Source organism: Kosakonia sp. CCTCC M2018092, from assembly GCF_003864115.1.
In the GTDB taxonomy this organism is placed as follows: Bacteria; Pseudomonadota; Gammaproteobacteria; order Enterobacterales; family Enterobacteriaceae; genus Kosakonia; species Kosakonia cowanii.
Map to the genome: position 1 here is coordinate 2,347,175 of NZ_CP034225.1, position 57,671 is coordinate 2,404,845.

52 protein-coding genes (2 of these 52 running past the window's edge) are annotated in these 57,671 nt (G+C 56.7%); 29 read left to right on the forward strand and 23 right to left on the reverse strand.

Going from position 1 to position 57,671, the window contains the following annotated elements; all coding sequences use genetic code 11:
• Positions 1-197, forward strand: partial view of an S-(hydroxymethyl)glutathione dehydrogenase/class III alcohol dehydrogenase gene (locus tag EH164_RS11250; RefSeq protein ID WP_124968277.1) — the end only. 922 nt of this gene lie to the left of the window's left edge; the window shows 197 of its 1,119 coding nt (coding positions 923-1,119); the start codon falls outside the window, past its left edge; the stop codon is at positions 195-197.
• Positions 198-349: 152 nt separating this feature from the next.
• On the forward strand, positions 350-2,041 hold the full coding sequence (locus EH164_RS11255) for a methyl-accepting chemotaxis protein (RefSeq protein WP_124968278.1): 1,692 nt from the start codon (positions 350-352) through the stop codon (positions 2,039-2,041).
• Between the two features lie 79 nt (positions 2,042-2,120).
• Here EH164_RS11255 and EH164_RS11260 read toward each other — a convergent pair whose 3' ends face one another.
• From EH164_RS11260 to EH164_RS11270, 3 genes are all read right to left on the reverse strand, one after another.
• A complete protein-coding gene (locus EH164_RS11260; RefSeq protein WP_124968279.1) occupies positions 2,121-3,089 on the reverse strand; it encodes a YiiG family protein in 969 nt (322 codons plus the stop codon).
• Positions 3,090-3,303: 214 nt separating this feature from the next.
• Positions 3,304-3,996 carry a DUF2076 domain-containing protein gene (locus tag EH164_RS11265; RefSeq protein WP_124968280.1) on the reverse strand — a complete coding sequence of 231 codons (693 nt, stop codon included), beginning with the start codon at positions 3,994-3,996 and terminating at the stop codon, positions 3,304-3,306.
• A gap of 147 nt (positions 3,997-4,143) precedes the next feature.
• Positions 4,144-5,067: a LysR substrate-binding domain-containing protein gene (locus tag EH164_RS11270; protein ID WP_023478834.1), complete on the reverse strand. Its 924-nt coding sequence runs from the start codon at positions 5,065-5,067 to the stop codon at positions 4,144-4,146.
• Positions 5,068-5,368: 301 nt separating this feature from the next.
• Between EH164_RS11270 and EH164_RS11275 the strand changes: the two genes are divergently transcribed.
• The 4 genes from EH164_RS11275 to rimL all read left to right on the forward strand — a co-directional run bounded on the left by EH164_RS11275 (position 5,369) and on the right by rimL (position 10,749).
• The gene (locus EH164_RS11275) at positions 5,369-6,712 is read left to right on the forward strand and encodes a VOC family protein (protein ID WP_124968281.1); all 1,344 of its coding nucleotides are present in this window, start codon (positions 5,369-5,371) and stop codon (positions 6,710-6,712) included.
• Positions 6,713-6,754: 42 nt separating this feature from the next.
• Positions 6,755-8,263 carry a carboxylesterase/lipase family protein gene (locus EH164_RS11280; protein ID WP_124968282.1) on the forward strand — a complete coding sequence of 503 codons (1,509 nt, stop codon included), beginning with the start codon at positions 6,755-6,757 and terminating at the stop codon, positions 8,261-8,263.
• Positions 8,264-8,479: 216 nt separating this feature from the next.
• Positions 8,480-10,135 (forward strand): glucan biosynthesis protein D, encoded by a 1,656-nt coding sequence (locus tag EH164_RS11285; protein ID WP_023478908.1) that lies wholly within the window; start codon positions 8,480-8,482, stop codon positions 10,133-10,135.
• Between the two features lie 47 nt (positions 10,136-10,182).
• Complete coding sequence (gene rimL, locus EH164_RS11290; protein WP_124968283.1) at positions 10,183-10,749, forward strand: 50S ribosomal protein L7/L12-serine acetyltransferase; 567 nt, start codon at positions 10,183-10,185, stop codon at positions 10,747-10,749.
• Positions 10,750-10,752: 3 nt separating this feature from the next.
• Here the strand turns inward: rimL and EH164_RS11295 are convergent, their stop codons facing one another.
• The 5 genes from EH164_RS11295 to ydcK form a co-directional block, all read right to left on the reverse strand.
• Complete coding sequence (locus EH164_RS11295) at positions 10,753-11,499, reverse strand: anti-sigma factor (RefSeq protein ID WP_124968284.1); 747 nt, start codon at positions 11,497-11,499, stop codon at positions 10,753-10,755.
• Positions 11,496-11,990, reverse strand: coding sequence for an RNA polymerase sigma factor (locus tag EH164_RS11300; protein ID WP_023478671.1), 495 nt, complete (start codon positions 11,988-11,990; stop codon positions 11,496-11,498). The genes EH164_RS11295 and EH164_RS11300 overlap by 4 nt, the downstream gene beginning before the upstream one ends.
• Positions 11,987-12,526, reverse strand: coding sequence for a cytochrome b (locus tag EH164_RS11305; protein WP_124968285.1), 540 nt, complete (start codon positions 12,524-12,526; stop codon positions 11,987-11,989). The genes EH164_RS11300 and EH164_RS11305 overlap by 4 nt, the downstream gene beginning before the upstream one ends.
• Positions 12,526-13,569 carry a catalase family peroxidase gene (locus EH164_RS11310; RefSeq protein ID WP_124971400.1) on the reverse strand — a complete coding sequence of 348 codons (1,044 nt, stop codon included), beginning with the start codon at positions 13,567-13,569 and terminating at the stop codon, positions 12,526-12,528. The genes EH164_RS11305 and EH164_RS11310 overlap by 1 nt, the downstream gene beginning before the upstream one ends.
• A gap of 89 nt (positions 13,570-13,658) precedes the next feature.
• On the reverse strand, positions 13,659-14,639 hold the full coding sequence (gene ydcK, locus EH164_RS11315) for a YdcK family protein (RefSeq protein WP_124968286.1): 981 nt from the start codon (positions 14,637-14,639) through the stop codon (positions 13,659-13,661).
• Positions 14,640-14,750: 111 nt separating this feature from the next.
• Here ydcK and tehB point away from each other — a divergent pair, with 111 nt between their 5' ends.
• Complete coding sequence (gene tehB / locus EH164_RS11320; protein WP_124968287.1) at positions 14,751-15,347, forward strand: tellurite resistance methyltransferase TehB; 597 nt, start codon at positions 14,751-14,753, stop codon at positions 15,345-15,347.
• A gap of 33 nt (positions 15,348-15,380) precedes the next feature.
• Here the strand turns inward: tehB and pepT are convergent, their stop codons facing one another.
• The gene (pepT, locus tag EH164_RS11325) at positions 15,381-16,610 is read right to left on the reverse strand and encodes a peptidase T (RefSeq protein WP_124968288.1); all 1,230 of its coding nucleotides are present in this window, start codon (positions 16,608-16,610) and stop codon (positions 15,381-15,383) included.
• Between the two features lie 106 nt (positions 16,611-16,716).
• Between pepT and EH164_RS11330 the strand changes: the two genes are divergently transcribed.
• Entirely contained in the window at positions 16,717-18,312 is a 1,596-nt protein-coding gene (locus EH164_RS11330) for an ABC transporter substrate-binding protein (protein WP_124968289.1), read from the forward strand.
• Between the two features lie 34 nt (positions 18,313-18,346).
• On the opposite strand, the gene EH164_RS11335 is transcribed toward EH164_RS11330, so the two are convergent.
• Positions 18,347-19,249 carry a DMT family transporter gene (locus tag EH164_RS11335; protein WP_124968290.1) on the reverse strand — a complete coding sequence of 301 codons (903 nt, stop codon included), beginning with the start codon at positions 19,247-19,249 and terminating at the stop codon, positions 18,347-18,349.
• A 173-nt stretch (positions 19,250-19,422) separates the two neighbouring features.
• Between EH164_RS11335 and EH164_RS11340 the strand changes: the two genes are divergently transcribed.
• Entirely contained in the window at positions 19,423-20,298 is an 876-nt protein-coding gene (locus tag EH164_RS11340) for a helix-turn-helix domain-containing protein (RefSeq protein ID WP_124968291.1), read from the forward strand.
• Here the strand turns inward: EH164_RS11340 and EH164_RS11345 are convergent.
• Both EH164_RS11345 and EH164_RS11350 read right to left on the reverse strand, forming a co-directional pair.
• A complete protein-coding gene (locus EH164_RS11345) occupies positions 20,295-21,704 on the reverse strand; it encodes a PhoPQ-activated protein PqaA family protein (RefSeq protein WP_241175029.1) in 1,410 nt (469 codons plus the stop codon). The genes EH164_RS11340 and EH164_RS11345 overlap by 4 nt on opposite strands.
• Before the next feature lie 123 nt (positions 21,705-21,827).
• Positions 21,828-23,012, reverse strand: coding sequence for a benzoate/H(+) symporter BenE family transporter (locus tag EH164_RS11350; protein WP_124968292.1), 1,185 nt, complete (start codon positions 23,010-23,012; stop codon positions 21,828-21,830).
• Positions 23,013-23,228: 216 nt separating this feature from the next.
• Here EH164_RS11350 and EH164_RS11355 point away from each other — a divergent pair, with 216 nt between their 5' ends.
• The 5 genes from EH164_RS11355 (at position 23,229) to EH164_RS11375 (ending at position 30,392) form a co-directional block, all read left to right on the forward strand.
• Entirely contained in the window at positions 23,229-25,268 is a 2,040-nt protein-coding gene (locus EH164_RS11355; protein WP_124968293.1) for a beta-galactosidase, read from the forward strand.
• Positions 25,265-26,644 carry an MFS transporter gene (locus tag EH164_RS11360; RefSeq protein WP_023478881.1) on the forward strand — a complete coding sequence of 460 codons (1,380 nt, stop codon included), beginning with the start codon at positions 25,265-25,267 and terminating at the stop codon, positions 26,642-26,644. Before EH164_RS11355 ends, EH164_RS11360 begins: the two co-directional genes overlap by 4 nt.
• Positions 26,645-26,708: 64 nt before the next feature.
• On the forward strand, positions 26,709-27,605 hold the full coding sequence (araC, locus tag EH164_RS11365) for an arabinose operon transcriptional regulator AraC (RefSeq protein WP_241175030.1): 897 nt from the start codon (positions 26,709-26,711) through the stop codon (positions 27,603-27,605).
• Positions 27,606-27,668: 63 nt separating this feature from the next.
• A complete protein-coding gene (locus tag EH164_RS11370) occupies positions 27,669-28,241 on the forward strand; it encodes a helix-turn-helix domain-containing protein (protein WP_124968294.1) in 573 nt (190 codons plus the stop codon).
• A 192-nt stretch (positions 28,242-28,433) separates the two neighbouring features.
• Entirely contained in the window at positions 28,434-30,392 is a 1,959-nt protein-coding gene (locus EH164_RS11375) for a U32 family peptidase (RefSeq protein ID WP_124968295.1), read from the forward strand.
• 33 nt (positions 30,393-30,425) lie between these two features.
• Here the strand turns inward: EH164_RS11375 and EH164_RS11380 are convergent, their stop codons facing one another.
• Positions 30,426-31,367: a LysR family transcriptional regulator gene (locus tag EH164_RS11380; protein ID WP_124968296.1), complete on the reverse strand. Its 942-nt coding sequence runs from the start codon at positions 31,365-31,367 to the stop codon at positions 30,426-30,428.
• Between the two features lie 96 nt (positions 31,368-31,463).
• On the opposite strand from EH164_RS11380, the gene EH164_RS11385 reads away from it, so the two are divergent.
• Positions 31,464-32,144, forward strand: coding sequence for a nitroreductase (locus EH164_RS11385; RefSeq protein ID WP_023478863.1), 681 nt, complete (start codon positions 31,464-31,466; stop codon positions 32,142-32,144).
• A gap of 252 nt (positions 32,145-32,396) precedes the next feature.
• Here EH164_RS11385 and EH164_RS11390 read toward each other — a convergent pair whose 3' ends face one another.
• The 3 genes from EH164_RS11390 to EH164_RS11400 are packed head-to-tail and all read right to left on the reverse strand — an operon-like array spanning position 32,397 to position 34,935.
• Complete coding sequence (locus EH164_RS11390) at positions 32,397-32,525, reverse strand: DUF2474 domain-containing protein (RefSeq protein ID WP_023478887.1); 129 nt, start codon at positions 32,523-32,525, stop codon at positions 32,397-32,399.
• Positions 32,525-33,535: a cytochrome d ubiquinol oxidase subunit II gene (cydB, locus tag EH164_RS11395; RefSeq protein WP_042718231.1), complete on the reverse strand. Its 1,011-nt coding sequence runs from the start codon at positions 33,533-33,535 to the stop codon at positions 32,525-32,527. Before cydB ends, EH164_RS11390 begins: the two co-directional genes overlap by 1 nt.
• A complete protein-coding gene (locus tag EH164_RS11400) occupies positions 33,535-34,935 on the reverse strand; it encodes a cytochrome ubiquinol oxidase subunit I (RefSeq protein WP_124968297.1) in 1,401 nt (466 codons plus the stop codon). Before EH164_RS11400 ends, cydB begins: the two co-directional genes overlap by 1 nt.
• Positions 34,936-35,206: 271 nt before the next feature.
• On the opposite strand from EH164_RS11400, the gene EH164_RS11405 reads away from it, so the two are divergent.
• The 4 genes from EH164_RS11405 to EH164_RS11420 all read left to right on the forward strand — a co-directional run bounded on the left by EH164_RS11405 (position 35,207) and on the right by EH164_RS11420 (position 40,148).
• On the forward strand, positions 35,207-36,613 hold the full coding sequence (locus EH164_RS11405; RefSeq protein ID WP_124968298.1) for a PLP-dependent aminotransferase family protein: 1,407 nt from the start codon (positions 35,207-35,209) through the stop codon (positions 36,611-36,613).
• 163 nt (positions 36,614-36,776) lie between these two features.
• On the forward strand, positions 36,777-38,201 hold the full coding sequence (gene patD, locus EH164_RS11410) for an aminobutyraldehyde dehydrogenase (RefSeq protein WP_124968299.1): 1,425 nt from the start codon (positions 36,777-36,779) through the stop codon (positions 38,199-38,201).
• 284 nt (positions 38,202-38,485) lie between these two features.
• Complete coding sequence (locus EH164_RS11415; protein WP_124968300.1) at positions 38,486-39,757, forward strand: phosphatase PAP2 family protein; 1,272 nt, start codon at positions 38,486-38,488, stop codon at positions 39,755-39,757.
• A 193-nt stretch (positions 39,758-39,950) separates the two neighbouring features.
• Positions 39,951-40,148 carry a hypothetical protein gene (locus tag EH164_RS11420; RefSeq protein WP_124968301.1) on the forward strand — a complete coding sequence of 66 codons (198 nt, stop codon included), beginning with the start codon at positions 39,951-39,953 and terminating at the stop codon, positions 40,146-40,148.
• Positions 40,149-40,187: 39 nt separating this feature from the next.
• Here the strand turns inward: EH164_RS11420 and EH164_RS11425 are convergent, their stop codons facing one another.
• Positions 40,188-40,625 carry a hypothetical protein gene (locus tag EH164_RS11425; RefSeq protein WP_023478732.1) on the reverse strand — a complete coding sequence of 146 codons (438 nt, stop codon included), beginning with the start codon at positions 40,623-40,625 and terminating at the stop codon, positions 40,188-40,190.
• A gap of 274 nt (positions 40,626-40,899) precedes the next feature.
• Between EH164_RS11425 and EH164_RS11430 the strand changes: the two genes are divergently transcribed.
• The 4 genes from EH164_RS11430 (at position 40,900) to EH164_RS11445 (ending at position 42,625) form a co-directional block, all read left to right on the forward strand.
• On the forward strand, positions 40,900-41,145 hold the full coding sequence (locus EH164_RS11430) for a hypothetical protein (protein ID WP_051372086.1): 246 nt from the start codon (positions 40,900-40,902) through the stop codon (positions 41,143-41,145).
• 198 nt (positions 41,146-41,343) lie between these two features.
• Positions 41,344-41,517 (forward strand): GhoT/OrtT family toxin, encoded by a 174-nt coding sequence (locus EH164_RS11435; protein WP_071789450.1) that lies wholly within the window; start codon positions 41,344-41,346, stop codon positions 41,515-41,517.
• Between the two features lie 106 nt (positions 41,518-41,623).
• On the forward strand, positions 41,624-41,797 hold the full coding sequence (locus EH164_RS11440) for a GhoT/OrtT family toxin (protein ID WP_023478687.1): 174 nt from the start codon (positions 41,624-41,626) through the stop codon (positions 41,795-41,797).
• Positions 41,798-41,863: 66 nt separating this feature from the next.
• On the forward strand, positions 41,864-42,625 hold the full coding sequence (locus EH164_RS11445; protein ID WP_124968302.1) for an alpha/beta fold hydrolase: 762 nt from the start codon (positions 41,864-41,866) through the stop codon (positions 42,623-42,625).
• 30 nt (positions 42,626-42,655) lie between these two features.
• Here the strand turns inward: EH164_RS11445 and EH164_RS11450 are convergent, their stop codons facing one another.
• The 3 genes from EH164_RS11450 to EH164_RS11460 are packed head-to-tail and all read right to left on the reverse strand — an operon-like array spanning position 42,656 to position 49,227.
• Positions 42,656-44,830 (reverse strand): virulence factor SrfC family protein, encoded by a 2,175-nt coding sequence (locus tag EH164_RS11450; protein ID WP_124968303.1) that lies wholly within the window; start codon positions 44,828-44,830, stop codon positions 42,656-42,658.
• Positions 44,827-47,808, reverse strand: coding sequence for a virulence factor SrfB (locus tag EH164_RS11455; RefSeq protein WP_124968304.1), 2,982 nt, complete (start codon positions 47,806-47,808; stop codon positions 44,827-44,829). Before EH164_RS11455 ends, EH164_RS11450 begins: the two co-directional genes overlap by 4 nt.
• 3 nt (positions 47,809-47,811) lie before the next feature.
• The gene (locus EH164_RS11460) at positions 47,812-49,227 is read right to left on the reverse strand and encodes an SrfA family protein (protein WP_124968305.1); all 1,416 of its coding nucleotides are present in this window, start codon (positions 49,225-49,227) and stop codon (positions 47,812-47,814) included.
• Positions 49,228-49,507: 280 nt separating this feature from the next.
• Here EH164_RS11460 and EH164_RS11465 point away from each other — a divergent pair, with 280 nt between their 5' ends.
• Both EH164_RS11465 and EH164_RS11470 read left to right on the forward strand, forming a co-directional pair.
• Positions 49,508-51,106: an ABC transporter substrate-binding protein gene (locus EH164_RS11465; protein ID WP_124968306.1), complete on the forward strand. Its 1,599-nt coding sequence runs from the start codon at positions 49,508-49,510 to the stop codon at positions 51,104-51,106.
• Positions 51,107-51,115: 9 nt separating this feature from the next.
• On the forward strand, positions 51,116-51,349 hold the full coding sequence (locus EH164_RS11470) for a YdcY family protein (RefSeq protein WP_023478778.1): 234 nt from the start codon (positions 51,116-51,118) through the stop codon (positions 51,347-51,349).
• A gap of 45 nt (positions 51,350-51,394) precedes the next feature.
• On the opposite strand, the gene EH164_RS11475 is transcribed toward EH164_RS11470, so the two are convergent.
• Positions 51,395-51,844 (reverse strand): DMT family transporter, encoded by a 450-nt coding sequence (locus EH164_RS11475; protein ID WP_124968307.1) that lies wholly within the window; start codon positions 51,842-51,844, stop codon positions 51,395-51,397.
• A complete protein-coding gene (locus EH164_RS11480) occupies positions 51,841-52,359 on the reverse strand; it encodes a GNAT family N-acetyltransferase (RefSeq protein ID WP_124968308.1) in 519 nt (172 codons plus the stop codon). Before EH164_RS11480 ends, EH164_RS11475 begins: the two co-directional genes overlap by 4 nt.
• A gap of 37 nt (positions 52,360-52,396) precedes the next feature.
• On the opposite strand from EH164_RS11480, the gene EH164_RS11485 reads away from it, so the two are divergent.
• From EH164_RS11485 to EH164_RS11500, 4 genes are all read left to right on the forward strand, one after another.
• The gene (locus EH164_RS11485; protein ID WP_124968309.1) at positions 52,397-52,972 is read left to right on the forward strand and encodes a helix-turn-helix domain-containing protein; all 576 of its coding nucleotides are present in this window, start codon (positions 52,397-52,399) and stop codon (positions 52,970-52,972) included.
• A 67-nt stretch (positions 52,973-53,039) separates the two neighbouring features.
• Positions 53,040-54,077: an NADP-dependent oxidoreductase gene (locus EH164_RS11490; RefSeq protein WP_124968310.1), complete on the forward strand. Its 1,038-nt coding sequence runs from the start codon at positions 53,040-53,042 to the stop codon at positions 54,075-54,077.
• A 254-nt stretch (positions 54,078-54,331) separates the two neighbouring features.
• A complete protein-coding gene (locus tag EH164_RS11495; protein WP_042716634.1) occupies positions 54,332-54,988 on the forward strand; it encodes a GntR family transcriptional regulator in 657 nt (218 codons plus the stop codon).
• Positions 54,989-55,180: 192 nt separating this feature from the next.
• The gene (locus tag EH164_RS11500) at positions 55,181-57,106 is read left to right on the forward strand and encodes a methyl-accepting chemotaxis protein (protein ID WP_124968311.1); all 1,926 of its coding nucleotides are present in this window, start codon (positions 55,181-55,183) and stop codon (positions 57,104-57,106) included.
• A gap of 64 nt (positions 57,107-57,170) precedes the next feature.
• Here the strand turns inward: EH164_RS11500 and pqqU are convergent, their stop codons facing one another.
• Positions 57,171-57,671: the final stretch of a TonB-dependent receptor PqqU gene (pqqU, locus tag EH164_RS11505; RefSeq protein ID WP_124968312.1), read on the reverse strand. The gene runs 1,614 nt beyond the window's last position; only the last 501 of its 2,115 coding nucleotides appear in the window; its start codon lies off the right edge, out of view; the stop codon is at positions 57,171-57,173.

Here is a 57,671-nt window from a genome sequence, read left to right on the forward strand (position 1 = left end):
TATGGCGCGGTTCCGCATTCGGCGGCGTCAAAGGCCGCAGCCAGCTGCCGGGCATGGTGGAAGATGCGATGGCGGGCAAAATCCGTCTCGACCCATTCATCACTCACCGTCTGCCGCTGGACAAAATTAACGAAGCCTTCGATCTGATGCATGAAGGTAAATCGATCCGTACCGTTATCCATTTCGGCGAAAAGTAATCTCCCTTCGCGCCAGCGGGCCCTCCGCTGGCGCAACCAAACTCCAAATCTGTGACCGCCGTTGCGCTTTTCACCATAAGAAAAATCCAATTATTGCCGATGCCTATATATCATTCCTTTGTACTTAGCAGACTAATACGAGAGTCGACGCCATGGATAACAAAGCAGCAATGCAACAAACACAAGGCATTGGTTTTATGCACAATATTCGCCTGGTTCCCCTATTTTCCTTTATCCTTTCCGGCATTTTGGTGCTATTTGCCTTAAGTTCCGGATTAGCGGGTTACTTCCTGATGCAAGCCGACCGCGATCAGCAGGATGTGACGCAGGAGATCCAGGTGCGCATGGGATTATCTAACAGCTCCAACAACCTTCGCGTCGCCCGAATTAAATTGATTCACGCAGGTGCTGCAAGCCGTATCGCCGAAATGGAGGATGTGAAAACCAACATCGCCGAAGCGGAAAAGCGCATTAAACAGTCGCAGGAAAACTTTAAACAATATATGGATCGCCCGGTGAAAACCGAGGCCGACCTGACGCTGGATAACGATCTCACTGCCCGTTTTGACGCCTACACCGCCGGGCTGCAACCAATGCTGAAATATGCCAAAAACGGCATGTTTGAAGCGATTATCAACCATGAAAGCGAGCAGGCGCGTCAGCTGGACGACGCCTACAACGCCGTATTGTTGAAAGCGATTGAGATCCGCACCGAGCGCGCGCAGCACCTGAAAGAGGAAGCCCACAGCCGTACACAGCTTGGCCTGATCTTTATGGCCGCCGCGTTTGCTTTTGCACTGGTGCTGACCATCATCACCTTTACCGTACTGCGTCGTGTGGTCATTAATCCGTTGCAACGCGCCGCCCAGCGCATTTCACGTATCGCCTCCGGCGATCTGACGCTGCCGGACGAACCAACAGGCCGCAGCGAGATTGGGCGTCTGAGCCACGACTTACAAGCCATGCAGCACTCTCTGGTTACTACCGTTGCCACGGTGCGCCAGGGTGCGGAAGAGATCTACCGCGGGACCAGCGAAATCTCCGCCGGTAACACCGATCTCTCTTCGCGTACCGAGCAGCAAGCGGCAGCGATTGAAGAGACCGCCGCCAGCATGGAGCAGCTTACCGCAACCGTGAAGCAGAATGCCGATAACGCGCATCACGCCAGCGGTCTGGCGCGCGACGCGTCGGGCAAAGCGACGAAAGGCGGTCAGATTGTCTCCGGCGTCGTGCAGACAATGGGCAATATCACCACCAGTTCGCGCAAAATCTCTGAAATTACCGCCGTGATTAACAGCATCGCCTTCCAGACCAATATTCTGGCGCTCAACGCCGCGGTGGAAGCTGCGCGTGCCGGTGAGCAGGGTCGCGGCTTTGCCGTCGTTGCCAGCGAAGTGCGTACTTTGGCAAGCCGCAGTGCTCAGGCGGCGAAAGAGATTGAAGCGTTGATTAGCGAGTCCGTCAGCCTGATTGAGCAGGGCTCCGGCGAAGTGGTTTCCGCCGGGGAAACGATGGATGAGATCGTGACCGCCGTTAAACGCGTCACCGATATCATGCTAGAGATTGCCGCCGCATCGGATGAGCAGAGCAAAGGCATCACGCAGGTAAGCCAGGCGATCACCGAAATGGATAATGTGACGCAGCAGAACGCCTCGCTGGTTGAAGAAGCTACGGCGGCAGCCACCTCGCTGGAAGAGCAGGCCGCACGTCTGACCCAAGCGGTTGGTGCATTCCGGCTGAGTGGCGCAGAGGCGCAGCGCCAGAGCAGCTCGACACCGACGGCAAAACCCTTTACCCCGCAGCGCCCGGCACTGGCGAACGGCGATAACTGGGAAACCTTCTGACGTTGAGATAAAAGTTAAGATAAAAAAAGAGGCCGGATAATCCGGCCTCCTTTATTTTGTCATTCAAGCAAAAAGCTACTTAGCAGGTGCCGATATTGATCGCGTTGATGACGTTGTTGTAATGCTGCATCAGATCGCGAACATCATTTCCCTGCGTAGATTGCATCATGTGGAACTGCTTCGGCTCATTCGCCTCTTTTTCGTAGGTGCCATCTTCGGTGTGACTAATGACATCACGACCGGTAGAGAGATAAGAGTTAGCGGTGAAGATCAGGCTTGAACACCCTTTTTTGTTGCTCTCACGCATTTTGGCGTCATAAGCAGTCAGCGCTTCGTTGAACTGATCGAGAGATTTCTTAAAGGCGTCTTTCTTATCGCCTAAACCTTCGCCATTAATAAAGCCACTGGCGGCATCCATGCTCTCTTTCAGGTAGTAGATAGAGCCGATGCGGTAATAAGCAGCGGTATCTTTCGGCGTTTTCTCGTATTCGGCTTTAATACGCTCGCGGTCTTTTTTATCAATGGCATTTAAGAAATCTGCCTGCGCAACAACCAATTTCTCCATGGCACTAATAAACTTCGGCTGCAATTCGCGGCCTTTGTCACCGTTGTCGCTTTTATAGGTTTTGGAGTTGATGTAGTTATAGAGTTCGCGGTTGACGGGTTCAGCCTGCCCCAGCGCTTCGCTATAGCGAGTGGCCGAGTCATCGAGATCTTTCATCGCTGGCTCCATCGCGTGGGCTTTATCTAACAGATCCTTGACGCGAGGGATGGTGGTGTCAGAACCGGGGAAGAAGAGATCGCTCCGCGACTTTTCTCCGGAGAAGGCAGGAGCAATATATTTTTTATACTGCTCAAGTTGCTCACCAAATGAGGAGGAGGACATATTAGCCGCCTCAATATAAGAGTTATATTTTGTGATCTCAGCTTGTTCTTCCGAGCTTTGCGAGGCTTGTTGAGGCTCATCTGCTTTTTTATCGTCACACGCCGACAGCGCAAACAAGCAGGCGGCAACTGCCAGCGATCGAGCAATTGTTTTTGCGAACATTCCCTTCTCCATATTCAGCATATGATTGTGTTTTTTTGAACCCACCTGGTGTGAGTGCTGCGTAGCGTAGCATCAATATATGATGCACTTTGCGCAGACTACTGGATCTGGTAGGGAGAGCGGAGAAAGGGCTAATGAGCCAGATCTACGCGATATGGCGCTGAAACAGGCCGGATAGCTGCGGTGCTATCCGGCGCAGGAAGTGATTTAAGCGTTAAATAAAGCTGTCGTCATCGTTACTGAAATCGTCACTGCCGAAATCATCATTTTGATAATCGCCAGCGCTGTCTGCCTGGTAAGGATCGCTATTGTCGAGAAAGTGCGTGTCGGAAGCGTTATTAAATGCATCGGAATTAAACGCATCGTTTTGCGTGACGTCGCTTGCGGCGGCGGCTGGCTCTTCGATGATATTCACGATCTCTTGCGGCTGTGAGTGGTGAAACATACTGGTCAGCATATCAGCGATCACCACACCACCCGCCACGCCCGCAGCGGTTTGCAGCGCACCCGCCATAAATCCGCTCCCGCGCGACGTAGTAGGTGCCTGGGATGCATACTGCTGTGGTTGTTGTTGCACCGGTGGCGCGCCCCAGTTTTGCGCGGGCTGAACAGGCTGGTTTTTATTACCGCCAAACAGACCGCTGAGGAAGCTGCCGCCGTCGGATGAGTGCTGGCTCTGCTGCTGCGCCAGCTGATTTTCCAGCTCCTGCACACGCGCCTGCATGCGTTTTAATGCCGCTTCCTGGATCAGCATCGATTGCGCCATATAGTAGGGCGCAGCCGGCTGCTGCCTGACCAGTTCGGCAATCTGGCGCTCGGCTTGCGCATCGCGCTGGCCGTTTTGTTGTTCAGCCTGTTTCAGGCGCTGAAAAAGCCCATTGATAAGCTGCTGTTCATCATATTGCATAACAATGATCTTCCTCTTGCTGTCGTGAGTACCTTTGAGTCTATCAGCGCCTTTCGCTGGCGTCCTCGTGCTGAAATGTTTGTTTAAGATTGGTTTCAGGTAAAGGTAAACAAGCCTGTCACAGAGCAGATTCACAACGGTGAAGCATCAATCCGGCAGCGTTTTACGGATATAGCTGATTAAGGTGAGCGCCGCCGGTGAGAGCGGGGCGTCGACGCGGGTGATAATGCCAATCGGATCGCCAATGCCCAGCGGTGGAATAGGCAGCGCCACCAGGGAGCCAAGGCGCAAATCGTCTTTCACCGCGCCAGAGGGGACAAACCAGACATAGTCATATTCAACGGTCAACTGCCGCGAAAGGGAGGCTGAGAGAGTTTCAATACAGCCTGTCGGCAGGGTGCAGTTCTGGCTGGCGAGCAGTTCCTCGGCGTTTTGTCGCGGCACCGTGCCCTGCGGCAGCACCACCACCGGCCACTCCAGCACCCGGCTCAGGGTGACAGTGCTCTGCAATAGCGGGTGGCGCGGGCGCACCACCAGTTTAAGCGACTCCAGAAACAGCAGTTCATAGTGTAAGCCGCACATCAGGTCAGGATCGGACATGCGCCCAATGCCGACATCCAGCTCGCCGGTCTTCAGCCCGGCCAGCAACATCGGGTTATTAGCGGTCGCTACCTGGATGGTGATATCCGGCTGCTGCTTATGCAACTGACCAATTACTGCCGGTAAAATACCCAGCGCCGCTGTCGGCAGTGCGCCGACGCGAATCAACTCACAGTTTTTCTCTTCCTGATCGCTTAACGACTGCCCGGCAATATTGACCGCGTCCAGCACCCGCACCGCATGGCTTAAAAACTGCTCGCCAACGTGGGTAAGCTGCGCGCCCATGCGCCCACGCTCAAACAGCCGTTTGCCGGTAAGCTGTTCAAGTTCATTTAAGGTCTTTGAGAGAGCAGGCTGGCTCAGGTTAAGGGTTTCCGCAGCGCGACCCAATGTTCCTTGTTGCGCGACCGCGACGAAAGTATGCAGGTGGCGCAGTCGGATGCGCTGTGAAAAGAGAGCGTTTTTTTCCATAAGATAATGTTAAAACCGAGTGGCGAAGGTGGCTCGCAGATTTATTTAATTTTGATAACCAGTTTGCAAAATATTATTAACATCCAATCCTTTTGAGTTACAAACACATTCTGCCCGCAATGTGACGAAACCAGCATGTTTCCAGGGTTTTGTTCGCGCTGCGTTCCATAATCTTTTGTTATGTTCGATTGCGAGCAGCGGACGCGCGTTTTTTGCCACGATCACACTTTGTAAATTTCCCCGCACGGGCGCGTGCAGGCTTCTCTACACTCCAGAGATAACAGCGTGGAGAGAGAAGACTATGACGTACAGCATCACGGCAGATGAGATCAGGGAACAATTTTCACAGGCGATGTCGGCCATGTACCAGCAGGAAGTCCCGCAATATGGCACCTTGCTGGAGCTTGTGGCTGATGTGAACATGGCTGTACTGGAACACAATCCACGTCTTCACGAACAGCTGGTGAATGCCGATGAGCTTGCCAGGCTGAACGTTGAGCGCCACGGCGCGATCCGCGTCGGCAGCGCGGAGGAGCTCTCCACCCTGCGGCGCATGTTTGCCATTATGGGAATGTTCCCGGTCAGCTATTACGACCTCTCCCAGGCCGGTGTGCCGGTTCACTCCACCGCTTTTCGTCCCATTGACGATGAGGCGCTCTCACGCAATCCGTTTCGTATCTTCACCTCGCTGTTACGCCTGGAGTTGATTGAAAACCAGACGCTGCGCGACCGGGCGGCCGCGATCCTGGCGAAGCGCGACATCTTCACGCCCGCCTGTCGGCAACTGATTGAAGTGCATGAACTGAACGGCGGCTTTACCACTCAGCAGGCGCAGCTGTTTGTCAAAGAGGCACTGGAGACGTTCCGCTGGCATCGCCATGCCACCGTCGATGAAAAAACCTATCAGGCGCTGCATGACGAGCATCGCTTAATTGCCGATGTGGTCTGTTTCCCCGGCTGTCATATCAACCACTTAACCCCGCGCACGCTGGATATTGACCGGGTGCAGGCGCTGATGCCGGAGTACGGTATTGAGCCAAAAATCCTGATAGAAGGGCCGCCGCGCCGCGAAGTGCCGATCCTGCTGCGCCAGACCAGTTTTAAAGCGCTTGATGAGCCGGTGCTGTTCAGCGGCGAGCATCACGGTACCCACACGGCGCGCTTTGGTGAGATTGAGCAGCGCGGCGTCGCGCTGACGCAGAAAGGGCGCGAACTGTACGACCGGCTGCTGAACAGCGCCGGGACAGGCAAAGATAACCTCACGCATCAACTCCATTTGCAGGAGGTATTTAAAGCCTTTCCCGACAGCGAGATGCTGCTGCGCAAGCAGGGGCTGGCCTGGTTCCGCTACCGCCTGACGCCGACCGGGGAGGCACACCGCCAGGCTATTCGCCCCGGTGACGATCCGCAGCCGCTGATTGAGCGCGGCTGGGTCGTGGCGCAGCCCATCATCTATGAAGATTTCCTTCCCGTCAGCGCCGCCGGGATTTTCCAATCCAATCTCGGGAATGCCACCCAGGCGCGCAGTCATGGCAACGCCAGCCAGCAGCAGTTTGAAGCCGCGCTCGGCTGCCCGGTGCTTGATGAGTTCGCGCTTTATCAACAGGCTGAAGAGCGCAGCAAACGCCGTTGCGGTCTGCTGTAAAAACGGTAATCTGCCAGAATTCAATATGTTCTGGATATGATTATGGAAAATGCATCAACCCCGATTGTGAATACCCGACAGGGCAGCGTAATGGGGTGTCGCGAAGAGGGAATTGACGTCTGGCGCGGCATTCCCTTTGCCGCGCCGCCCACGGGCGATCTGCGCTGGCGCGCGCCGCAGCCGGTTAAACCCTGGCAGGGCGTGCGAGAAGCGACGCGTTTTTCCGCTTCAAGCTGGCAAAACAAGGAGTTCTGCCGCCTGCTGGGCGGTGGCGATCCCGGTACTTTCTCGGAGGATTGCCTCTATCTCAACGTCTGGTCGCCTGTTTCTGCGCCGCAAAAAAAACCGGTAATGGTCTGGCTGCATGGCGGCGGCTTTGCCATCGGCGCGGGTGGGTTGCCGCCTTACGATGGTAAAGCGCTGGCAGCGCGCGGCGTGGTGCTGGTTACCGTCAACTATCGTCTCGGTCATCTTGGGTTCTTTGCCCATCCGGCGCTGGAGGCAGAAGCCGGGGAGCGCATCTACAACTTTGCTTTGCTCGATCAAATTGCCGCTTTGCAGTGGGTTCAGGAGAATATCGCCGCGTTCGGCGGGGATGCCGACAATGTGACGCTGTTTGGCGAATCGGCCGGGGCGCGCAGCGTGATGTCACTTATGGCTTCGCCGCTGGCAAAAGGGCTATTTCATAAAGCGATCGTACAGAGCAACTACACCTTACCGGATACGCCGCGTAAGGCGGCGCTGGCAAAAGGCGAAGCGATTGCGGCGCACTTTGGCCTGGAAAATGCCAGCGCGGAACAGTTGCGGGCAATCCCGGCGGAGGCATTCTGGCCGCTCGATACCCCGTTTAAAATCGATCCTGTGCCAATTGCTGGCGATATCGTGCTGCCGGAACCGTCCCTTGATACTTTCTTCGCCGGGCGTCAGCACCCGATGCCGGTGATTGTTGGCTCAAACAGCGATGAAGCGAGCGTAATGGCGGAGTTTGGCGTCGATCTGGCGGGGAAAATTGGCGAGCTGCGCCGCAAGCAGCGTTTTGGCCTCGGGCTTATTCGGCTGCTCTATCCGGGCGTGCGCGGCGACACAGAGCTGGGCCGCCAGGTGTGCCGTGATATGGCGTTTACCACCCTTGGCCTGGTGGTGATGCAGGCGCAGCAGCAGGTAAATCAGCCATGCTGGCGTTACTGGTTCGATTACGTCGCCGAAGCGATGCATGACACCTACATCAACGGTGCCTGGCACGGAAATGACGTGCCTTATGTGTTCGACAACCTGCGCCTGTCGGAGCCATCCTGCGATTACGTCAATGAGCGCGATCTCGCCTTTGCCGCGCAGGTTGCCGATTATTGGGTCCATTTTGCTACTCATGCCGGTTCAGCAACGACAGCGTTGCCCGGCCCGGTGACGTGGGAAGCCTGCACCCGCGGGCGCGATCGCCTGCTGCGCATTGGTATTAATAAGCAGGCCGGTTTTCGCCTGGAGAAGCGCTTTATGCGCGCGCGGTTAAGCTTCTTTCGCCGGGTGATGCGCCATCATGTCAATCTCGATTGATCGCAGTGCAACATGTTCATACACAACTTTACGCACTTTTCAGGCTGCTCCTAAAGCCTGGGAAAATTTCGCGATTTGCTCAGATAATCAGCGGCCAACAATTGGATTCTCAATGAATTTTGTCTAGAGTGGTGCCTTCATCAGTCATACGCTTTTGCCGCTGTTTCGCGATATCGCGAAATGCCATTTTACGACCAGAAGGACGTGTTACCAGGCATGAACCGCAGACGATTTATTCAAGCATCCATGGCCCTCGCGGCAACTTACGGCACCACTGGCGTTGCCTCGCTCTTTTCGCGAGCGGCATCTGCAGCGCAGACCGATATCGCCGATGGTCAAAGCCGCCGTTTCGACTTCTCCGTGCTGCAATCTATGGCGCACGATCTGGCCGAACAGCCATGGGGAGGCGCGCCGAAAGCGCTGCCGCCGACGCTGGCTAACCTGACGCCGCAAGCCTATAACAGCATTCAGTATGATGCGCAGCACTCGTTATGGAATAACGTTGAAGGCCGCCAGCTGGATGTGCAGTTCTTCCATGTCGGCATGGGTTTTCGCCGCCGAGTGCGTATGTTCTCGCTGGATCAGGCGACCCACCAGGCGCGTGAAATTCACTTCCGCCCGGAGCTTTTCAACTACCACGACGCGGGCGTTGACACCAAACAGCTTGAAGGGCAGAGCGATCTCGGTTTTGCCGGTTTCCGCGCCTTCAAAGCCCCGGAGCTGGCGCGCCGCGACGTCGTATCTTTCCTCGGCGCGAGCTATTTCCGCGCGGTAGATGACACCTTCCAGTACGGCCTCTCCGCGCGCGGCGTGGCGATTGACACCTTTACCGATACGCCGGAAGAGTTCCCGGACTTCACCTCCTTCTGGTTCGAAACGGCGAAGCCGGGCGATACCACCTTTACCGTCTACGCGCTGCTCGATAGCGCCAGCCTGACAGGCGCGTATAAGTTCGTTATCCACTGCGAGAAGAGCCAGGTAATCATGGAGGTGGACAACCGCCTCTATGCCCGTAAGGCGATTAAACAACTGGGCATCGCGCCGATGACCAGCATGTTCAGCTGCGGCAATAACGAGCGCCGCGTCTGCGACACCATCCACCCGCAGATCCACGACTCCGATCGCCTGGCGATGTGGCGCGGCAACGGCGAGTGGATCTGCCGCCCGCTGAATAACCCGCAGAAGCTGCAATTCAACGCTTTCCAGGATGAGAACCCGAAAGGCTTCGGCCTACTGCAGCTCGACCGCGATTTCAGCCACTATCAGGATGTGATGGGCTGGTACAACAAACGCCCGAGCCTGTGGGTAGAGCCGCGTAATAAGTGGGGCAAAGGCGCGGTGAGCCTGATGGAGATCCCGACCACCGGCGAAACGCTGGATAACGTAGTCTGCTTCTGGCAGCCGGAAAAACCGATCAAAGCCGGCGACGAGCTGGCCTTTGAGTATCGCCTCTACTGGAGCGCGCAGCCGCCGGTGCGCTCACCGCTGGCAAACGTCTATGCGACGCGGACCGGCATGGGCGGTTTCCCGGAGGGCTGGGCGCCGGGCGAGCACTATCCGGAAAAGTGGGCGCGCCGTTTCGCCATTGATTTTGTCGGCGGCGATCTGAAAGCCGCCGCGCCGAAAGGTATTGAGCCGGTGATTACGCTCTCAAACGGGGAAGCAAAACAGGTGGAGATCCTCTACGTCGAGCCGTTTGACGGTTATCGCATCCAGTTCGACTGGTATCCAACTAACGCTTCTACCGACCCGGTTGAGATGCGCATGTTCCTGCGCTGCCAGGGGGAGGCGATCAGCGAAACCTGGCTCTATCAATACTTCCCGCCCGCGCCGGAGAAGCGGAACTACGTAGACGACCGCATCATGCGCTAAGCTTTTTAATCGCCCCCGAATGGGGGCGATGTTTTTAAGGAGGAACGATGTTAGAGGAACCGACTTGCCCGGATGCGGTGATTAAGGTTGACGATCACATCACGCTCGAGATGATTGATGAGTGCTTTGTTCACGATCTGCACCAGTTGATTGTCAAAAATCGCGACAGCTTACAGCGCTATCTCGACTGGCCGCAGTATGTCACATCCATTGAGACCACCCGTAAAACCGCCCAGAGCAACCGGCTGTTACATCAGCGCGGTTACGCGAAGATGTTCCTGATCTTGCGCGATCACCTGTTGGTTGGCGTGCTCTCCCTCAATGCAATCGAGCCGACCAACAAAGCGGCCTACATCGGCTACTGGCTGGATGAAGCGGCGCAGGGGCAGGGGATTTTGTCCCGCGCGATGCAGGCGATGATGCGCTTTTATGCCGAACGCGGCGATATCCGCCGCTTTGTCATCAAATGCCGGGTTGCCAACGAAGCCAGTAACCGCGTCGCAGAGCGTAACGGCTTTACCCTCGAAGGCTGCCAGAGAGAGGCGGAGTTCCTCAATGGCCGCTTCGACGATCAGAATATCTGGGGCAAAATCGTCACGCTCAATGATGAATAAGCCTTAGCTGTTCGCCTGCGAAACCGCTTTTCTAAGCCCGTTTACCGCCGGGGAGTTCAGCGGCGTAACCAGCGCATAATTGTAGTGATCGTCGCTCCAGTACTGCGTCATCACATCCTCAGCCTGACGCTCACCGTGGGGTAATTTCCCCGGGCTTAAGGGGCGGATATACCAGCCAACCCGTGTGCCGCGCGGATCCTGATACATAATCAGCGCCGCCGGGCCCTGCGCCGTCGCCACAAGCCGTGCGCCGACCAGCGTAAAGCCATACTGCTCCAGATTTGGCGGCTGATTGCCGTTGATAAAGTAGCGCCCGACCCAGTGGGTCAGCTCCGTTTGCTGCGTCGTCGCCACATCCATTGGGGTGATAGCGGTGTTATCAAACAGTTTGTAGGCCTGCACTGCGTCCTCCATCGGCGCATGTGCCAGCACCATCTGAGACTCTTTCAGTTGCCAGCCGGTAAAACCGCCGACGCCGAGCGCCATCACCAGCGCGAAGGCTGTTGCCAGCTTCCACTGCCGCACCTGACGCTGCTGGCGGCGCAGCGCGCGGGGTTCCGGCATCTCAAGCGAAACAGTATGGCGATCCATTGCCTGGCGCAGGCGCTGCGCATCCTGCCGCCAGCCTGCAACCTCGCGGGCGGCCTGCGGGTTCTGCGCCAGATAGTGTTCAATGCGCGCTGAGGTCGCCTCATCGGTCTCGCCATCAAGCCAGGCATGCAGATCGTGTTCATCCGGTGGCAACGTCATTTCAATCTCCTTAACGCTAACGGCGTTGGCTGGCCTTCCAGTTTTTCATGCAGCATTTTGCGTGCCCGTGACAGACGTGACATCACCGTGCCGGGCGGAATGTCGAGGGTTTGCGCCACCTCTTTATAACTCAGCCCTTCAACGCTCACCAGCAGCAGCACGGCGCGATACTCCGTCGGCAGCGTGGCAAAGAGGGCGAGCGTATCGTCGGCGATAGCCAGCGACTCAGTGGTAAAACCGCCAGGCTCTTCGCCGGTGAAAAAGGTGAGCACTTTCAGGTAGCGTTTGCGCCGCCGCTCACCATCGACAAACTGACGATAGAGAATGGTGAAGAGCCAGGCACGCAGGCTCTGTTCGCTATCACGCTGCCGCGTCAGGGCTTTTGCCAGGCAGCTTTGCACCAGATCCTCCGCGGTGTGCGGGTTACGCGCCAGCCACAGGGCAAAGCGGTAGAGATGGGGCATCACCTCGCGAATTTCATCATCGTTCATCGTCTGCGGCTTCCCGACATGCTCTCAAACACCCCATCGCGCAGCACCAGCGCATGCAGCAGTGCGGCGGCAAGGTGCGCCATTACGGTGACAAACAGCGCCAGCGCTACCACAGAATGCAACGGACGCAGCAGCGCATACCAGTCATTATTCACCGGAACTATCGGTGACAGCACAAATCCACCGCCGAGCGTCACCGGATAACCGGCCGCCGAGAGCATCGCCCAGCCAATTAGCGGTTGTGCCAGCATCATCGCATAGAGCGCCCAGTGCGAAAGATGCGCCATCGCGCGTTGCCAGACCGGCAGCGAGGCAGGCAACGGTGGCGTGGCGGTATAGAAACGTAACCACAAACGCACCAGTGCCAGCAGAAGGATCATCAACCCCAGCGGTTTATGGATCGTCACCAGCAGGCTGTGCAGGGAGGAGACCGTAGAGACCATCACGACGCCGATAAACAGCATCGCGATAATGGCAGCGGCCATCAGCCAGTGAACCGCGCGCAGCAGCGGGTGGAAATAAGCGACCTGTTTCATCAGTGGGCTCCGGCTTGTTCGCGGGTGCGAAGATTGTAGGATTTGGCGTAAGCGGATGAACGGGCATTCAGCAGCGGGTCGTTCGAGGCGGCAATGCCGTCCGGCAGGATCAGCGGGTCGTAATTGATGTCATTGCAGTCACCCTGCGCCTGCTCAACGGCACGGTTCAGCACCAGCGTACCGGCCTTGATCGTTTGCCGCCCGGCAGGCCAGGGTTGCGAGGCATCGCTGCCGTCATCCTGCGCGTTGGCGACAGTAATGACCAAATCCCACTTCAGCGGGGCCTGATCGAGGCGCTGGCGCAGATCGCGCTGTAAAAAGTTTTTATCCTGCTTCTGCTCTGCGCTGATGGGTTGATAAGGCGTCTGTGGCACCATGCTCCAGCGAACCAGCTGCTCGTTGCCAGTTTTGTCGATCATGCGAAAGGCATTGAGGCTATTAAAGCGGTCGCTGGCCCAACTGCCGGAGGGCACGTTCGTTTTTGCCCATGCGAGAAAAGGCGCGGCTTCCGGGTGCTTCTCAAGAAACGCTTTTACCTTTGCCGGGTCCGGTTTGCCGGTGGCTGGATCGGGACGCGTTGCCAGCTGCATATCATAAAAACCGTCGACGCCGCGCACCGGGAAAAAGGGCATCGCGTTCATGCCGGTGCGCCACTGCTCGCCGTCCGGGAGTTCAAATGCCAGCGCCAGGCTACGCACCGGTACGGCGTAATCTGGCGCGGCGGGGTTGCCGCCCGCAATGGCAAAACGGCCAATTACCGGCGTGCTTCCCGGCGCAAACAGCGCGGCGTGCGAAAGCGTGCTGGCCTTACCGCTGGAGATAAACTCGCCGCTGACGCAGATCCCTTTGGCGTGGTTGCGGCGAAAACCGGGATGCTCACCGCCGGACTGCTGTAACACGTTAACGAGTTTGTCCGAGGTGAGCCGCTCGGGCGTCAGCCAGCCGCCGCCCCAAAGAAACAGCAGCATAACCAGAAGTGGCACCAGGCCAATCAGCGCAAGGCGCACTGTCAGCTGCGTGGAGGTTAAAGGAGTGTTATTCATCATTCGCTCATCCTGCTCATAGTGAGCAGATAAGACGAAGGGCGCGGCGTTTTATTCCCGGCGGATGAAAATAAATTTATGGGTGCTTGTCAGAGCGAGCCGACCAGCGGCGTACGGGTAATGCGCTGCTCGCCGTTAACCACTTTCGGGCCGCGCAGCAACAGGCTGTCATCCTCTGCGGCAATAATCACCGCGTTATCGGCGATCTCCACTTCATGCGCGATAAGCACATTCCCCTCAATGCGCGCGTTGCCCTGAATCACCACCTTTTCATCGAGCTGCAACGGCCCGCCGCGCAGCTGCGCATGGCCGCCAACTAATACGTGATGTTTCAGCACACAGTTGCCTTCGACGCGGGCATTTTCCGCCACCTGCGCACTGTAACGAAGGGTCGGGATCTCATCATCCTGTCGACCAGCAATCACCCGGGCGTGACCGTAGACTTTGGCGCAGTCGCACACCCAGACATCGTTGATCTCGTTACCGTCGAGCAGAGCAAAATCGAACACCTCGGCGCGATGCTCAATAAAGGCGTAATTGACGGTCGCATCGCCATAGATTTGTGCCTGGTGAACCACGCGCGAATGGCTGACCGTTGCGCGATCGTAAATCTGCAACACCTGTTCGCGCTCCTGAGTTAATCCGCGCGCGGCGATGATATCGCAACCGCTAAGAATGCGTGCCTCACCGCGCAACTGGCAGACGCCGCGCACGGTGGAGGATTGCACCGTGACGTTGTCACGTAAAATCGCGCCGTGGCTTAGCTCGCAGCCATCGACCCAGGCGTTATCACTGATTTCTACATTCAGGCAGATGACACACGATCCCGTAATGCGTGCGTTGTCGCGGATGCGGCAACCATCAAACACCATGCTGTTTTCGTCGTAAATCCAGCAGTTTCCCGCTTGATCGAGCACCTGCTCATCATCAACCCAGCCGCCCGCGCTGCCAGCGGTAACATCATTAAAATCGCGCAAGGCGATAATCTGGCGCAGCGCGACGCTCTTTTTCTCGCCGCCGAGCGGGTAACTGAAGAGGCGCGTCTCATCACTGAGGCGGTATTTGCTCATGCTTATCTTCTCCGGATGACATTACTTAACCGTAGCAAATATTTGGACGCTGGCTATCAACGGGTGAAATTCATAAAATGCATGCAAAATACCAATTAAAGGCTGTGAATAATGACCATGCGTGATGAGAACTACTTTACTGAAAAATATGGCATGACCCCGACGCACTCGGAAGTGCTGAACGCGATGAACTACATCACGCCAGGCAAGGTGCTCGATCTCGGCTGCGGTAACGGTCGCAACAGCCTCTACCTGGCAAATAAAGGTTTTGATGTCACGGCCTGGGATAAAAACCCCAACAGCCTGAGCAATCTCCAGCGCATCCGTGAAGCGGAAGGGCTGAATAACCTGCATATCGACAGCGTCGATTTAAACAACCTCACTTTCGACGGCGAATATGACTTCATTCTCTCCACCGTGGTGATGATGTTCCTCGAAGCGAAAACCATTCCGGGGCTGATTGCGAACATGCAGCGCTGCACCAAACCGGGCGGCCACAATCTGATTGTCGCGGCGATGGATACCGCTGATTACCCGTGCAACGTCGGCTTTCCGTTTGCTTTCAAAGAGGGTGAGCTGCGTAACTACTACGCGGGTTGGGAGCTGCTGAAATATAACGAAGAGGTGGGGGAACTGCACCGCACCGATGAGCAGGGCAACCGCATCAAACTGCGCTTCGCCACGCTGCTGGCGCAAAAACCGGCGTGATAAAAAAGCAGCCCGTTGCCGGGCTGCATTATCTTAACGGGCCGCCAGCAGGCAGAGCTGCAACGCCACGTTGTAGGAGGCTTCAAACGCGCGCAGGGGTAAAAACTCAAAGCGCGAGTGGAAGTTGTGCGCGCCGGTAAAGAAGTTTGGCGTTAACAGGCCCTTAGCCGAGAGCGCCGCGCCGTCCGTCCCCCCGCGCATCGGCGTCGGTTTCGGCGTAATGCCGAGCGTCTCCATCGCCTCGAACATCAGATCGATGGCGCGGCGGTCTTCACCAATCGCATTACTGATATTGCTGTAGATATCGCTGACGCGGTACTCCACTTTTGCCGTCGGGTATTGCGCGGCAATCATCTCAGCGACTTCGCCAATCTGCGCTTTGCGGCGGGCGAAACTCTCTTTATCGAAATCACGAATGCTGGCGCTCAGGCTGGCATGTCCCTGAACGGCTTCCATGCCGTTAAACCAGATATAGCCTTCGCGGCCTTCGGTATTTTCCGGCGTCTGTTGGCGGTCGAAATGGCTGATGTAATCCATCGCCATCAGCAGTGGGTTAACCAGCACGCCTTTGGCCGACATCGGGTGCGCAGTGACGCCGGTAAAGTCGATCTGCGCGCTGGCACCATTGAAGTTCTCGTAAACAATCTCGCCCAACTCGCAGCAGTCGATAGTCCACGCAAAATCGACGTCAAAACGCGCCAGATCCAGCGCTTTCGCGCCGCGCAATCCAACCTCTTCATCGGGAACAAAGGCCACCACAATATCGCCGTGGCGCTGTTCGGTCGTCAGGTTCTCCAGCAGCGTCATCACCACCGTTACTGCGGCTTTGTTATCCGCGCCGAGCACGCTGGTGCCGTCACTAAAAATAATCTCTTCGCCGGGATAGGCGAGGATCTCCGGGTGCTCCTGCACGCGCAGCCAGATCTCTTCTTTGGCATTCAGGCAGAGATCTTCTCCCTCAAAACGCAGGATCTGCGGATGAATATGCGGCGACAAACCGACATCAACGGTGTCGATATGGGTGATAAAACCGATGCGCGGCGCGCCCTCAACGTTGCCCTTTTTCACCGCCGTAACGGTGGCGCAATCGTCGATAACAATCTCCTCAAGACCGAGGGATTTCAACTCATTGGCCAACTCGCGGGCCATATCAAACTGGCCGGGCGTGGTGGGCAGGGTGGTGGCATTTGCGTCGCTTTGACTGGTGATACTCAGGTAGCGAAAGAAGCGCTGCGTTAATTGACTGGCTAGCGGCGAGGGCATAGTGATTCCTTCTTTATTCGTATTATCAGGTGTTTGCAATTTCACTTTAATGTTATTTATGAGCAGGCAAACAACAAGCATTAAAAATAAAACAACAGGAAACACTATGATTAGCAAACCGACAACACTTGCTCTGGCGTTGACCACGTTGATAGTCACATCTTCTGTGGCGGCAAAAACACTGGTTTATTGCTCTGAAGGCTCACCGGAAAACTTTAACCCGCAGCTTTACACCTCCGGCACTAGCGTGGATGCCAGCGCGGTTCCGGTCTATAACCGGCTGGTCGATTTCAAAGCCGGTACCACCGAGTTACAGCCGAGCCTGGCCGAGCGCTGGGAGGTCAGCGAAGATGGCAAGGTCTACACCTTTCATCTGCGAAAAAATGTGAAGTTTCAGAGCAATAAATACTTTAAGCCGACGCGGGACTTTAATGCTGATGATGTGATTTTCTCGTTTATGCGGCAAAAAGATCCGCAAAACCCCTACCACAACGTCTCTAACGGCACCTACTCCAACTTTGAAAGCCTCGAGTTTGGCTCACTGATTACCGCCATCGATAAAGTCGACGATCACACGGTTCGCTTTACGCTGGCGCACCCCGAAGCGCCGTTTGTCGCCGATCTGGCGTGGTACTTCGCCTCGATCCTCTCCGCCGAGTATGCCGATGCGATGTTAAAAGCCGGTACGCCGCAGCGCGTCGACAGCGATCCGGTCGGCACCGGGCCGTTCCGCCTGGCGCAGTACCAGAAAGATTCCCGCATTCTCTTCACCGCTTTCGATGACTACTGGCAAGGGCGATCAAAAATCGACCGGCTGGTGTTCAGCATCACGCCGGATGCCTCGGTGCGCGTGGCAAAACTGGAGAAAAATGAGTGCCAGGTGATGCCGTTCCCGAACCCGGCCGATCTGCCGCGCCTGAAAGAGAACAAAGATATTACGCTGATGAGCAAAGCGGGGCTGAACACCGGTTTCCTCGCCTTCAACACGCAAAAAGCGCCGCTCGATAATGTGAAAGTGCGCCAGGCGCTGGCGATGGCGATTAACAAACCGGCGATCATCAAAGCGGTCTTCCAGGGTACCGGCACGGCGGCGAAAAATCTGCTGCCGCCGGGCGTCTGGAGTGCGGACAGCGAGCTGAAAGATTACGACTACGATCCGGAAAAAGCGAAGGCGCTGCTGAAAGAGGCCGGGCTGCCGCCGGGCACCACCATCGATCTCTGGGCGATGCCGGTTCAGCGCCCCTATAACCCGAACGCCAAGCGCATGGCGGAGATGATCCAGGCGGACTGGGCAAAAGTGGGCGTGCAGGCGAAAGTGGTGACCTACGAATGGGGCGAATATCTGAAACGGGTGAAGGGCGGCGAACACCAGGCGGCGTTAATGGGCTGGACCACCGCCACCGGCGACCCGGATAACTTCTTCGGCCCGCTCTTTACCTGCACCGCGGCTAACGGCGGCTCTAACTCGGCGAAGTGGTGCTACAAACCCTTCGATCAGCTGATTGCTGAAGCGAAGGCGACCACCGATCACGACAAACGCGTCGCGCTGTACAAACAGGCGCAGCAGATGATGCATGACCAGATGCCAGCGGTGATGATTGCTCACTCGACGATTTTCGAGCCGGTGCGCAAAGAGGTGCAGGGCTATGAGGTCGACCCGTTTGGCAAACACCTCTTCTGGCAGGTGGATCTGAAAAAGTAAACGCTTAGCCGCCTGTTCCGCAGGCGGCACTCTCTTAACAGAGTGACGGTTTGCGCCGCACGAACCACGTCTCCGGGCGGGTAAACATCACCAGGTTGCCCGTCAGGATCAGGCCCAGCCCCAGCACGCCCTGCGCATGCCACTGGTACCCCTCATAAAAGGTTGAAACAGTCAGCGCCACCAGAGGAAAGAGCAGGGTGCTGTAAGCCGCTTTGCCGGGGCCAATGCGGCCAACCAGCGTAAAGTAGGCACCGAAACCAATCACTGAGCCAAACAGAGCAAGATAGACCAGCGCGCCAAGATAGCTGACGCTCCACAGCGGCGTAAAATCCTCGCCGCGCAGCAGCGCAACCGCCCCCATAATCAGCGTGCCGTAGAGCATCGCCCAGCTATTAGTGGTGGCGATCTCAAGCCCGTTGCGCTGATGGCGCAGGCTGATCATATTGCCAAACGAGAAGCCGAGCGTGCCGAGCGCCGATAGCGCAATGCCCAGTAGCACGCTGCTGCTCCAGCCGCTGGCCACCAGATCCTGCCAGAAGAGGGTGACGATCCCGGCCAGCCCCATCAGCGCGGCGGCAAAAAAGCGTGCAGGCGGTCTCTGCCCGAAGAAGAGGAAGCTGTTGACGGCGTTAAACAGTACCGCCATCGAAAAGATCACCGACTCCAGCCCGGTGTTAATCCACGCCGCGGCGGTATAAAAGCACCAGAAGTTGAAGCCAAAAACGCACGCGCCCTGCAACAGGCAGAAGAGGTGATCGCGCCGCGACAGCGCACGTAGTTTGCCCCGCGCCAGCAGCACCAGCATCATCACCGTGGTTGCCAGCGCAAAGCGCCAGAAGATCGACACCGGTGCCGCCACCGGCCCCTGCTGCAAAAATATGGCAATCCACGTTGTGCCCCAAATCACCACCACCAGACTATAAAGTAATGCGTTCATATCGCTTCCCGTTCCCTTTCATGAACGCCTATTGTCGTCAGGCGCGGCACACCTTGCTTGCATCCGCTTGCGGGCGACTTGCATATTCTTGCGCTTTTCTTTACACAACGCTGGCTTCTGCGATTCGCTCTTCTTAGACTGGGGTTCTGGTTGAGAAACGATAAGTGCCGCGAATGACTGATAGCTATGACGCCTTTGAAAACCTGCGCAAACACAACGCCGTGCTGCATAACTCGGTGGCGTTGCACGACGGGATTCAGCTGGCGGCATGGTCCAACAAACGCGATAACATCACCCAGTATTGCAACCACCACACCCTCAGTCTTTATATTGCCGACGGCTATGAGAGCTACCACAAAACCGCCTCCGGCTGGAAAAACGGCGGCGGGCCGGATCGCTTCTGTCTGATGCCAAAAGAGAGCGAGTCGGTGTGGGATATTCGCGACAATCTCGCCTTTGTGCACCTCTACTGCACCGATGAGCATCTGCGCGAGGTGGGGGAGAAAGTGTGGGATCGCAGCCCGGCAACCTTCACCCTCGATGAAAAGACCTTCTCCCAGGATGCGCGCATCACCGCGCTCTACCGCCAGTTTCTGCTTGGCTGCGACTGGCAGCAAAACGCCAACCAGCTGACGCTCAGCACCGCCTCGACGCTGCTGCTGACGCACCTGGTTCAGCACTACAGCAATGTGCAGTGGCAGTTGCCGACGGTTACCGGCGGCCTGGCACCCGTCGCGCTGCGCAATGTGCTGGAGTATATCGAGGCGCATCTTGGCGAGCCGCTGCTGCTCTGCGATCTCGCCGCGCAGGTTTCGCTCAGCGAGTATCACTTCGCGCGGATGTTTCGCCAGTCGATGGGCGTGGCACCGCATCAGTTTGTGATGCAGCGCCGCATGGCGCGCGCGAAAGCGCTGCTGCTGAGCAGCAATCAGTCGCTAACCGATATCGCGCTGGCCTGCGGTTTTAACTCCGCCAGCCACTTCAGCAACCGCTTTAAAGCGGCGAAGGGGATCACGCCCTCGCAGCTTCGCGCGACGCAAAAGCGTTAATTCGCCTTCTGCGGCTCCGGTTTAAACCCGCGTCCTGGCAGCGTGCGGCAGGCTCCGCCTTGTGCAGAGGGCGCAACATCAGGGTAGACCTCATCCGGCGTAATATAGACCTGGCTTGTCGCCACAAATCCATCGCTGAAGGTCGCTTCCACAAATGTCGCCTGCCACCCGGTTGCTGGCGTCATCAGCGCCACGCTGAGCGTATTCCCTGACATCGCCGGTGGCGTAAAGGCTTCATATCTGACGCCGCAGGCATAACGGAAATCCCGTGCCAGCGGGTTGTTCGCGCGCCAGACAACCACTTTTTCCGGTTGCCCGGAGAAATGGAGTACCAGCTTATCTGAACCCTGGCGGCGCTCGGTGATGGCGGGCAGGGATTTACGCGCCTGGAAACGGTTAACGAAGGCAATCAGCGATGGCTCGGCGACCGAAAGAACCGCCTCATGGGATGCGTTCGCCACCACTCTAAGCGACTTCTCGCCGGGTAAGCGCGGGTAGTAGAAGCGGCTGTTGTCCGGCTTGTAAAAATCGTCGCCGCTGGCATTAATCACGTACTTCTTAATTTTCAGCCGTTCGCCCGCTTTGCTGCGCAAATAGGCCAGCGGATCCAGTACGCGTATCAGCCGGGCGAAATTGTCGCTGTCGATCTGTTGATCGATTTGCTGGCGATAGTAGGGATAAAACGCGACAGGCCAGTTGTTGCCATAGGAGCGATACATATGCTCCAGCGCGGCGCGGGTGTTAAGCAGATCGACGGCAAACGGCACCACGGCCACCACATCCGGGTCGGATATCGCTGCAAGCCAGGCGGCCCAGCCACGCTTTGACGCGCCGGTGACGATAAACTTCGCGATTTTCTGCGGCGCAAGCTCCCGTTTTACCAGCCGGAATGCCTGAGAGACCGATGCTGACATCGGGATCTGTAGCGGCGCATCGCCATTCTCCAGAAAGCGTTTCCAGCTGTAGGCCACGCTGTCATCTTCCGTTAGCGGCGTTGAATTGCCCTGATAATGCAGCGGCTGGTTCGGCACATTGCTGACCGACACCACTACGGTGTGGGTGGCAAGCGCAATGCGCGCCAGCGACGCTTCGTTGAAACTGGTCGCTTTACCGGCATCGTTATTCACTACCATCAGCGCAACGGTCGGTTTGGCGGCATCAGGTAGATAGATATCCACCCGGTGCTCCCAGCGTATCGGGCGTACCGCATCTTGCGGTGACCAGTTTTGCGAATGGAGCACATAGCGCTGCACCTTTACGCCGGGCAGTTCGCGGGTATCCATCCGCACATAATTGACCGGCTGAGACGCGAGCGACTGACGATAATCAGAGAGAGTATCGGCAAGCGACGAGGGAAGTGGGGTCGCAAGCGAGAGCATAAAAAACAGATAGGTGGCAATTTTCACCGCAAGACTCCTTTCATTAATTCATTACAGATCCGCTGTAGGTCGAAGTCATCTCATAACTTAATGGAATGCCTCTGTACGAATTATGATCAGGAGAGATTAAAAAGTCACCTGTTTCATTGCTCAGGCTTTAGCCGCACGGCTGAAGGTGAAATAACAAAGACCGCCGATAACCAGCCCCCAGAAGGCCGAACCCAGCCCGAGCAGCGTTATGCCGCTGGCAGTAACTAAAAAGGTGACAATTGCCGCATCGCGTTCGCGCGGGGCGTTCAACGCCTGGTGCAGACTGCCGCTAATGGTGCCAAGCAGCGCAAGGCCCGCCAGCATCTGCAGCCAGCTTGCGGGCAAGGCCGCCAGCAGCGCGGTAATCGAGCCGCCAAACAGCCCGGCCAGCAGATAAAACACTCCGGCAGCGGCAGCGGCTAACCAGCGCTTGCTGGCATCCGGGTGCGCATCCGGGCTTTGACAGATCGCCGCAGTAATGGCGGCAATCGACACCGAAAAGACGCCAAACGGCGAGAGCAGCAGCGCCAGCGCGCCAATAAAGATCATTAGCGGCGACACAGCAGGCTTGAAACCTGCTGCCTGCATGGTGGCGAAACCGGGCGCATTCTGCGACGCCATGGTAACCAGAAAAAAGGGCAGGCCAATGCTGACCAGCGACGTCCAGTGAAAGACAGGTGCGGTAAACTGCGGCGCAACGGGGGCGAGGCTAATAGCTTGCGGCGTCACGTTCCCGCTCAGCCAGGCGACCAGCGCGCCAATCAGCAGCGTGGCGACAATCGCGTAGCGCGGCGCAAGGGCTTTGGCGATAAGCCATGCCAGCAGCATCGAGCCGCCGAGCACAATATCCCCCTGAAGGTGCGAAAACGCCTGCAAACCAAAACGCAGCAGGATCCCCGCCAGCATCGCGGCGGCAAGCGTCGGCGGAATAATCTTCATCAGGCGGGCAAACAGGCCAGTCACGCCGCACAGCACAATCAGCCCATTGGCGAAGATAAAGATACCGACCGCCTCATTAAGTGAAACGCCCTGCAAACTGGTCGCCAGCAGCGCTGCGCCCGGCGTCGACCAGGCGGTTAATACCGGCATCCGATACCAGACGCTCAGCACCAGCGTACTAATACCCATCGCCACACCGAGGGCGGTCATCCAGCCAGCGATCTGCTCAGGCGTTGCCCCGGCAGCGGAGGCCGCCTGCCAGATAATGGCTGCCGAGCTGGCATAACCGACCAGCACGGCGACAAATCCCGCCAGTACAGTGTTAAAGGGAAGAGAGGAGGAGAGTGAAAGTGTGGCCGGGCGCATGTGGATGCCTTGTGCGTTATAACATCCGCACAAGGTAGCATCGTGCGCTATAGCGCACAAGATGGCGGACAGGGTTTTGTCTATGCGCCAGAGGTAAAAATGTGAGCCATCTCTGCTCCTGATGGCGATAGCAGATTTCTCAATGTTGCTAGCAGCTAATTTCATCCGGCCCGGAATTTTCTGCGTTATGTTTCCGGTAACAATGAGGAGAAGCTGATGGATAAATTACTGTTTGGTGCCGCCTATTACCGCGAATATTTGCCGATGGAACGCCTGCACGAAGATATTAAATTGATGAAAGAGGCGGGTATTAATTATGTGCGTATCGCCGAGAGCACCTGGAGCACCTTTGAGCCACAGGAAGGGGAGTTTGATTTCAGTTCCGTGCTGACGGTACTGGATGAAATGCATAAAAACGGTATCGCCGTGATTATCGGCACGCCGACCTATGCCTTACCGGCGTGGCTGGCAAAAAAATATCCGGATGTGATGGCCACCACCAGTAGTGGGAAAAATGTCTACGGTCACCGGCAAAAGATGGATATTACCCATCCCGCTTTTTTATGGTACGCCGAGCGCATTATTCGCGCGTTATTAGCGGCAACGGCGAACCATCCGGCAGTCATTGGCTTTCAAATCGACAACGAAACGAAATATTACGACACCTGCTCAGCCGGGGCGCAAATCGAGTTTGTGAAATACCTCAAAAAAGAGTTCAAAAATAGTACTGAGGCCATGAATCACGCCTTTGGGCTGGATTACTGGAGTAACCGCATTGATGCCTGGGAAGATTTTCCGCCGATTGAAGGGACGATTAATGCCAGCCTCGGCTGCGCCTTTAAACAATTTCAGCGCTCGCTGGTGACGCGTTTTCTCGGCTGGCAGGCTGAGATTGTGAAAGGCTATAAAAGCGATGCGCAGTTTATTACCCACAACTTTGATTTTGACTGGCGCAACTGGTCGTATGGTATTCGCGCCGAGGTCGACCATTTTAAAACCGCCAGCGTGCTGGATATTACCGGCGTGGATGTCTATCACCCGAGCCAGTTTCAACTCACCGGTGCGGAAATTGCCTTTACCGGCGATCTTGCGAGGGTGACAAAAGACCAGCCCTATTTTGTGCTGGAAACCCAGGCGCAGGCCTTTAAAGAGTGGACCCCTTTCCCGGGGCAGCTGCGCCTGCAAGCCTGGAGTCATGTTGCCAGCGGCGCAAGGTTGCTGGGTTACTGGCACTGGCACTCCATTCACAACTCCTACGAAACCTACTGGAAGGGGTTGCTCAGCCACGATCTGCAACCCAACCCGGTCTATCACGAGGCCTGTACGATCGGCGCGGAGTTCAACCAGCACGCGGCAACCGTAACGCGCTTCTCACGCCGCAGCCGGGTGGCGCTGGTAATCAGTAACGAATGTTTAACCGCTATCGACTGGCACCCATACCACGGCCATCAGTTTAGCCGCGATGCGCTGCACCAATATAACGACCTGTTCCGCGACTATTACGACACGCTCTATAAGATGAATATCGAAGTGGATATTATCGCCGTCGACGATGCGCGTTTGTTCCGTTATGAAATGCTGATCTTCCCGCTGCTCTACAGCGTTAGCGACGAGCGCTTACAGCAGATTAATCGTTATATTGAACAGGGCGGTCATGCCATTTTCTCCTTTAAATCCGCCTTTGCCGACGAGCATATGAAAGTGCGCACCTGCGTACAGCCGGGAATTATCAGCGAAGCCGTCGGCGCTCACTATCAGCTCTTTGTTGATCCTGACCGCACGTTATTGCATTCAGAAAGCCTCGATCTTTCTGCCGACGAGGCGCAAATCAGCGACTGGATGGAGTTAATCACTCCTGATGAAAACACCGAGGTGCTGGCGCGTTACGACCATCCTTACTGGCAACACTATGCGGCAATCACGCACAACCGGTACGGGCAGGGAACCGCCACCTATATTGGCTGCCATATCACTCCCGCAGCACTGGCAAAAGTTTATCGCCATGTTCTGCGCGACACGCTTTACCAGCACGACACAATGCCGACGGAAACCTTCCCGGTAATTATCAGGCGTGGCTTCGATAAAGATGAAAATAGCCTCCTCTACTACTTCAACTACAGTAGTGAGCCGCAAACCGTCACGTTTACTAAGCCTGCCGGGCGAGAGATGTTTAGCGGTAAAAACCTCAGGCAGAATGAGGTAATAACGCTCAAGGATTGGGATGTGCAAATTATTCTCGTGGAGAGTACAAAATGAGTGCATTAACGATTGAAGAGCAGCAAAGCGAAACCAGCACGCCCGGTTTTCGCGAGCGTTTCGCCTTTGGCCTGGGCGATTACGGTACGAATTTAACCTATACGCTGATGGTGACATTCCTGGCCTATTTTTATACCGATGTCGTCGGTATTTCAGCGGTGCTGGTCGGTTCACTGATGTTTTTCGCCCGCGTTATCGATGGCGTTATTTGTGTCTTTGTCGGGATCCGCATCGATAAAACCGATACCCGGCTGGGTAAAGCACGGCCGTGGGTATTATGGACCGCCGTACCGTTTGGATTGTCAGCATTTTTAATGGCGACGGTGCCGGGCATCAGCGATAGCGGCAAGATTATCTATGTTTGCGTCACCTATTTACTGGCGAACATCTTTTTCACCGCCAACAATATTGCCTATGGCTCGCTGCTGGCGTTGATAACCCGCGATACCTATCAGCGCGGTATTTTGAGCGTCTTCCGCAAAGGCTTATCAACCTGCGGTTCGCTGACGGTAGGCGCATTTACGCTGCCGCTGGTCGCCGCCTTCGGAAATAGCCACACCTCATGGGTAATTGTGTTCGCTATTTTTGGATTCTTTACGGCTTTGTGCCTGTTATTAACCGCCGCCTGGACACGGGAGCGCATCAAACCGGTCAATAAGGAGAATCGCAACAATATCCGTGCGGGGGTGGTCGCCGCCTCGATGCTGAAAAACCGCTACTGGCTGATGATCTTCTTTTATCTGCTGATCACCTTTACCAGCTTAACGGCGCTCTCGACCACCAGCGTCTACTACTCGCGCTATATTTTGCAGGATGTCTCAATGATGTCGTGGATTAGCGTGGCGCAATACCTGCCGGGGCTGATCACGCTATTGGTTATTCCTTATCTCATCAAGCGGCTGGGTAAACGCAATTTAGCGCTGCTCGGGCTGACCATTTGCAGCATTGCCTATTTACTGCCGTTAATTGATAAAACCAGCTCGCTGTTTGTCATTCTTGCCACCGTGGTGCGCAGTATCGGTTTTTGCGGCATTGGTGCCACGATGTTCGCCTTTCTTGCTGACACCATTGATTACGGCGAGTGGAAAACCGGGCTGCGCATTGAGGGGATCTTATTCAGCGCCGGAACGTTAGGCCAGACGCTCGGCATGGGGCTGGGCAGCGCGAGCGTGGGCTGGATCCTTGGCGCGGCCGGTTTTGTCAGCGGCGGCAACGCCCAACAGTCAAAACATGTGCTTGATATGATTGAGTTCTTGTTTATTTTCTTCCCGTTTATCCTCGCTATGCTGAATATGGTGTTGATCTGGTTTTATAAACTGGATGGTTTTTATGACCGCGTGGCGGCGGATCTCTCGCGTGGTGTATTCGCCAAATAAATGACTCGCCGCAGGCGGCTGCGGCTTTTCCTCTTTGCCTGTGCTAGCGTAAGGACGCTCAATAATGTGGCCGCAAACTCTTCCCATGAATGACGTCGATGATGAATTGCTGATCTACTCGCCTTTAATGCGTAGTTTTACCTTTAATGCCTATCTGGTGGCGGGTTATACGCCTATCGTCAAAGGCAATAAGCTGGACTTTTTTATTAACCGCCAGCAGGGAATGAAAGGCTATATTTTAAATATTACCCTGCGTGGCGCAGGGGTAATTCACCGTAATAACGAGACGTTTATCTGCCGGGAAAACGATATTTTGCTTTTCCCTCCCGGTTGCCCGCATCACTATGGGCGTGAAGCGCAAAGCGCTTACTGGGATCATTTGTGGATCTATTTTATTCCACGACCTTACTGGATTGACTGGCTGAAATGGGATCGTAACTGGCATCAGATTGGCCTGACGCAAAGTGCCGATTTGGTTTTTGTCGAGCAGTTAAAAACAGCGGTGAAAGAGGTGATTCGGCTTAACTCCTCACCAGACCGCGTGGATAAGATCCTCGCCATGAATAGTCTGGAAAAAGCGCTGCTTTACTGTTTCAAACAGCAGCCGGCGAGTAATCGCGCCTCGGTCGACCCGCGCATTAACGCTATTTGCCAATATCTGGATGAGAACCTGGCGGCTAAACTGACGATTAGCGAGCTGGCGGCGAAAGCCTATCTTTCAACGTCAAGGCTGGCGCATCTTTTTCGCCAGGAAATTGGCATGACGATTTGGGGCTGGCGGGAAAAGCAGCGTATGAGCCGGGCGGCGATGTTATTACAACATACGCAGCTGACTATTTCGCAAATCGCCCAGGTGGTGGGCTATGACGATGCGCTCTATTTTTCGCGTCTATTTCATCAGCAATACCATGTCGGCCCGCGCGAATACCGCAAACGTTATGAGCAGTTGCACTCGCTTTAGTTTCGCTCTCTAAAATAGAAACGCTGCGCTATACTCGCTGCGTTTTAATTTCCCGGAGGCGGTATGAATATCGCGGATTATCTGGCAAAAACCCTGAAAATGCTGCGTCAGGCGCGGGGCTGGAGCCTTTCAAAACTCGCAGAAGAGACCGGCGTATCAAAAGCGATGCTCGGGCAGATCGAACGTAACGAGTCGAGCCCGACTGTCGCGACGCTGTGGAAAATCGCCACCGGCTTAAATGTGCCGTTCTCAACCTTTATTGCGCCGCCGCAGAGCGACACGCCGCAGGCCTACGATCCCGACAGGCAGGCGATGGTGATCACGCCGCTTTTCCCGTGGGATGAACAGCTCCATTTTGATCTCTTCTCCATCACCCTTGCGCCGGGCGCGCTGAGTGAATCAACGCCTCACGAAAAAGGGGTGATTGAACATGTGGTGGTCATCAATGGGGTGCTGGATATGCAGCTTAACGGCGAGTGGCAGACGCTGGAGGCGGGGAGCGGCGTGCGTTTCGCGGCGGATCGGGCGCATGCCTATCGCAACAGCACCGCGCAAACCGTGCATTTCCACTCATTAATCCACTATCCAAAAGAAAAAGCCGCGAGCGAACCCGCGGCAAAAAACGACGACGATTAATACCCCATAACATCCACAACGTGACGATTTCTGTTCCTGTCACCACACTATCGCGCCAGCGACGCCGGGGGAAATAGCGATTTCGGCATAGCATTGTCGCCTGGCGCAAATTCCCGGCGTGACAGGTGGTGTAACGCCCCGGTTCTGACTACAATAGCCGCCATTTTGCACATAATGGATAACGACGATTGTATGCGCCTGCACCCTCATCATCTTGAACTGCTCAGCCCGGCTCGCGACACCGCCATCGCCCGTGAAGCGATCCTTCACGGCGCGGACGCAGTCTATATTGGCGGCCCCGGCTTCGGCGCCCGCCATAACGCCGGCAACAGCCTGCGCGATATTGCCGAACTGGTGCCGTTCGCCCACCGCTATGGCGCGAAGGTGTTTATCACCCTCAACACCATTCTTCATGATGATGAACTGGAACCGGCGCAGAAACTGATCGGCGATCTCTACCAGGCCGGTGTTGATGCGCTAATTGTGCAGGATATGGGCGTGCTGGAGATGGATATTCCGCCGATTGAGCTGCATGCCAGCACCCAGTGCGATATCCGCAGCGTTGAAAAAGCCAAATTCCTCTCCGACGTCGGCTTCAGCCAGATTGTGCTGGCCCGCGAGCTGAACCTTGAGCAGATCCGCGCCATCCACCAGGCGACGGACGCGACCATTGAGTTCTTTATTCACGGTGCGCTCTGCGTGGCCTACTCAGGGCAGTGCAACATTTCTCATGCACAAACCGGGCGCAGCGCCAACCGCGGCGACTGCTCGCAGGCCTGCCGTCTGCCTTACACCCTGAAAGACGATCAGGGCCGCGTGGTGGCCTATGAAAAGCATCTGCTGTCGATGAAAGATAACGATCAGACCGCTAACCTGGCGGCGCTGATCGACGCGGGTGTGCGCTCCTTCAAAATTGAGGGGCGTTACAAAGATATGAGCTATGTGAAAAACATCACCGCTCACTATCGCCAGATGCTCGACGCGATTATCGACGATCGCCCGGAGCTGGCGCGCGCCTCCGCCGGGCGCACCGAGCACTTCTTTATTCCTTCGACGGATAAAACCTTCCATCGCGGCAGCACCGATTACTTTGTTAACGCGCGCAAAATCGATATCGGCGCGTTTGACTCACCGAAGTTTGTCGGCCTGCCGGTAGGCGAAGTGCTGAAAGTGGGCAAGGATCATCTCGACGTGGAAGTGACCGAACCGCTGGCCAACGGCGACGGGCTGAACGTGCTGGTGAAGCGCGAAGTGGTTGGTTTCCGCGTTAACGTCGCGGAGAAAACCGCCGAAAACCGTTACCGCGTCTTCCCGAACGAGATGCCGGATGCGCTGAAAACCCTGCGCCCGCATCATGCGCTCAACCGTAACCTCGATCACAACTGGCAGCAGGCGCTGCTGAAAACCTCCAGCGAGCGGCGCATCGGCGTTGATATTGAGCTGGGCGGCTGGCAGGAGCAGCTGGTGCTGACGCTGACCAGCGAAGATGGCGTCAGCGTGACTCATACGCTGGATGGTCAGTTTGACGAAGCTAATAACGCGGAAAAAGCGCTCGATAACCTGAAAGATGGCCTGGCGAAGCTGGGGCAAACCCGTTACTACGCGCAGAAGGTCGACATCAACCTGCCGGGGGCGCTGTTTGTACCCAACAGTCTGCTCAACCAGCTGCGACGCGAAACGGTGGAGATGCTGGAAGAGGCGCGTCTGGCGAGCTATCAGCGTGGCAGCCGTAAAGCGGTGGCGACGCCTGCGCCGGTCTACCCGGAAACCCATCTCTCGTTCCTCGCCAACGTCTACAACCATAAAGCGCGTGAATTCTATCACCGCTATGGCGTACAGCTGATTGACGCGGCGTATGAAGCCCACGAAGAGAAGGGCGAAGTGCCGGTGATGATCACCAAACACTGCCTGCGCTTTGCCTTTAACCTCTGCCCGAAACAGGCGAAGGGCAATATCAAAAGCTGGCGCGCGACGCCGATGCAGCTGGTACACGGCGATGAGGTGTTAACCCTGCGCTTTGATTGCCGCCCGTGTGAAATGCACGTGATCGGCAAGATGAAAAATCACATCCTCAAGATGCCGCTGCCGGGCAGCGTAGTGGCCTCAATCAGCCCCGATGATCTGCTGAAAACCCTACCGAAAAACAGATAACAAACAGGGTGGCACAATGCCACCCTGTTTTGTTTATGGCGCTGAGTTGTAGCGCCAGTAGGGCGGCGATCCGAAACTCGCCAGCAGAAAGTCGATCACCGTGCGCGTATTCAGTGACGGGTATTTTCCGCCCGGGTAGAGCATCCACAGCGACTGCTCGCCCGGCGAATAGGAGGCGGTGTACTCCGGCAGCAGGGCAACCAGCTCGCCGCGATTAAGCAACTCGCCCACCTGCCAGTCCGGAAAAAGCAGCATCCCCGCGTCGTTGCGCGCCGCCTGCAACAGCAGCTCCGCATTATCCGAGAGAATTTTCGCCTGCGGCGAGAAGGCGAAATCCTGCTCGCCGCGCTGAAAGCGCCAGCGCTGCAACCCGGTTCTCCCGCGATAGGCCAGCAGGCGGTGCGTCAGCAGATCTTCGGGCGAGGCGGGCGCGCCGTAGCGGCGGATATAGTTGGGCGTCGCTACCAGGTGGCAGGTCTGTTTTGCAATCAGCCGCCCGTGCAGCTCCGAGTTTTTCAGCGAGGCGATACGCACCAGCAGATCGGTGCCATCGGCAAAGGGATCGATATAGTCATCGTTAAGATTGAGTTCAATCTGCAAGGCGGCGTAGCGCTCGCTCAGTTCGCTGATGCGTGGCCCGATATGGTTCAGGCCAAAGGAGATGGGCGCATTGATGCGGATACGGCCGCCCGGTTCGCCGCGCCGCTCGCCGACCTGCGTCTGCGCATCGCTTAACTGCTGCAACATCGCGCGGAAGGTCCGGGCATAAATATGCCCGGCATCGGTGGCGATCACCGCGCGGGTGTTGCGGTAGAGCAACTGGGTTTCCAGCGCCTGCTCAAGTTGCTGCACCACGCGCGATAAGGACGAGGCGGCAAGCCCCTCGTTGCGGGCGACTTCCGAGAGATTGCCTTCGCGCACGATGGCAAGAAAGAGGTGCATCGATCGGGCGCTAATCTGGCTGAGGTTTTTCATCTGTGCGTAATCCGCAAAGGTCCATGGCGCATTGTACTGTTTTTACGCACGGAGTTCATCGCTAAGATACGGCGACATTCAGCACGGAGACTATTTATGAGTACGCCTGTTTTAGCTTTCGATGAAACCGTCCGCCAGCGCACCTCGGTACGCGCCTTTTTGCCCACGCCGTTGACGGATGAGCAGATCCACGCCGTTCTGCAGGACGCGCAATATGCGCCCTCCAACTGCAACACCCAGCCCTGGCATGTGCACGTTGTCTCCGGTGAAACCAAAGATCGCCTTGCGCAGTTGATGATCGAGAACGATATTGCCGGCAAACAGACGCCGGACTTCACCTTCGCCTATGAGGATTTCCACGGCGACTATTTTGACCGCAGCCAGCAGCAGGCGAAGCTCTATTACGAAGCGCTGGGCATTGCGCGGGATGATAAAGAGAAGCGCCGTGAATACTACCTGCGCAACTATCGCTTTTTCGATGCGCCTCACGCGGCGTTTCTGTTTATGCCGACCTTTGGCGATAACGTTCGCGTGGCGTCGGATATGGGCATGTACGGGCAGACCTTTTTGCTCTCCTTAGCCGCCCGCGGCTTTGCCGGTATTCCGCAGACGCTGCTCGGTTTTCATGCCGATCTGGTGCGTGAAGCGTTGGGGGTATCAGATGAGTACCGCCTGTTGTTTGGTATCTCGTTTGGTTACGCCGACACCTCGAATATCGCCGCGACGCTGCGCATGCCGCGTATTCCGGTGGAAAGCAGTGTGGTGATGCACAAGTAGGGATGATTTGCCGGATGGCGCTTGCGCTTATCCGGCCTACAACATCGCTCGGACCGCGTAGGCCGGATAAGGCGGAGCCGTCATCCGGCAGAAAAACCAAAAAAAGGCCGGAAACACTTTGCCGGATGGCGCTTGCGCTTATCCGGCCTACAATACCGCTCGAACCGCGTAGGCCGGATAAGGCGGAGCCGCCATCCGGCAAAAAAGCGATAAAAAAGGCCGGAAACATTAACGTGTTTCCGGCCTTTGCACTTAATGGGATTTAAACCCGGCGGCTGACATCAACAGCCGGAACACCATGCTGACGGCAGCCAGCGCCAGTACGCTTCCGCCCCAGATGACGACCAGCCACATCAGCCGTTTCCATAGCGGTTGTTTCATCAGTGATACCCCTCGCCATGCTGGATTTTGCCGCGGAACACGTAGTAGCTCCAGAAGGTGTAAACCAGAATGATGGGGATGATCAACAGCGCGCCAACCAGCATAAAGCCCTGGCTCTGCGGCGGTGCCGCCGCCTGCCAGAAGCTGATATCCGGCGGGATAATGTTGGGCCAGATACTGATCCCAAGGCCGCTAAAGCCGAGGAAAATTAACCCCAGCGTCAGCAGGAACGGGCGTCTGTGCACCTCTTCATTGCCGAGGCAGCGCCAGAGCCAGATGCTGAGCGCAATCACCAGCAGCGGCACCGGCGAGAAGAAGAGCAGGTTCGGCATGCTGAACCAGCGATCGGCAATCGCGCCGTGGGAGAGCGGCGTCCACAGGCTAATCACGCCCATCACCACCAGTAACGCCAGCAGCAGTTTTTTCGCCGCCGCGCGCATTTTGCCCTGCAACGGTTCGCCGCTCTTCATCACCAGCCAGCTTGCTCCCAGCAATGCATACGCAATCACCAGGCCAAGGCCGCAGAAAAGGTTAAACGGCGTCAGCCAGTCCAGCGCGCCGCCGCTAAAGGTGCGGCCGGTCACTTTAAAGCCATTAATAAACGCGCCAACCACTACGCCCTGCGAGAAGGTCGCCAGCAGCGAGCCGGACAAGAAGGCTTTATCCCAGAAGGGACGGTGCGCTTCAGTCGCTTTAAAGCGGAACTCAAAGGCGACGCCGCGGAAGATCAGGCCAATCAGCATCAGCGTCAGCGGAATAGTCAGCGCGTCGGTGATAACCGCATAGGCCAGCGGAAAAGCGCCAAACAGCCCCGCACCACCCAGCACTAGCCAGGTTTCGTTCCCATCCCACACTGGCGCGACGCTGTTGACCATCACATCGCGATCGTGGCCGTCGCGCGTCACCGGGAAGAGGATGCCGATGCCCAGGTCAAAACCATCCATCACGATATACATCAGGGTCGCGAAGACGATAATGACAAACCAAATTAACGGAAGATCGATACCCATTATTTATCCTCATCAGCCGGAAGACGTTCACCTGCCGCTGAAAGCGGACGTGCCGGAGTGCCCTGCGTGGTGTTTTCATCGTGCGGCTGCGGCCCTTTGGTGATCAAACGCACCATATAGAGATAGCCGACGCCAAACACCGAGCAGTAGACGATAAAGAAGGCCAGCAGGCTGAGGCTCATCTGCAAATCGCCGTGACCGGAAACCGCATCGGCGGTGCGCAGCAGACCGTAAACCACCCACGGCTGGCGACCCACCTCAGTGGTCACCCACCCGGCGAGAATAGCGATCAACCCTGCAGGCCCCATCCAGAGGGCAAAGTGCAGGAAAGGCCGCGACTCATACAGCCGCTTGCGATAACGCAGCCACAGCGCCATTACGCCAAGACCAATCATCAGCATGCCCAGCGCCACCATGATACGGAATGACCAGAAGACGATCGGCGAGTAGGGGCGCTCATCTTTGGGAAACTCCTTCAGCGCCGGGACCTGCTTATCGAGGCTGTGAGTCAGGATCAGGCTGCCGAGCGCCGGGATCTCTACCGCGTAGCGGGTGCGCTCCTGCTCCATATCCGGCAGACCAAATAGCAGCAGCGGCGTCGCTTCACCCGGCGGGTTCTCCCAGTGGCCCTCAATGGCGGCAATCTTCGCTGGCTGATGCTCAAGCGTATTCAGCCCGTGCATATCGCCGACCATCGCCTGAATGGGTGCCACAACCAGCGCCATCCACATCGCCATGGAGAACATTTTGCGGATCGCCGGCGTATTGTTGCCGCGCAGCAGATGCCAGGCCGCAGAAGCACCGACAAACAGCGCGCTACTCAGGAAGGCGGCAATCGACATATGGAACAGGCGATAAGGGAAGGAGGGGTTGAAGACAACCTTAAACCAGTCCACCGGAATCACCTGGCCATTCTCAATGGCAAAGCCCTGCGGGGTATGCATCCAGCTGTTGGACGCGAGGATCCAGAAGGTCGACATCAGCGTGCCAAGCGCCACCATACAGGTGGAGAAAAAGTGCAGCCCGGGGCCGACTTTATTCCAGCCAAACAGCATCACGCCAAGGAAGCCTGCTTCGAGGAAGAAGGCGGTTAACACCTCATAGGTGAGCAGCGGGCCGGTAATGCTGCCCGCAAATTGCGAAAATCCGCTCCAGTTGGTGCCGAACTGATAGGCCATCACCAGACCGGAAACCACCCCCATGCCGAAGTTAACGGCAAAAATCTTCGACCAGAAGTGGTAAAGGGTTTTCCAGTCCGGGTTCCGGGTTTTCAGCCACAGACCTTCCAGCACCGCGAGATAACTGGCCAGGCCAATGGTTATCGCCGGAAAGATGATGTGGAACGAAACGGTGAAGGCGAACTGTATCCTCGCCAGGTAAAACGCATCTAAACCAAACATGCACATCCTCAGAATCAATGGTGTGGCGTCAATGTTAATGACTACGCCCGCCGACTTGCAGAAACAGTTGACAGCAATTTACATATAACAGTCCCTTACAAGGGTACGGCAGGATGCGGGATAGTCCAGGCGAAACGGGAAATATTCACCAGAAGGTCATGGTTGTAACTGTCTATAACAGCTCAACGCTTTGCGCACTTTTTCTAAACTGATATAGCGAGATCGCCATTAGCGTGCCATCATGACGTACTCTTCGGTCACGTGAACAACCATGAAAAAATATCAGCGCCTGGCGCAGCAAATCGTTGAACAAATTGAACTTGGCGTCTGGCGGCCGGGTGAAAAGCTGCCGTCGCTGCGCGAACAGGTGGCGAGCAGCGGGCTGAGTTTTATGACCGTCGGGCATGCGTATCAGCTGCTCGAGAGCCAGGGGCGGGTGATTGCGCGCCCGCAGTCGGGCTATTTTGTCGCTCCCGCGCCAGGGTTGACGCGCGCGCCTGCGCCGCAGGTAATGCGCGACGAAGCGGTTGATATCAACACCTACATATTCGATGTGTTGCAGGCGAGCTGCGATGCCTCGGTGCTGCCGTTTGGCTCTGCGTTCCCCGATCCGAAGCTCTTCCCGATGCCGCAGCTTAACCGCTCGCTGGCGAAGGTAAGCAAGAGTGCGGGAGCGATGAGCGTGATTGAGAACCTGCCGCCGGGCAACAGCCAGTTACGCCATGCTATCGCCCGGCGTTACGCCCGCCAGGGGATAAATATCTCGCCGGATGAAATTGTTATTACCGCCGGTGCCCTCGAAGCGCTGAACCTCAGTTTGCAGGCCGTCACCGAGCCGGGCGACTGGGTGATCATTGAAAGCCCCTGTTTTTATGGCGCGTTACAGGCGCTGGAGCGGCTGAAACTGAAAGCGCTCTCGGTACCGACGGATGTGAAAGCCGGCATCGATCTCGACGCCCTTGAGCAGGCGCTGACCGAGTACCCGGTAAAAGCCTGCTGGCTGATGACCAACAGCCAGAACCCGCTCGGCTTCACCCTCAGCCCGGAGAAAAAGGCGCGGCTGGTTGAGTTGCTGACCGCGCACAACGTCACGCTGATTGAAGATGATGTCTACAGCGAACTCTATTATGGCCGCGAACAGCCGCTGCCCGCCAAAGCCTGGGATAAGCAGGAGATGACCCTGCACTGTTCCTCTTTTTCAAAATGCCTTGTCGCCGGGTTTCGCGTCGGCTGGGTAGCGGCCGGGCGTCACGCGCGGCGCATTCAGCAGCTGCAATTAATGAGCACGTTATCCACCAGTTCGCCGCTACAGCTGGCGCTGGTTGATTATCTCTCCACTCATCATTACGACGCGCACCTGCGCCGCTTACGCCGCCAGCTGGCGGAGCGCAAGCATCTCGCCTGGCAGGCGCTGCTGCGCCATCTGCCGCCGGAGGTGAAAATCTACCGTAACGAGAGCGGCTACTTTTTATGGCTGGAGTTGCCGAACGGCCTGGATGCGGGCGTGCTCAGCCAGCAGGCGCTGGCGCACCACATCAGCATCGCGCCGGGTAAGATGTTTTCTACCTCCGATAACTGGATCTCCTTCTTTCGCTTTAACTGCGCCTGGGCGTGGGGCGAGAAAGAGGAGCGGGCGGCGATGCGCCTCGGCGAGCTGATCCGCCAGATGATGCAATAGCCTTTTGCCGCTGCGCTGATGGCTATTCATAGGAAATGTGAATAGCAACACAGATCGGCACTGGCTGCCCACCCGTTCTCTCTGCACGCCGTCTATTTTTAATAGAGTGGGGGCCTTGCGGCTAATCCGTAAACAGACTTATTGACCGGGCAGAGGGAACGCGATGCAACATCAACTGTTTATTAATGGCGAACTGGTTAACGGCGAAGGTGAAGAGCAGGCGGTCTACAATCCCGCCACCGGCGAGGTGCTGCTGTCGATCGCCGAAGCGTCACACGCGCAGGTCGACGCGGCCGTCGAGGCGGCAGACCGGGCATTTATCGAGTGGGGGCAGACTACGCCGAAAGCGCGCGCCGACGCGCTGCTGCAACTGGCGCAGGTGATTGAGGATAACGCCGAGATGTTCGCGCGCCTCGAGTCGCTCAACTGCGGCAAGCCGCTGCACTGCGTATTAAATGATGAACTTCCGGCGGTGGTGGATGTTTTTCGCTTCTTCGCCGGTGCCGCGCGTTGCCTGAACGGGCTGGCGGCTGGCGAGTATCTGGAGGGGCACACCTCAATGATTCGCCGCGATCCATTAGGCGTGGTGGCCTCTATTGCACCGTGGAACTATCCGCTGATGATGGCGGCATGGAAACTCGCCCCGGCGCTGGCAGCGGGAAACTGCGTGGTGATCAAACCCTCCGAAATTACACCGCTGACCCTGTTAAAGCTGGCGGAGTTAGCGCAAGGCATCTTCCCGGCGGGCGTGCTGAATGTGCTGTTTGGCCGCGGGCAGAGCGTCGGCGATCGCTTAACCGGCCATCACAAGGTGCGCATGGTCTCGCTGACCGGTTCGATTGCCACCGGTGAGCACATCATTTCTCATACCGCTTCCTCTATTAAGCGCACCCATATGGAGCTCGGCGGCAAAGCACCGGTGATTGTGTTTGATGATGCCGATCTCGACGCGGTGGTCGAAGGGGTGCGCACCTTTGGCTTCTATAATGCCGGGCAGGATTGCACCGCTGCTTGCCGCATCTATGCGCAAAAGGGCATTTATGATGCGCTGGTTGAGAAGCTGGGCGCAGCGGTGGCGAGCCTGAAGATGGGCGAGCCGAACGATGAGTCCACCGAACTTGGGCCGCTCAGCTCGCAGGCACATCTTGAGCGCGTGGCGCACGCCGTCGATGAGGCGAAGGCGCTCGGGCATATCAAGGTGGTAACCGGCGGCAACAAGCAGCCGGGCGCGGGTTATTACTATCAGCCAACCCTGCTGGCGGGCGCAAAGCAGGAAGATGCCATCGTGCAGCGCGAAGTGTTTGGCCCGGTGGTCAGCGTTACGCAGTTTGATGACGAAGCGCAGGTGCTCGGCTGGGCCAACGATTCCAACTACGGCCTCGCCTCATCGGTATGGACCAAAGATGTCGGACGCGCGCACCGCATCAGCGCGCGGTTGCAGTATGGCTGCACCTGGGTCAATACCCACTTTATGCTGGTCAGCGAAATGCCGCACGGCGGGCAAAAACACTCCGGCTACGGCAAAGATATGTCGGTTTACGGTCTGGAGGATTACACAGTAGTACGGCATGTGATGATCAAACACTGAGTAAGGTTTAAGTGGCTGTAATGCAGGATTATTGTGTTGCAGCCACTTTCTTTTGGGCACGGGTGAGGCAGTGAAGCCAAAGTTACTGTTGGGACAGGGAAAGGTGTGAACAGGGACCCTGCGGCCGGGTTAGACAAAAAATCGGGCATGAAAATGCCGTAGCCGATGCGCTTGTTTCAGGCTCCCATAAAACGTTTCAAAGTATCTCCGTGTCACAAAAGCGTCAATTTACAGGACTAGCGTCATGCGCAGGCAAGGTTATTGTTTGAATAAAAGGATAAAAAATGAAAGCCCGTATGACGCTGTTAACCGCTTCCCTGCTGCTTGCTCATCAGGCGATGGCGAAAGATGTCCCTTTGACTGCTGCACGCGACATCGCAAATACCACTACGCCAGCTTCGGTAAGCCAGGCATTTGATGGACTGGAAAGCCAGTCTCTCTCCGCGCTGCGTGACGCGCTGAAAGGCGATGGTGCAACAGTGGAGCGCGGACACCTGGAGAAAGCGGCGCAAAGCGCAAAACAGGCCGATACCGCCTGGCTGAAAGCCAGCGGCTATGACTTCAAAGTGAAAGACAACCAAAAAGCGGGCATTGAACTGCTCTCCGCGTTCAGCAAGCTTCCTGCACCGGTGCTGGACCAGAACCTGAAAACCGTTGAGACCATTAACCTCGATGCCACCCAGGGGCTGCGTCATCAGGCGCTGGCGGATGCAGAAGGTATCAGCTACCTCTATTTTCTCTCTGACGCGCTCGGCCCTCGTCTGGGTAAAGCGTTTATCGCCGCCTATGATAAAGGCGAATTAAGCAAAGCCGCGGCGCTGATCAAAACCAGCGAAGTCAGCACCGGCGCGGCTAAGAAGCACTTTGACTATAAACGTCCGTTTCTGATTCAGGGTAATACCATTCACCAGGTCCCGGATGATGTGGTTGTGAAAGATAACAAACCATACTCGGCCGACGGCGGCTCCTTTCCGAGCGGCCATACCAATACCGGTTACACCGATTCTCTGCTGATGGCGGAAATGATCCCGGAACGCTTTGACTCGCTGGTAGAGCGCGGTGCGCGCTATGGCTATTCACGCATCGTGCTGGGCGTGCACTATCCGCTGGATGTGATGGGTTCAAGAATGGTGGCCCAGCGTAATGTGGCGCATTACCTCAATGATCCGGCTTATCGTAAGTTGTTTAACGAAGCGCGCGATCAACTGCGTACGGCACTGGAAAAAGAGTGCGGCACCTCCCTTGCAGAGTGCGCAAGAACGGCTGGCAAAGACGATCCCTATCGTGACCCGGCGATGAGAGAGTTTTACCGCTTCACCATGACCTACGACCTTCCGCAGCAAAAAGGCAACGTGCAGCCGATGAAAGTACCGGAAGGGGCGGAAGTACTGCTGGAGGCAGCGTTACCGAATCTGTCGGCGTCCGCACGGCGTGATCTGATGGTGAAAACGGCTCTGCCGGGTGGTTATCCGCTGTCTGGCGAAACCGCCGAACAGAACTTCTGGCAACGTCTGAACCTGCCAGAAGCCTATGCGATGGCGCATAAAGCGAAGTAAGTTTTCGCAGCGATTCGGGCACGGCCGGCACAGTATTGTTGTCTGAAGCTAAAAGCGTCAGATAATCAAAAATTAATATTTATCGTCGCCAGGGACGGCAGTAAATTACTTACAAATAATGTCATTACCCCGTCACAAAAAGCGGTAATAATAGCTGGCTTTTTGAATAATCAGGCAGGGGAATTAAATCATAATGAGTAAAATCGTAGTCGTACTGATTCCCGGGCGTGCTGCCGAGTTTTTGACGGTGGATGACGGCGACACAACTATCTCTTCAACACTCTCAAATGGCGCAATGCCGATTGAAAGTTACTGGTGTGAAGGAGAGGAGTTTTATTTTGCCCGCGCACAGCTGGCGCTAACAATGGAATGTAGCGTGGCGGCACAGTAATAAAAAAGGGCTCAGTTGAGCCCTTTTTTATCGCGTAATTTAACGGCGGAGAAACACTTCATTTTCGCGCGGTGCCCAATCTTTCTCTGAAAAATCGTAGGTAGGTAGCGCCTCATCTTTAATGCCCTGCGAGCGCAGCACGGCACGCACTTCCGTTGGTAAGTTTTCGTCCCGGAACAGCTCGGCCAGCACAAATAGCGTGTCGATAAAGGAGAGCTGTTTCACTTCAAACGGCTTCCAGCCGGTGCGTTTAAAAATTAAATGGTAGAGCGCCTCCTCACCGGCGAGGGGAACAAAGTTACTGGCATACTTTTCACGATGACGCGCCAGCAGGACTTCGAGGATAAAAATTTGCGCAATGCGCTGCCTCGCAGCATGGCCCCGCACGCTATCCGTGGTCCAATCGTTAAGCGTGATGTCATTATTTTCACGCACCCGAACTTCAATGGCTTGCCACAGATCGTCATATTTCTGCATAACCTTACCTTGTTTCACCTTTTCTTTGCCTGTTAAAAACAATAACAGAGAAGATTCTGGCTCGCCAAATATAGCAGTACTAAATTACTGGCTTTCGATATTAATAATCAGACTTAAGTTAAATCTGACGTGGAAATGCGCATGGATGGGGAGGGTTGTTTTTAATCAATATCCACCAGGCATAATAAGAATATTTTTATGATTCATACCTTCACGGGATACGAAAATGAAAATAGCGACGTGGTTGGCAGGCGTTATTGTGGTTAGCAGCGTGATGATGGCACCGCAGGGAGTGGCAAAAGGGCAGGCGCTAAGCGATGCGCAGGTGAAACAGGCGATTATTGAAGAGTCGATCGCTGAGTATCCAGGCACCTGCGCCTGTCCGTTTAATCGCGCGCGGAACGGCAGTTCATGTGGACGGCGTAGCGCCTGGAGCAAAGCTGGGGGCTATGCGCCCATTTGTTACGCTAATGAGGTGACGAAGGAGATGATCAGAGCGTGGCGCGAGCGCCAACAATAACCAGAAAAGAGACGTCCGCTGACGCTGCGTTTATCCTCCCCATCAAGGATTACTCCCGGCGGACGTTTATCAGTAGATTCAGCCCGTTAGATCAAAATAGCGGCATTTAGGCTCTTTTGAGAAACTATTTAAACTTGATAAAGGTCAATTAAAAGAGCATATTGCGCACGTTTTGTTACTTCTGGGTTAATGTTTGTTATGTCCTTATACCAAAAAATGTTGGTGTTCTATTGTGTCATGGCGTTGATCTGCGCCTTTATCACCTGGTTTCTGTCGCACGATCGTAAACGCATCCGCCTGCTGAGCGCTTTTCTGGTCGGTTCCACCTGGCCGATGAGCTTTCCGGTGGCGCTGCTGTTCTCCATTTTCTGATCTCTGCCTGACCGCTAAAGCAAAGCGTGACCGCTCCGACAGCATGCGGGCAAAAAAGGGAGCAGCATAGGGAAGTGCACGTTGGCCTATGGACAGGAGAAGATGGATGGATCTCTACACAAAACTGCTGATTTTTTACGGGGTAATGGCGACGATTTGCGCGCTTGTCACCTGGTTTCTCACCAAAGAGAAGCGCACCATGCGCTTGTTGAGCGCACTATTAGTCGGTGCAACATGGCCGATCAGCTTCCCGGTGGCACTTCTTATTTCACTCTTTTGAAATCGCTCGCAATCTTGCGCTGGAATGCTGTATAAAATACCAGTATCACGCAAGAGGGGGGAGCAAATGGACGAACTCTATTCACACCATGCGCAGTGCCGCGTTCGCTGGCATGCCTTACCGGGCGAAGGCGACCCGGTGGTCTTTATTCACGGCCTGGGCTGCGCATCATCGTTTGAATATCCACGCATTATTACCGACCCGGCACTCGCCGGACGACGCGCCGTACTTATCGATCTGCCCGGCAGCGGCTACAGTGAACGACCCGCCAGCTACGCCTATCGCACCACCGATCAAGCAAAAGTGGTGGTGGAGGTGCTCGATCATCTTGGCCTGGAGGCCTTCTGGCTCTACGGTCACAGCATGGGCGGCAGCATCGCCATTGAGGTCGCCTCACTTATTCAATCTCGTCTTAACGGTCTTGCCGTTTCCGAGCCTAATTTTTACCCCGGCGGTGGACAGTTCAGCCGCGAGGTGGCAAGCATGGACGAAGGGGATTTTGTTACCTGCGGCTATGCGGCGATGCTGGCGCGGGAGACCTCACCGTGGGCGGGCAGTTTGCAGAGCACCGCGCCCTGGGCGATGTGGCGGGAAGCGAAAAGCCTGGTTGAGGGCATCACTCCCGGCTGGATGAAGCTGTTTGTCGACCTGCCGCGCCCGAAGACGCTGATTTTCGGCGCACACTCGCTGCCGGATAAAGACGCCGATGAAGTTCGCCAGCAGGGGATCGATCTGCGCATTATCGCCGACGCCGGGCACTCAATGTCGTGGGAGCAGCCAGCGGCGCTGGCGCAGGCGATAGGGTCGTTTATCGCGCAGCACGAATAAAAAACCCGGCGGAGTTCGCCGGGTTGCGGGTTAAGGCAGCAGCGCTTTGAGCGCGGCGCGCGCCTCAGGGGTGACATCGAGCGGGTGGCGGTAGCCGATGTTTTCAATCGCCCGGTTGTAGAGCGCGACCAGCCAGTCGTAGACATAGCGGGTTGCGGCATGCACCGGCTGATCGCCGAGACGCGTCAACCGCTCGCCGCCCACTTCAATCACCGCGGTAGCAAAAATGGTGCTGCCTTTCTGCACGCGGCTGGCCGGGCGGTTCTCCGGCGGGAGATCGGCATAGCCGAGCCAGGCGACAAAGTTGCCGATGGCGGCATGCAGCTGCGCCGCGCAGGCGGTGTCGCGCTGCATGATTTGTTGCAGGGTTTCCGGCAGGCGCAGGCGGTAGCTGCTGATAATCACAATCTCCGCCATCTGGCGCAGCGTCGCCGGGCTGACGCCCAGGCGCACGGCATTGTCATCGTTGCGGCTCCACTGGCGCACGTGGTTAACCCACAGCGCGTGCGCCTGCTGACCGACATCTTTCGCCATTGCCTGCGGCTCGGCGTTCTCAGCCGATTCAGCAAACAGATCGATCGACTCGTTAAACAGGCCGCTCACTTTCTCTTCCCGCGGCTGCTGAACCTTCCAGAGCGTATCGAACTGCTGCATATCCGGCATTAATCCTTCCAGCAGTTCGCCGTGGCGTGAAGCCTGGACCTGCAATTCACGCACCACAGACTCCGCCCGTTTACGCTGCTCATCCGCATCCTGTTCCGGGCTGACCACCCATGCCTGCAACAGATCGCGCAGGGCACGCTGCTGGCGTTCGCTCAGCGCTTTCAGCCGCTGCTGGCGCAGGGCGGGCGCTGTGGCTTGCGCCAGCCACTCGAGCAGACGCTGCAAACTGCTGGCATCCAGCGCCTGCAGTGTGCCCCAGTGCTGGCCCGGCTTGCCAATCAGCTGCTGGACGGTTTCATCCAGATTTTGCGCCAGCGTAAAGCGCGCATCCTGCGGGGTGATTGCCCAGACCAGCCCCGGCAGCGCCGACTCCTGGCCCGACTGCGTCTCTTTCACCCAGTTAAGCAGCGCGCGTGCGATTGTCGCGGTTTCCGCGCGTTCCAGCGTGGCGTTGCAGATCATCAACACATCCGGTTGCAGGCGCTGGCGGTAGTTTTCCAGCAGCCAGCGGCATTTACTGCGCCACAGCGGCTGGCCTTCACGCGGGCCGGGGGCGGGGATATCCAGAATATCGACGCCCGGTAACAGGCTGTTTTCCACCGGCAGCACCAGCTCGCGGGTGATCAGCGCCAGCGTCGCCAGCGGAATGCTGACGGCGTTTTGCAACTGCTCATTGGCCCACGGGTGGACTACGACTTCATCCTGGATCGCCTCTTCCTGCTCAACCGCCGGGGTTAAAAAACCGTCGGTCGGCAGCGCGAAGGTATCTACCAGAATGCTCAGCGGTGCTGCGATCTCGGTGGCATTGCCGGTCTGATGCAGGGTATGCGCAAGAGCAAACCACTGCTGGGTTAACTCTTGCTGTTCGCCCCACAGGAGTGACCATGCGCTGGCGCGTGCGGTCAGATCAAGGGAGGGCAGCAGGGCAGCGAACTGATACCAGAGCGCATCATCCATCTGCTGCTGCGCAGCGGGGACGACCGAGCGCCAGAAGCGGGCGATTGCGCCAATCTCCTCGGCGGTAATTCCCGGCACGGCGTTAGGCTGGCGCAGCGCGCGCCATTTCGCGACCCGATCCTCAATCACCGTTTTATCAACCGCACGCACGTCCAGCTGCTGATGCGCATGGGCGATAAACAGCTGGACCAGCTCCGCTTCGCTGAGAATGCGCAGGCAGAGCGGGAAGCCCTCATCCATAAACGGCACGCGCTGGCTAAAACGCAGCGCCATGCTGGTCAGGGCGTGTCCAGGGTTAATGTGACTGAAGTAATCCAGCGTCTTTTCGCCAGGACGCACATGCATGCGGCCATTGCCGCTGCCGCACAGGGCGGCGAGCAGGTGCGCTTTTGCCGCCTGCGAGCGACCATACAGCCCGACGGTGCAGGGAGCGTCAGCCACCTCCGTCAGCGCCTGTTCATCAGCCGCGGCGGCGGTGACGCGCGCCAGAAGGGCATCGGCGTCATCATCGAGCAGCGGCGAGTGCTGACGGTTGTTGGTGATCCATGCAGTTAAGGCTTGGGTGGTTTTTACGCTCGCACTCATTTCAGGTACACACTCCCGCTGTCGATCCAGTAATGGCTTCCGCTGTGTCGGCGGTCGGCCAGCGTATTCAATTTAAACGTTAACGCATCGGCAGGAACCGGGGTGCCATCCTGCAACCAGGCTTCACTCAGGGTAAACGCCTCCGGCCCGTGGTGTTTATTTCCGCCGCTAAACTGTAGCCGCACATTCAGCACCCCGTCACCGGCGATGGTTTTCGCCAGCTCCTGCGAGTTGATACTCAGCGTATAGAGCGGCGTGGCTGGCCAGCGGGCGTTCGCCAATTGGCGGAAACCGAGTGTCACATTACCGCGCAGCGGGAAGTGCAGCCGCGCATCGAGCTTCGCGCCGGGCTTATCCAGATCGATATCGTGATACCAGATGTTCTCATCACGCAGGGTATTAACCACGTTATCCAGCACGCCGAGGTAGCGCACCGTCGAATAGGCACCAATATCCGCCGCTTTAAAGTTGAAGCGCGGCAGGCGCAGATCGAGCGCCAGGCTGCACAGCATCGCACCAACGGCGGCAGTCGATTTCGGGTTACCGATTTTGCCCTGCTGGCTGAAGGGGTACCACTCATGCACGCGGTACTTATCCAGCCACACCATGCGGTTGACCGGCACCGGTTGCAGATGGCGAATCAGCGCCTGCACGCCCGGCAAGCAGCCCGGACGACCGGTGATCAGCAGCACGTCGCAGCTATAGTGACTGATCGCTTCGCACACCGCGTGCAGCGGGGCGGTGAGCGTAAACTGCCCGGCCAGCATCGCCTCCTGCAGATCGCGGAAGGTGATTTGCAGCGGTACCGACAGCACGTCAAACTCCGCCGAACCGGCAGGCAGGGCGTGATCGATCGCCTGCTTCAGGTAGTTCATCACGTTGCGCGTCGGCGTCTGCTTCAGCAATTCGCCAAAGGTGGCATAGAGACCGGCCAGCGGATCGTTAATGTCGCTCTCTTCCCACGCCGCCAGAATCGCATGGCCAACCGGCATAAAGAGTTGCAGCGTGGTTTGCTGGCGCAGCACCGCCTGGGTGTCGATACGCCCGGAGTCGCCAAACAGCGTCGCCATAATTGCCGCCGCGTCGGTGATACCCGCTTTCTGCATATGCGTTTGTAGCGCAGGCAGCACACAGCGCTGGATCACATCTAACAGAATGTCATCGCCCGCCACTTTAAACCCTTCACGGAAGAGCAGTTGCGGGGTGATTTTGACATTGCTGCCGGTGCCATCATCCAGTTGATAGTGGGTGATCGCCATATCGGTGGTGCCGCCGCCAATATCGACGGAGGCCACGCGCAGCGAGCGTCCCGGCACCGCACCCGGCGCTTCGGTGCGATCCGGGCGGGCGAGGGAGGCAAAAAAGGTTTCGGTCTGCCCGGCAAAGCGGGAGATCGCTTCGTTATAGAGCCATACCAGCTGGCCGCAGCTCGCTTCGTCCCACTCCATCTGGATATAGGGCACCGGCACCACGCTCTTTTCCTGCTGTTTGCGCTGGGCAAAATCCTCATCCTGCGGATGCCAGCCCATCGCTTTCCACACCAGGGCAATCGCTTCAAACATGCGGCGGCGGAAGATCTCGCGCTCCTGCTTCGGCATCGCCGACGGCAGGGTGAGAATAATCGTGCGCAGCTGGCGCGGCGAGGCCGGGAAGCCAAGGCGCAGACGGGTCGCAACGCTGTTGATCTGCCCGAGCGCCTGCGAGAGCAGTTCGCACAGCATATGGGTCATCAACGTGCTGCGGCTGTACTGCGGCGAGAAGACCGGCAGACGCTCATCCAGCGGCAGGCTATAGAGCGGCTGGCCTTCGTCATTCATCAGATTCATCAGCGGGAAGGCGGTCGCCAGCGGTTCACGCTGCGTTTTGCTGTTCATCTGGCTGAAGCGCCAGTCCTGCAACACCGGGGTTTCATCCCACAGATAGCGACGCGGGCTGGAGATGCCGCTGTTGCCTTCGGTACCGATACGCTGCATCGCCAGCTTGCGTGCTTCATCGCCGACGCGAACAATCGACGGCCAGATAAAGGCATCTTCACGCCCGCTCTCGACCGAAAAGTGCTGCTTGCCGAAGCGCGCTTCGGAAAACTCAAGCCGGCTGGTAAACAGCGGCTCGTTAAGAAATTGTGGCTCGCTGAGCGAGCGGACTTGCAGTTCAGCGGTCTGGCGCAGGCCATCGTTGGCGTCGCCATGATCTTCAATAATCACGCCACAAGTGTGCGTATTACCGACATCAAGGATCAAATCAACCGGAATGGCCGGTGTGCTGAGCGTATGGGTGACGATTTTCACTTCCGGCATCTGAATCTGCATACCGAGCAGCGACATCACGTTCAGCCAGTGCGCCTGGTACTCAAAGCCGCGCAGGGCCTGGTGGATTTCGCGCTCGCTGCGGCTTTCGTGTTGGGTAATAAAGTGCAAAAACGCTTCGCGTAGCCAGCCATCAACCCATGTCTGATCGAGAAAATCGGCCACTTCATCATCGCGCCAGGCGAGCGAAAAGCGGGTGCCGTTGAGAATGTCATTCTCCTGCGGCGCAAGGGCGGCGGGCGAGTTGCCGTTGATCTGGCTGTCGAGGGCCAGCGCCACGCGGTGTGTGTTTCCGGCGCTGTCCGGCTCGGGCAGTTTGCGGATCTGCACGCGCGCCCAGTTATCCGGGCCTTCAACGAAGGTGCGCGGCGGGTTGAAGCGCAGAAACGGGATCGGCAACCAGACGCCATCAAGAATCGACAGGGAGTATTGCAGCGGATGCGTGCTTTCGGGTTTGACCACTTCCGGCTGACCGCCTTCGCGGTTGGGCAGGGTGTAACGCTCATTCACCACATCAAAATCGAGGCGCAGCAGCGGCCCGTTCGCGGTTTTACGCACAAAACGGCCGCTGTTCGCCGAATCCTGCGGCGTCAGGCCGAAATCGAGAAACTGCACGCCGCTATTGGCGATCAGCGTGACGCTCTGTTTGTAGTCGCAAAGATTAACCAACATAAATCAATCACCTGTGTTTCTGAACGTCACCGGAACGGTGGTTTTTGCGTCAAAACGCGCGCTGCACTCCGCCACGTCGTTGGTGCCTGCTTTACAGGAAATATCCGGCATCGGGTAGCGCGTCCCGTCGCTGCAACGCGCATTACCGCGGCTCTTGATCAGCAACTCGCCCGTCTGATGCAGGCCGGAGAAGAGATCGGCGCGACAGGTGACGTTCTTGCCCATCACAATGCGGGCGCTGCCTTTATTATTCTGAATCTGATAACGCACGTTCGGCGCTTTGCCGGTGACCGGATCTTTAATATCCATCGCCAGTCGCCAGCTGCCGTTGAGGAATTTGGTCGATCCCATTTTGACCTGCTGGGCATCCATCACCATTGCCCCTTTCGGGATCGGCATAATCACCACCGGCTCGTTTTCCACCGGTTTTTCTTCCGGGGCTTTCACTTCAGCCGGTGAAACCGCGGCCTGGTGCAGCGGCAGGTTGGCGGAAAGCGCCGGGATCGGTTCTGCCTCAATCGGCTTCGGTGCAATGGCGACCGGTTTTGCCAGCTCGGCAACCGGCGCGGAAGCGGTTTCTGCCTTCTGCTGCTGTTGTTTGAGCACAACTGGTACGGCAACCGCGGCGGCGACAGCGGCCGCTATCGGCAGCAGCCACAGCGCGGTGCGGCGACGTTTTTTCGCTTTCGGTGCGGGCGCAGCGGCAGGTTCTTTTGCCGGAGCAGGCTCCTGATCGGCATCCTGCACCGCCTGATAAATAGGCGCGACATTCACCGGCTGCGGTTTAACCGGCGGCGGTGGGGTTAAAAGTGGGGCATCGGCCTGGCTGAAGCTCGCTTCCGCGACAGGTTCGCTCTGCGCTTCTTTTTCCGGCTCTGGCTCGGGTTGCGGCTCTGGCTCCGGTTCCGGCTCGATAACGATCTCCGGCACTTCCGGCTCAGGCTCGTAGAGACACTCAAGCACGTTTTCGCGCGCGCTTTCATTCAGATTGACGAAGCCCCAGAAGGTGATGACCGGTTTACCATCAACGAGGAAAACATGGTTTTCGCCGGGGAATTGCAGCGCTTTTTCCAGCAGCGAACCGAAGAGTTGCTGTGCGGTTTTTGGCGACTGCATACATTTACGGCTCAGGGCGGCCGCACTGTCGAGCGTGCTTTCAAGGAAGCGCAGGGCACGCGCGCGCGCCTCCGGCTCAGCCGCTTTCCATGAGCGGGACTGTCCGTCGATGGGCGAGTACCAGTCGACACGATCGCCTTCATCATTAACCTGCGGTATTGCCAGGCAATCCACTAACGCCTGCTGTTTACGCAGACGCAGCGCTTCCCGAATTTGTAGTGCCGAATCGAATACGGCCTGACCGCCGCCGCCAACGGCCTGGAAATCATCCAGATCGCCGCTGCGCAAGAGTGTTTTTGCCACGTTTTCATCCCATAGACTTCTTCACGCGTCTACTATACGCGTTCCCGTCGCCAGTAAAAGGCAGAGGAAAGCGCAAAACCATTGAATTCTCGACGCATTGAGCGCATCGAGACCTTATGACGGTCAAAATACGCCCTACAGTAAATTTTCTTATTAAGCATGGTGGATATTTCAGCAAAAACAACCGCTTTAGCATAACTTGATAGAGATTGGTTATTTGCCAGTTCGCCCGGCCTGTGCTGAGATTACCACTCCATATAAAAATAGAAGGCTCCTGCACATGACCACAGGGAAAACACTGCTCGCGCTGGCGCTGAGCACACTCTTACCGGCAAGCGCCGCGTTTGCGGCTTCCAATGACACCTTGATCTACTGCTCCGAAGCCTCCCCGGAGTCTTTCAACCCGCAGATTGCCAGCTCCGGCCCTTCATTCGTCGCCAGCTCGCAGGTGCTTTATAACCGCCTTGTTACCTTCGATCCGGTAAAAAATACTCCGGTGCCATCGCTGGCGACGGAGTGGAAAGTCTCCGACGATGGCAAAACCTGGACCTTTACGCTGCGCCAGGGCGTCAAATTCAACAGCAACAAATATTTCAAACCGACGCGCGACTTTAATGCCGATGACGTCATCTTCTCCGTGATGCGCCAGATGGATGCCAAACATCCGTACCATAACGTCTCAAAAGGCAACTACGAATACTTCACCGATGTCGGGCTGGATAAGCTGATTAAAGAGGTGAAGAAGGTCGATGATTACCACGTTCAGTTCGTGCTCAATGAACCGAACGCCGCCTTCCTTGCCGACTGGGGGATGGATTTTGCCTCGATTCTTTCGGCCGAGTATGCCGACGCGATGCTGAAAAAAGGCACGCCGGAGAATGTTGATAACTGGCCAATCGGAACCGGCCCCTACGCCTTGCAGCAGTACAAAACTGATGCGCTGATCCGTTACATTGCTAACCCGAACTACTGGGATGGCCCGGTGCCGACTAAGCACCTGATCTTCTCTATCACCCCGGATGTGCAGACGCGTCTGGCAAAACTGCAAACCAACGAGTGCCAGATTATTCCCGCCCCGGCACCGGTGCAGTTTGAGCAGATCAAAAAGAATAAAGATTTAACTCTGCATACGGTTGAAGCGCTGAACGTCGGCTATCTGGCGTTTAACACCGAGAAAAAACCGTTTGATAACGTGCTGGTGCGCCAGGCCCTGAACTACGCCACCGATAAAAAAGCGATTGTGAATGCGGTGTTCCTGGGCTCCGCCAGCGTGGCGAAATCGCCGCTGCCGCCAAACATGCTCGGCTACAACAAAGACCTGCCGGAGTACAGCTACGATCCTGAGAAAGCGAAAGCGCTGCTGAAACAGGCGGGGCTGGAGAAGGGCTTTGAGGCGACGCTCTGGTCAATGCCGGTGCAGCGCCCCTATAACCCGAACTCGCGCCGTATCGCCGAGATGATCCAGAGCGACTGGGCAAAAGTGGGCGTGAAAGCGAAGATTGTCTCCTACGAGTGGGGCGAGTACCTTTCCGGCATGCGTAAAGGCGAGCACGACACCGCGCTGTTTGGCTGGATGTCCGATAACGGCGATCCGGACAACTTCGCCGATACGCTGCTCGGCTGCGACAGCGTGAAGACCGGCTCCAACGCAGCGCGCTGGTGTGACAAGCCTTACGACGATCTGGTGAAAAAAGCGAAGCTGGTCAGCGATCCGGCCGAGCGCGCCAAACTTTACGGCCAGGCGCAGGAGATTTTCTATAAGCAGGCACCGTGGATCCCGCTGGCAAACGGCAAAACCTTCTACGCGACGCGCAGCAACGTCACCGGCTACAGCGTCAGCCTGATGGGCAGTGATTTTTCCAAAGCGAAGCTGAATTAAGGAGAGGGTATGTCACATCTTGATGAGGTTACCGCCCGCGTCGACGCCGCCATTGCCGACGGGGCAATTATCGGCATGAACGAACTGCTGGTTATCCTGAGCGATGATGGCGAACTGAGCCGCGAAGCGCGTTACGAACAGCAGCAGCGCCTGCGTAACGCCATCGCCCATCATGGACGCCAGCATAAAGAGGATGCGGAAGCGCGGCGCGAGCAGCTCACCAAAGGTGGCGAGATTCTCTGACAGTGCACTGACAAAACGGGCCAAACGGCCCGTTTTTTTTATCCATCAAAACTGCCGCCGGGCGACCAGCCAGGCCCCGATCACCAGTAATACCGCGCCGCATACCGGGCCAACCAGTGCCCGCAGCGCCACGCCTTCGCTCTTCACCACATCCATCACCAGGCCGCCGATAAGCTGGCTGGCGATCAGCACGGCAATAGTGGTTGCCGCGCCGACGTTTTGATAGCCGCTGATGCTGGCGAACACGAAAAAGGAACCGAGCAGGCCGGGGATTAGCGTCCACCATTTGACGCTGGCAACCAGCTCCTGAAAGCCGCCAACGCCCTGTTTGATCAAAAGAATTGAGACAAACAGCACAATGCCGACCAGCGAGTTGAGCAGCATGGCGATCAGAATGGTGGAGGAGGACTGGGTAATGCGCACCATCAACGTGTTCTGGATAACCAGCCCAATACCGGCGGCAACCAGAAAAGCGAGGGTCAGGGACTGGTTCATGCCGGGGCGTCCGGATCGGTGCGGTTATCGAGCTGAAGCTGCATAAAGGTGAGATCCAGCCAGCGGCCAAACTTGGTGCCGACCTGCGGCATCTGCCCGGTAATGGTAAAGCCAAGCTTCTGATGGAGATGAATCGAACCCTGATTTTGCGCTTCGATACCAGCAACCATCACATGTTTACCGATGCGCTTCGCTTCCTCAATCAGCCGCACCATCAGCGCCAGGCCAAGACCTTTGCCCTGGTGATCCGGGTGGACATAGACCGAGTGTTCAACCGTGTGGCGAAAGCCGTCAAACGCACGCCAGTCGCCGAAGGAGGCGTAGCCCGTGACAACGCCATTTTCTTCGCTCACAATCACCGGATAGCCGAGCAGGGCGCGCGCCTCAAACCACGCAATGCGGTTATCGGCATCCACCGTTTGATCATTCCAGATCGCCGCCGTATTGATCACGGCGTGGTTATAAATAGCGGCAATCGCCGCGCAATCCTCTTTCACGGCATAACGAATCGACATGGTTGAACCCCTGATCTGTACACTATAGTATGACGTTATGAATACTATCTCAGACAATGTAAATCAACGAATCAGTGCACGAATTCGCCTCGAGCGCGAGTCGCGCGGCTGGTCGCTGACAGAGCTCGCCGAACGCGCGGGCGTGTCGCGGGCGATGATCCACAAAATCGAGCGCGCAGAGAGCAGCCCAACGGCAACGCTGCTGGCGCGCATCTGCGGCGCGTTTGCCATCAGTATGTCGACGCTGATTGCCCGCGCAGAGATGCAGGAGGGTAAACTGCTGCGCTTCGCCAGCCAGCCGGTGTGGCGCGATCCGCAAACCCACTATCTGCGTCGCCATGTCTCGCCGCGCAGCGACCTGCCAATCGATCTGGTGCAGATTGAGCTGCCGCCCGGCAGCGATATCCCGATGCCTGCCTCCTCTTATGCGCTGGCGCGTCAGCTTATCTGGTTACAGGAGGGTAACCTGGTGTTTCTCGAAGGCGAGACGCGCCATGAGATGCAGCCTGGGGATTGTCTGGAATTGGGCCCGCCGAACGACTGCCGATTTATCAACGAAACCCTTGCGCCGTGCCGTTATCTGGTGGTGCGTCTCAACCATGCCGCCACGTAATGCCAACGCGCGGGGGACGTTAACCGTCTACTATCATTAGTCAGTCCATACTGCACAGGAGAGCAAAATGAACCAACATTCACACCGCAACCGCCGCTGGGTACTGGCTTCGCGTCCGCATGGCGCGCCAACCACAGAGAATTTCCGGCTGGAGGAGGATGAGGTCGCCTCACCGGGCGAAGGCCAGGTGCTGCTGCGCACGGTCTATCTCTCTCTCGATCCCTATATGCGCGGACGCATGAGCGACGCGCCATCCTACTCGCCGCCGGTAAAAATCGGTGAAGTGATGTGCGGTGGCACCGTCAGCCGCGTCGTGAAATCGCAGCACCCGGACTTCGCCGAGGGCGACTGGGTTCTCGCCGGTAGTGGCTGGCAGGATTACGACATCGCCAGCGGTGACGATCTGGTGAAACTCGACAGCAACATTCCGCACCCCTCCTGGGCGCTGGGTATTCTTGGCATGCCGGGCTTTACCGCCTATATGGGCTTGCTGGATATCGGCCAGCCGAAAGAGGGCGAAACGCTGGTGGTTGCCGCAGCTACCGGGCCAGTTGGCGCAACGGTCGGCCAGATAGGTAAAATCAAAGGTTGTCGCGTAGTCGGTGTTGCGGGCGGCAGCGAGAAGTGTCGTCATGCCGTGGAAGTGCTCGGTTTTGATGAGTGTATCGATCACCATGCCGACGATTTTAGCGACCGTCTGGCGAAGGCCTGCCCACAGGGCATCGATATTTACTATGAGAACGTCGGCGGCAAAGTATTTGATGCCGTGCTGCCGTTATTAAATACCTCAGCGCGCATTCCGCTCTGTGGCCTGGTGAGTGGTTATAACGCCACCGACCTTCCGGAAGGCCCGGATCGCGTTCCATTATTAATGGCGACGATTCTGAAGAAGCGTATTCGGTTGCAGGGGTTTATTATCATGCAGGATTATGGTCACCGACTGCATGAATTCCAGCAGGAGATGGCAGGCTGGCTCAAACAGGATCGCATTCATTACCGCGAGCAGGTAACGGAGGATCTTGAGCAGGCGCCAGAGGCGTTTATCGGCTTACTCGAAGGGAAAAACTTCGGCAAAGTTGTAGTAAAAGTAGCCTCAGAAAACTAAATAAAAAAATGGCGGTAAAAACCGCCATTTTAAATTGGGCATTTTTGTAAAAAACAGCTTTAATTATACATGCATAAGGAATTGTTGACCTTGTGGAGGCAGTTCCTGGTGGTCGTGCATAATAAATAACTTTTTGTTCTAACTTTACGCAATAACCCAATACCAGGCATGCACTTATAAAATATATCTTTAGGCATAACCATATGGACACGCTACCAGGCTGAGAAAATAAAGAATTTATACAGGATGCAAACATGCTTGATTTGGAGAAAGCGCAGCGAACGAGTCTTACCATGCAGGTCGAGGCAAGTCTAAAGAGTGCGCTTATCGTCGGTGCCCTGAGACCCGGCGCCAGACTTATCACGAAGGAAATCGCCGATCAGCTGGGTACGAGCATTACCCCGGTTCGTGAAGCGTTGCTGCGATTGGTTTCCGCAGGTGCGCTGCATGCCACACCGGCGCAGGCTTTTCTCGTGCCGGAGGTCAGTGCGGAACGCTATAACGAAATCAATCAGATTCGTAAAAACCTCGAAGGCATGGCCGCGCGAGCTGCCAGCCAGAATATGACCAGCGATAAGCTGCGTGAGCTGCGTACGCTGGCAATCAATGTTGATGAAGCGATGAAAAGCGGCAACACCGAGCAGGCGTTACAGGCCAATCGCGTGTTTCGTTTTAGCGTTTATGCCCACGCTGGCATGCCGACGCTCAGCGCTTTAATTGAGCAGCTATGGGTGCGTATTGGCCCTTGCTATAACTACTTATATCCGTCATCTGAACACCTGATGCGCGTGCAGCATTACCACGATCTGCTCTGTGCATTAGAAGAGGGCGATGCTTTTGCCAGTGAGCGCGCCGTGTGGCGAGCCATTGATGAAGGCTCAACCATTGTGCACAGACAATTTGAACGCTAAGTGATAATTCTCTGACTCAATAATTTCATGAGAAATATTGATGCACCCCGGTAATAATTTGCGAATGGGGCGCATCAATATCACACTTTTAATCTATAACCTCTCCGCTACCTGAATCCGCTTATTTTCCTGCCGATAACTTGTCGCGTGCGCAGTCGGGCACTCACTATGGACGTTAGACAAGGGGAAAAAATGTCAATTAGCCAACGGGTAAGCAATATAAAAATTAGTCGAAAGCTGTCGGTCGGATTCGGTGTAGTTCTTTTTCTGGTCGCGTTTGCCACCATTCTCAGCGTGCTGCGCTTTAAAGAAATTCGCGACGTCTATGAAAAAACAAATTTGATGTACAACATCAATATTGAAGTATTCCAGGCAAAAATTAATCGCCTGAAATATTTTTATGGCGATGATAAATCAGGCCAGGTGATGGCGAACTATGTCCGTCACGCCTCCGAACTGACCGCCAGCGCCGACGCGCTCAGTTGGTCAAGCAACGAACGTAAAATCATTAATGATGTTGCGCGCAATTTAGCGACCTTTCAGTCCAGTATTGGCGAGATGCAAAAAGCGACCGGCGATCTGCGCACCCTGCGTGAAAGCCTCGACAAACTGAGCACGGAAGATCTTTCCGCTCGATATACCACGCTGGTACGTACCCCGGTGGCCGACCCGGCGGTAATGGCACAAATTTATGAGCAGCTATTTGCCATCAGCAGCGTGCGCGATGCGGCGCTGGTCGTGCGTTACAGCCCGGATGCAGCCACGCGCGATCGCCTTGAGCAGCAGTTCGCCGCCACCGCCAGCCACGTGCAGGCGCTGAACAGCCAGTTGCCGGGCGAACTGCAAGCCCCGTTACAGGCCATCTGGGACAACACCGTCAGCTATCGCACCCAGGCGCTGAACTACTTTACCGCCTGGCAGGCACTGAAAGCGGCGGAAGATAAAGTCAAAGTGGGCGGCGACGCCAGCAGTGCCTCGCTGCGCGACATTATCGCGCTGGTGAAAGCGCACAACGAAGATCTGGCCTATACCTCCAGTTCGATTACCGCCATTACCGGCGCGATTGCCATTCTGCTCGGCATGCTGGTCTCATGGTGGGTCATTCGCCAGATCACCCGGCCGGTTCACCGCAACCTGGCGCTGGCAGAACGCATTGCCAGCGGCGATCTGAGCTCACAAATTCGCGCGCAAAGCCGCGACGAGCTGGGGCAGTTAACCGGCGCGATGGGGCGGATGAATGACCGGCTGCGCGATATGATCCATGAAGTGCGCAACAGCGTTACGCAGCTCTCCCGTGCGGCAACCGAGATTGCCGATGGCAACACCGATCTCTCGTCGCGCACCGAACAGCAGGCCGCCGCCGTGGTGCAAACCGCCGCCAGCATGGAGCAGTTGACCGCGACGGTGAAAAACAATGCCGATAACGCGCGCAACGCCAGCAGCCTGGCCGCGCAGGCGTCGAAAACCGCCAGCGAAGGCGGCACGGTAATGCGCCAGGTGGTGGATACCATGGGCGATATCAACACCAGTTCGAATAAGATTGCCGACATTACCGCAGTGATTAACAGCATTGCCTTTCAGACCAATATTCTGGCGCTGAACGCGGCGGTGGAAGCGGCAAGGGCGGGCGAGCAGGGGCGCGGTTTCGCGGTGGTTGCCGGTGAAGTTCGTAGCTTGTCCCAGCGCAGTTCGCAGGCGGCGAAAGATATTGAACAGCTGATCAACGAATCGGTTTCGCGCATCAATATTGGCAGCAAACTGGTGGTCAAAGCGGGCGAGACGATGGATCAGGTGGTGCAGTCGGTCACGCGCGTCAACGATATTATGGGCGAGATCTCCTCCGCGTCCGAAGAGCAGAGCCGCGGCATTGAACAGATTGCCCGCGCGGTCGGCGAGCTTGACAGCACCACCCAACAGAACGCCTCGCTGGTAAGCGAATCCTCCTCCGCCGCGGGTTCGCTGGAGGAGCAGGCGCGCCTGCTGGAAGAGCTGGTTGCCGCATTCCGTCTCGCCAGTGATGAGGCAAAACCGACGAAGGTTACGGGTGGTAAAAGCACGCTTATCCCGCCAGCGCCGCGTGCAGCGGCGCTCACCGAAGAGGGCTGGACCACCTTTTAATGGCCTGAAGCGATAAAAAAGCCCGGCGCATGATGGCCGGGCTTTTTAATGCCTGCGGTATGGCTTAATTAAACTGGTAGGCCACCGATAAGCCAACGCCGTAGTTACGTCCTGGAGCCGGTTCGTAGTAACGATTGTTGGATTCGTTGACGATCACCGACCCGACATAGTTGCGGTCGAAGAGGTTATCGACGCGGCCAAAGAGATCCATCATCCAGTTGCCGTAGTTGAACTTATACCCGGTATTCAGCCCGGCGACGGTGTAGGAAGGGGCTTTGGCGCTGTTCTCATCATTAGCCATGATATTGCTCATATAACGCACATCAGCCCCGGCATACCAGCCTTCCTCCGGCATCCAGCCGAGTGAAGCAAAGCCCATATTGCGCGCGATGCCCGGAATGCGATTACCTTCGCAGGACGCGTCACCACACACTTCGCTGCGGTAGGTAGCGTCCAGCCAGGTCCAGGCCGCTTTCGCGCGCCAGTTACCGGCGAACTGCTGATCGACAGAGAGTTCAACGCCCTGGCGACGGGTTTTCCCGGCGTTTTTATAGCTGGTGCGTCC

Coding starts and splice junctions, on each gene's coding strand:
- EH164_RS11255 (WP_124968278.1), top strand. CDS start 350: ATGGATAACAAAGCAGCAATGCAACAAACACAAGGCATTGGTTTTATG.
- EH164_RS11260 (WP_124968279.1), bottom strand. CDS start 3,089: ATGTTCGCAAAAACAATTGCTCGATCGCTGGCAGTTGCCGCCTGCTTG.
- EH164_RS11265 (WP_124968280.1), bottom strand. CDS start 3,996: ATGCAATATGATGAACAGCAGCTTATCAATGGGCTTTTTCAGCGCCTG.
- EH164_RS11270 (WP_023478834.1), bottom strand. CDS start 5,067: ATGGAAAAAAACGCTCTCTTTTCACAGCGCATCCGACTGCGCCACCTG.
- EH164_RS11275 (WP_124968281.1), top strand. CDS start 5,369: ATGACGTACAGCATCACGGCAGATGAGATCAGGGAACAATTTTCACAG.
- EH164_RS11280 (WP_124968282.1), top strand. CDS start 6,755: ATGGAAAATGCATCAACCCCGATTGTGAATACCCGACAGGGCAGCGTA.
- EH164_RS11285 (WP_023478908.1), top strand. CDS start 8,480: ATGAACCGCAGACGATTTATTCAAGCATCCATGGCCCTCGCGGCAACT.
- rimL (WP_124968283.1), top strand. CDS start 10,183: ATGTTAGAGGAACCGACTTGCCCGGATGCGGTGATTAAGGTTGACGAT.
- EH164_RS11295 (WP_124968284.1), bottom strand. CDS start 11,499: ATGACGTTGCCACCGGATGAACACGATCTGCATGCCTGGCTTGATGGC.
- EH164_RS11300 (WP_023478671.1), bottom strand. CDS start 11,990: ATGAACGATGATGAAATTCGCGAGGTGATGCCCCATCTCTACCGCTTT.
- EH164_RS11305 (WP_124968285.1), bottom strand. CDS start 12,526: ATGAAACAGGTCGCTTATTTCCACCCGCTGCTGCGCGCGGTTCACTGG.
- EH164_RS11310 (WP_124971400.1), bottom strand. CDS start 13,569: ATGAATAACACTCCTTTAACCTCCACGCAGCTGACAGTGCGCCTTGCG.
- ydcK (WP_124968286.1), bottom strand. CDS start 14,639: ATGAGCAAATACCGCCTCAGTGATGAGACGCGCCTCTTCAGTTACCCG.
- tehB (WP_124968287.1), top strand. CDS start 14,751: ATGACCATGCGTGATGAGAACTACTTTACTGAAAAATATGGCATGACC.
- pepT (WP_124968288.1), bottom strand. CDS start 16,610: ATGCCCTCGCCGCTAGCCAGTCAATTAACGCAGCGCTTCTTTCGCTAC.
- EH164_RS11330 (WP_124968289.1), top strand. CDS start 16,717: ATGATTAGCAAACCGACAACACTTGCTCTGGCGTTGACCACGTTGATA.
- EH164_RS11335 (WP_124968290.1), bottom strand. CDS start 19,249: ATGAACGCATTACTTTATAGTCTGGTGGTGGTGATTTGGGGCACAACG.
- EH164_RS11340 (WP_124968291.1), top strand. CDS start 19,423: ATGACTGATAGCTATGACGCCTTTGAAAACCTGCGCAAACACAACGCC.
- EH164_RS11350 (WP_124968292.1), bottom strand. CDS start 23,012: ATGCGCCCGGCCACACTTTCACTCTCCTCCTCTCTTCCCTTTAACACT.
- EH164_RS11355 (WP_124968293.1), top strand. CDS start 23,229: ATGGATAAATTACTGTTTGGTGCCGCCTATTACCGCGAATATTTGCCG.
- EH164_RS11360 (WP_023478881.1), top strand. CDS start 25,265: ATGAGTGCATTAACGATTGAAGAGCAGCAAAGCGAAACCAGCACGCCC.
- araC (WP_241175030.1), top strand. CDS start 26,709: ATGTGGCCGCAAACTCTTCCCATGAATGACGTCGATGATGAATTGCTG.
- EH164_RS11370 (WP_124968294.1), top strand. CDS start 27,669: ATGAATATCGCGGATTATCTGGCAAAAACCCTGAAAATGCTGCGTCAG.
- EH164_RS11375 (WP_124968295.1), top strand. CDS start 28,434: ATGCGCCTGCACCCTCATCATCTTGAACTGCTCAGCCCGGCTCGCGAC.
- EH164_RS11380 (WP_124968296.1), bottom strand. CDS start 31,367: ATGAAAAACCTCAGCCAGATTAGCGCCCGATCGATGCACCTCTTTCTT.
- EH164_RS11385 (WP_023478863.1), top strand. CDS start 31,464: ATGAGTACGCCTGTTTTAGCTTTCGATGAAACCGTCCGCCAGCGCACC.
- EH164_RS11390 (WP_023478887.1), bottom strand. CDS start 32,525: ATGAAACAACCGCTATGGAAACGGCTGATGTGGCTGGTCGTCATCTGG.
- cydB (WP_042718231.1), bottom strand. CDS start 33,535: ATGGGTATCGATCTTCCGTTAATTTGGTTTGTCATTATCGTCTTCGCG.
- EH164_RS11400 (WP_124968297.1), bottom strand. CDS start 34,935: ATGTTTGGTTTAGATGCGTTTTACCTGGCGAGGATACAGTTCGCCTTC.
- EH164_RS11405 (WP_124968298.1), top strand. CDS start 35,207: ATGAAAAAATATCAGCGCCTGGCGCAGCAAATCGTTGAACAAATTGAA.
- patD (WP_124968299.1), top strand. CDS start 36,777: ATGCAACATCAACTGTTTATTAATGGCGAACTGGTTAACGGCGAAGGT.
- EH164_RS11415 (WP_124968300.1), top strand. CDS start 38,486: ATGAAAGCCCGTATGACGCTGTTAACCGCTTCCCTGCTGCTTGCTCAT.
- EH164_RS11420 (WP_124968301.1), top strand. CDS start 39,951: ATGAGTAAAATCGTAGTCGTACTGATTCCCGGGCGTGCTGCCGAGTTT.
- EH164_RS11425 (WP_023478732.1), bottom strand. CDS start 40,625: ATGCAGAAATATGACGATCTGTGGCAAGCCATTGAAGTTCGGGTGCGT.
- EH164_RS11430 (WP_051372086.1), top strand. CDS start 40,900: ATGATGGCACCGCAGGGAGTGGCAAAAGGGCAGGCGCTAAGCGATGCG.
- EH164_RS11435 (WP_071789450.1), top strand. CDS start 41,344: ATGTCCTTATACCAAAAAATGTTGGTGTTCTATTGTGTCATGGCGTTG.
- EH164_RS11440 (WP_023478687.1), top strand. CDS start 41,624: ATGGATCTCTACACAAAACTGCTGATTTTTTACGGGGTAATGGCGACG.
- EH164_RS11445 (WP_124968302.1), top strand. CDS start 41,864: ATGGACGAACTCTATTCACACCATGCGCAGTGCCGCGTTCGCTGGCAT.
- EH164_RS11450 (WP_124968303.1), bottom strand. CDS start 44,830: ATGAGTGCGAGCGTAAAAACCACCCAAGCCTTAACTGCATGGATCACC.
- EH164_RS11455 (WP_124968304.1), bottom strand. CDS start 47,808: ATGTTGGTTAATCTTTGCGACTACAAACAGAGCGTCACGCTGATCGCC.
- EH164_RS11465 (WP_124968306.1), top strand. CDS start 49,508: ATGACCACAGGGAAAACACTGCTCGCGCTGGCGCTGAGCACACTCTTA.
- EH164_RS11470 (WP_023478778.1), top strand. CDS start 51,116: ATGTCACATCTTGATGAGGTTACCGCCCGCGTCGACGCCGCCATTGCC.
- EH164_RS11475 (WP_124968307.1), bottom strand. CDS start 51,844: ATGAACCAGTCCCTGACCCTCGCTTTTCTGGTTGCCGCCGGTATTGGG.
- EH164_RS11480 (WP_124968308.1), bottom strand. CDS start 52,359: ATGTCGATTCGTTATGCCGTGAAAGAGGATTGCGCGGCGATTGCCGCT.
- EH164_RS11485 (WP_124968309.1), top strand. CDS start 52,397: ATGAATACTATCTCAGACAATGTAAATCAACGAATCAGTGCACGAATT.
- EH164_RS11490 (WP_124968310.1), top strand. CDS start 53,040: ATGAACCAACATTCACACCGCAACCGCCGCTGGGTACTGGCTTCGCGT.
- EH164_RS11495 (WP_042716634.1), top strand. CDS start 54,332: ATGCTTGATTTGGAGAAAGCGCAGCGAACGAGTCTTACCATGCAGGTC.
- EH164_RS11500 (WP_124968311.1), top strand. CDS start 55,181: ATGTCAATTAGCCAACGGGTAAGCAATATAAAAATTAGTCGAAAGCTG.